Source organism: Janthinobacterium longum (assembly GCF_051380735.1).
GTDB lineage: Bacteria > Pseudomonadota > Gammaproteobacteria > Burkholderiales > Burkholderiaceae_D > Janthinobacterium.
This window is the reverse complement of sequence record NZ_JBNYXQ010000002.1, coordinates 1-57,179: the sequence shown is the minus strand read 5'-3', so window position 1 is coordinate 57,179 and position 57,179 is coordinate 1. Positions and strand designations below refer to the sequence as shown.

48 protein-coding genes, 1 tRNA gene and 1 pseudogene (1 of these 50 running past the window's edge) are annotated in these 57,179 nt (G+C 61.8%); 20 read left to right on the top strand and 30 right to left on the bottom strand.

Going from position 1 to position 57,179, the window contains the following annotated elements; translation table 11 throughout:
• The 5 genes in view from ACQ4WM_RS08480 to ACQ4WM_RS08460 are tightly spaced (at most 30 nt apart) and all read right to left on the bottom strand, a layout consistent with a single transcriptional unit that may run on beyond the window.
• A protein-coding gene (locus tag ACQ4WM_RS08480) for a glycerophosphodiester phosphodiesterase (protein WP_436546272.1) crosses the window boundary here: on the bottom strand, positions 1-590 show its 5' portion. Its footprint begins 337 nt before the window's first position; the window shows 590 of its 927 coding nt (coding positions 1-590); it begins with the start codon at positions 588-590; its stop codon lies off the left edge, out of view.
• Entirely contained in the window at positions 565-2,205 is a 1,641-nt protein-coding gene (locus ACQ4WM_RS08475; protein ID WP_436546271.1) for a hypothetical protein, read from the bottom strand. Before ACQ4WM_RS08475 ends, ACQ4WM_RS08480 begins: the two co-directional genes overlap by 26 nt.
• Position 2,206: 1 nt before the next feature.
• Entirely contained in the window at positions 2,207-3,052 is an 846-nt protein-coding gene (locus ACQ4WM_RS08470; RefSeq protein WP_436546270.1) for a hypothetical protein, read from the bottom strand.
• 30 nt (positions 3,053-3,082) lie between these two features.
• Positions 3,083-4,132, bottom strand: a complete 1,050-nt coding sequence (locus ACQ4WM_RS08465; RefSeq protein WP_436546269.1) for a hypothetical protein — start codon at positions 4,130-4,132, stop codon at positions 3,083-3,085.
• Complete coding sequence (locus tag ACQ4WM_RS08460; protein WP_436546268.1) at positions 4,129-4,890, bottom strand: hypothetical protein; 762 nt, start codon at positions 4,888-4,890, stop codon at positions 4,129-4,131. Before ACQ4WM_RS08460 ends, ACQ4WM_RS08465 begins: the two co-directional genes overlap by 4 nt.
• Before the next feature lie 181 nt (positions 4,891-5,071).
• Between ACQ4WM_RS08460 and ACQ4WM_RS08455 the strand changes: the two genes are divergently transcribed.
• The 4 genes from ACQ4WM_RS08455 to ACQ4WM_RS08440 all read left to right on the top strand — a co-directional run bounded on the left by ACQ4WM_RS08455 (position 5,072) and on the right by ACQ4WM_RS08440 (position 9,436).
• Positions 5,072-6,442 carry a caspase family protein gene (locus ACQ4WM_RS08455; RefSeq protein ID WP_436546267.1) on the top strand — a complete coding sequence of 457 codons (1,371 nt, stop codon included), beginning with the start codon at positions 5,072-5,074 and terminating at the stop codon, positions 6,440-6,442.
• 86 nt (positions 6,443-6,528) lie between these two features.
• Positions 6,529-7,338, top strand: coding sequence for a hypothetical protein (locus ACQ4WM_RS08450; RefSeq protein ID WP_436546266.1), 810 nt, complete (start codon positions 6,529-6,531; stop codon positions 7,336-7,338).
• Between the two features lie 41 nt (positions 7,339-7,379).
• The gene (locus tag ACQ4WM_RS08445) at positions 7,380-8,123 is read left to right on the top strand and encodes a hypothetical protein (protein ID WP_436546265.1); all 744 of its coding nucleotides are present in this window, start codon (positions 7,380-7,382) and stop codon (positions 8,121-8,123) included.
• 47 nt (positions 8,124-8,170) lie between these two features.
• Entirely contained in the window at positions 8,171-9,436 is a 1,266-nt protein-coding gene (locus ACQ4WM_RS08440; protein WP_436546264.1) for a DUF6445 family protein, read from the top strand.
• Here ACQ4WM_RS08440 and ACQ4WM_RS08435 read toward each other — a convergent pair.
• From ACQ4WM_RS08435 to ACQ4WM_RS08390, 10 genes are all read right to left on the bottom strand, one after another.
• Positions 9,433-10,374 carry a LysR family transcriptional regulator gene (locus ACQ4WM_RS08435; protein ID WP_436546263.1) on the bottom strand — a complete coding sequence of 314 codons (942 nt, stop codon included), beginning with the start codon at positions 10,372-10,374 and terminating at the stop codon, positions 9,433-9,435. The two genes, ACQ4WM_RS08440 and ACQ4WM_RS08435, sit on opposite strands and share 4 nt — an antisense overlap.
• A 132-nt stretch (positions 10,375-10,506) precedes the next feature.
• On the bottom strand, positions 10,507-11,475 hold the full coding sequence (yjfF, locus tag ACQ4WM_RS08430; protein WP_436546262.1) for a galactofuranose ABC transporter, permease protein YjfF: 969 nt from the start codon (positions 11,473-11,475) through the stop codon (positions 10,507-10,509).
• Positions 11,472-12,548, bottom strand: a complete 1,077-nt coding sequence (locus ACQ4WM_RS08425) for an ABC transporter permease (protein ID WP_436546261.1) — start codon at positions 12,546-12,548, stop codon at positions 11,472-11,474. The genes yjfF and ACQ4WM_RS08425 overlap by 4 nt, the downstream gene beginning before the upstream one ends.
• Positions 12,545-14,080 carry a sugar ABC transporter ATP-binding protein gene (locus ACQ4WM_RS08420; RefSeq protein ID WP_436546260.1) on the bottom strand — a complete coding sequence of 512 codons (1,536 nt, stop codon included), beginning with the start codon at positions 14,078-14,080 and terminating at the stop codon, positions 12,545-12,547. The genes ACQ4WM_RS08425 and ACQ4WM_RS08420 overlap by 4 nt, the downstream gene beginning before the upstream one ends.
• A gap of 8 nt (positions 14,081-14,088) precedes the next feature.
• Positions 14,089-15,051, bottom strand: a complete 963-nt coding sequence (locus tag ACQ4WM_RS08415) for an ABC transporter substrate-binding protein (RefSeq protein WP_436546259.1) — start codon at positions 15,049-15,051, stop codon at positions 14,089-14,091.
• A gap of 232 nt (positions 15,052-15,283) precedes the next feature.
• Positions 15,284-16,051 carry an SDR family NAD(P)-dependent oxidoreductase gene (locus ACQ4WM_RS08410; RefSeq protein WP_436546258.1) on the bottom strand — a complete coding sequence of 256 codons (768 nt, stop codon included), beginning with the start codon at positions 16,049-16,051 and terminating at the stop codon, positions 15,284-15,286.
• 30 nt (positions 16,052-16,081) lie between these two features.
• On the bottom strand, positions 16,082-17,659 hold the full coding sequence (locus tag ACQ4WM_RS08405; RefSeq protein ID WP_436546257.1) for an aldehyde dehydrogenase (NADP(+)): 1,578 nt from the start codon (positions 17,657-17,659) through the stop codon (positions 16,082-16,084).
• Complete coding sequence (araD1, locus tag ACQ4WM_RS08400; RefSeq protein ID WP_436546256.1) at positions 17,656-18,648, bottom strand: AraD1 family protein; 993 nt, start codon at positions 18,646-18,648, stop codon at positions 17,656-17,658. Before araD1 ends, ACQ4WM_RS08405 begins: the two co-directional genes overlap by 4 nt.
• Before the next feature lie 13 nt (positions 18,649-18,661).
• Positions 18,662-20,404, bottom strand: coding sequence for an IlvD/Edd family dehydratase (locus tag ACQ4WM_RS08395; protein ID WP_436546255.1), 1,743 nt, complete (start codon positions 20,402-20,404; stop codon positions 18,662-18,664).
• A gap of 176 nt (positions 20,405-20,580) precedes the next feature.
• Positions 20,581-21,654 carry an aldose epimerase family protein gene (locus ACQ4WM_RS08390; protein ID WP_436546254.1) on the bottom strand — a complete coding sequence of 358 codons (1,074 nt, stop codon included), beginning with the start codon at positions 21,652-21,654 and terminating at the stop codon, positions 20,581-20,583.
• A gap of 329 nt (positions 21,655-21,983) precedes the next feature.
• Here ACQ4WM_RS08390 and ACQ4WM_RS08385 point away from each other — a divergent pair, with 329 nt between their 5' ends.
• From ACQ4WM_RS08385 to ACQ4WM_RS08370, 4 genes are read left to right on the top strand one after another with little or no spacing between them, the layout of a single operon-like run.
• A complete protein-coding gene (locus ACQ4WM_RS08385; RefSeq protein ID WP_436546253.1) occupies positions 21,984-24,062 on the top strand; it encodes a TonB-dependent receptor in 2,079 nt (692 codons plus the stop codon).
• On the top strand, positions 24,063-24,329 hold the full coding sequence (locus ACQ4WM_RS08380) for an iron transporter (RefSeq protein ID WP_436546252.1): 267 nt from the start codon (positions 24,063-24,065) through the stop codon (positions 24,327-24,329).
• A gap of 13 nt (positions 24,330-24,342) precedes the next feature.
• Complete coding sequence (locus ACQ4WM_RS08375; protein ID WP_436546251.1) at positions 24,343-25,884, top strand: PepSY-associated TM helix domain-containing protein; 1,542 nt, start codon at positions 24,343-24,345, stop codon at positions 25,882-25,884.
• Positions 25,877-26,200, top strand: coding sequence for a DUF3325 domain-containing protein (locus tag ACQ4WM_RS08370; protein ID WP_436546250.1), 324 nt, complete (start codon positions 25,877-25,879; stop codon positions 26,198-26,200). Before ACQ4WM_RS08375 ends, ACQ4WM_RS08370 begins: the two co-directional genes overlap by 8 nt.
• A gap of 20 nt (positions 26,201-26,220) precedes the next feature.
• Here ACQ4WM_RS08370 and ACQ4WM_RS08365 read toward each other — a convergent pair whose 3' ends face one another.
• Positions 26,221-27,192, bottom strand: a complete 972-nt coding sequence (locus ACQ4WM_RS08365; RefSeq protein ID WP_436546249.1) for a gliding motility protein GldB-related protein — start codon at positions 27,190-27,192, stop codon at positions 26,221-26,223.
• A gap of 155 nt (positions 27,193-27,347) precedes the next feature.
• A tRNA-Arg gene (locus tag ACQ4WM_RS08360) sits at positions 27,348-27,423 on the bottom strand.
• 199 nt (positions 27,424-27,622) lie between these two features.
• Here ACQ4WM_RS08360 and ACQ4WM_RS08355 point away from each other — a divergent pair.
• A complete protein-coding gene (locus ACQ4WM_RS08355) occupies positions 27,623-28,195 on the top strand; it encodes a c-type cytochrome (protein WP_436546248.1) in 573 nt (190 codons plus the stop codon).
• 54 nt (positions 28,196-28,249) lie between these two features.
• Here the strand turns inward: ACQ4WM_RS08355 and ACQ4WM_RS08350 are convergent, their stop codons facing one another.
• From ACQ4WM_RS08350 to ACQ4WM_RS08335, 4 genes are all read right to left on the bottom strand, one after another.
• Complete coding sequence (locus ACQ4WM_RS08350) at positions 28,250-30,163, bottom strand: methyl-accepting chemotaxis protein (protein WP_436546247.1); 1,914 nt, start codon at positions 30,161-30,163, stop codon at positions 28,250-28,252.
• A gap of 207 nt (positions 30,164-30,370) precedes the next feature.
• Entirely contained in the window at positions 30,371-32,452 is a 2,082-nt protein-coding gene (locus tag ACQ4WM_RS08345; protein ID WP_436546246.1) for a M13 family metallopeptidase, read from the bottom strand.
• A 434-nt stretch (positions 32,453-32,886) separates the two neighbouring features.
• Positions 32,887-34,929: a M13 family metallopeptidase gene (locus ACQ4WM_RS08340; RefSeq protein ID WP_436546245.1), complete on the bottom strand. Its 2,043-nt coding sequence runs from the start codon at positions 34,927-34,929 to the stop codon at positions 32,887-32,889.
• A 116-nt stretch (positions 34,930-35,045) separates the two neighbouring features.
• Complete coding sequence (locus tag ACQ4WM_RS08335; protein ID WP_436546244.1) at positions 35,046-35,630, bottom strand: hypothetical protein; 585 nt, start codon at positions 35,628-35,630, stop codon at positions 35,046-35,048.
• 315 nt (positions 35,631-35,945) lie between these two features.
• Between ACQ4WM_RS08335 and ACQ4WM_RS08330 the strand changes: the two genes are divergently transcribed.
• The 3 genes from ACQ4WM_RS08330 to ACQ4WM_RS08320 all read left to right on the top strand — a co-directional run bounded on the left by ACQ4WM_RS08330 (position 35,946) and on the right by ACQ4WM_RS08320 (position 40,589).
• Positions 35,946-37,385 carry a S41 family peptidase gene (locus tag ACQ4WM_RS08330; RefSeq protein ID WP_436546243.1) on the top strand — a complete coding sequence of 480 codons (1,440 nt, stop codon included), beginning with the start codon at positions 35,946-35,948 and terminating at the stop codon, positions 37,383-37,385.
• 173 nt (positions 37,386-37,558) lie between these two features.
• Entirely contained in the window at positions 37,559-38,680 is a 1,122-nt protein-coding gene (locus ACQ4WM_RS08325) for a beta-ketoacyl-ACP synthase III (RefSeq protein ID WP_436546242.1), read from the top strand.
• Between the two features lie 199 nt (positions 38,681-38,879).
• The gene (locus tag ACQ4WM_RS08320; protein WP_436546241.1) at positions 38,880-40,589 is read left to right on the top strand and encodes a cation:proton antiporter domain-containing protein; all 1,710 of its coding nucleotides are present in this window, start codon (positions 38,880-38,882) and stop codon (positions 40,587-40,589) included.
• Positions 40,590-40,638: 49 nt separating this feature from the next.
• Here the strand turns inward: ACQ4WM_RS08320 and ACQ4WM_RS08315 are convergent, their stop codons facing one another.
• Positions 40,639-42,666: a 2,4-dienoyl-CoA reductase FMN-binding domain-containing protein gene (locus ACQ4WM_RS08315; RefSeq protein WP_436546240.1), complete on the bottom strand. Its 2,028-nt coding sequence runs from the start codon at positions 42,664-42,666 to the stop codon at positions 40,639-40,641.
• Between the two features lie 178 nt (positions 42,667-42,844).
• Here ACQ4WM_RS08315 and ACQ4WM_RS08310 point away from each other — a divergent pair, with 178 nt between their 5' ends.
• Positions 42,845-43,441 carry an SRPBCC family protein gene (locus ACQ4WM_RS08310; RefSeq protein ID WP_436546239.1) on the top strand — a complete coding sequence of 199 codons (597 nt, stop codon included), beginning with the start codon at positions 42,845-42,847 and terminating at the stop codon, positions 43,439-43,441.
• Here the strand turns inward: ACQ4WM_RS08310 and ACQ4WM_RS08305 are convergent.
• From ACQ4WM_RS08305 to ACQ4WM_RS08290, 4 genes are all read right to left on the bottom strand, one after another.
• Complete coding sequence (locus ACQ4WM_RS08305) at positions 43,429-43,884, bottom strand: hypothetical protein (protein WP_436546238.1); 456 nt, start codon at positions 43,882-43,884, stop codon at positions 43,429-43,431. The genes ACQ4WM_RS08310 and ACQ4WM_RS08305 overlap by 13 nt on opposite strands.
• A gap of 49 nt (positions 43,885-43,933) precedes the next feature.
• On the bottom strand, positions 43,934-44,374 hold the full coding sequence (locus ACQ4WM_RS08300; protein ID WP_436546237.1) for a DUF2721 domain-containing protein: 441 nt from the start codon (positions 44,372-44,374) through the stop codon (positions 43,934-43,936).
• Between the two features lie 100 nt (positions 44,375-44,474).
• A complete protein-coding gene (pip, locus tag ACQ4WM_RS08295) occupies positions 44,475-45,431 on the bottom strand; it encodes a prolyl aminopeptidase (RefSeq protein WP_436546236.1) in 957 nt (318 codons plus the stop codon).
• 27 nt (positions 45,432-45,458) lie between these two features.
• Complete coding sequence (locus ACQ4WM_RS08290) at positions 45,459-45,941, bottom strand: Lrp/AsnC family transcriptional regulator (RefSeq protein WP_436546235.1); 483 nt, start codon at positions 45,939-45,941, stop codon at positions 45,459-45,461.
• A gap of 154 nt (positions 45,942-46,095) precedes the next feature.
• Here ACQ4WM_RS08290 and ACQ4WM_RS08285 point away from each other — a divergent pair, with 154 nt between their 5' ends.
• Positions 46,096-46,719, top strand: a complete 624-nt coding sequence (locus ACQ4WM_RS08285; RefSeq protein WP_436546234.1) for a LysE family translocator — start codon at positions 46,096-46,098, stop codon at positions 46,717-46,719.
• Between the two features lie 53 nt (positions 46,720-46,772).
• Here the strand turns inward: ACQ4WM_RS08285 and phbB are convergent, their stop codons facing one another.
• From phbB to ACQ4WM_RS08265, 4 genes are all read right to left on the bottom strand, one after another.
• Complete coding sequence (gene phbB, locus ACQ4WM_RS08280) at positions 46,773-47,513, bottom strand: acetoacetyl-CoA reductase (protein WP_436546233.1); 741 nt, start codon at positions 47,511-47,513, stop codon at positions 46,773-46,775.
• An 84-nt stretch (positions 47,514-47,597) separates the two neighbouring features.
• Positions 47,598-48,776 carry an acetyl-CoA C-acetyltransferase gene (locus tag ACQ4WM_RS08275; protein ID WP_436546232.1) on the bottom strand — a complete coding sequence of 393 codons (1,179 nt, stop codon included), beginning with the start codon at positions 48,774-48,776 and terminating at the stop codon, positions 47,598-47,600.
• A 193-nt stretch (positions 48,777-48,969) separates the two neighbouring features.
• Complete coding sequence (gene phaP / locus ACQ4WM_RS08270) at positions 48,970-49,443, bottom strand: TIGR01841 family phasin (RefSeq protein ID WP_436546231.1); 474 nt, start codon at positions 49,441-49,443, stop codon at positions 48,970-48,972.
• Positions 49,444-49,569: 126 nt separating this feature from the next.
• On the bottom strand, positions 49,570-50,478 hold the full coding sequence (locus ACQ4WM_RS08265) for a LysR family transcriptional regulator (RefSeq protein WP_436546230.1): 909 nt from the start codon (positions 50,476-50,478) through the stop codon (positions 49,570-49,572).
• 112 nt (positions 50,479-50,590) lie between these two features.
• On the opposite strand from ACQ4WM_RS08265, the gene metE reads away from it, so the two are divergent.
• The 6 genes and pseudogenes from metE to ptuB form a co-directional block, all read left to right on the top strand.
• Complete coding sequence (gene metE, locus ACQ4WM_RS08260; protein WP_436546229.1) at positions 50,591-52,951, top strand: 5-methyltetrahydropteroyltriglutamate--homocysteine S-methyltransferase; 2,361 nt, start codon at positions 50,591-50,593, stop codon at positions 52,949-52,951.
• A gap of 255 nt (positions 52,952-53,206) precedes the next feature.
• Positions 53,207-53,944: a septum site-determining protein MinC gene (gene minC, locus ACQ4WM_RS08255; RefSeq protein WP_436546228.1), complete on the top strand. Its 738-nt coding sequence runs from the start codon at positions 53,207-53,209 to the stop codon at positions 53,942-53,944.
• A gap of 38 nt (positions 53,945-53,982) precedes the next feature.
• A complete protein-coding gene (gene minD / locus ACQ4WM_RS08250) occupies positions 53,983-54,798 on the top strand; it encodes a septum site-determining protein MinD (protein WP_436546227.1) in 816 nt (271 codons plus the stop codon).
• 1 nt (position 54,799) lies between these two features.
• Positions 54,800-55,051 (top strand): cell division topological specificity factor MinE, encoded by a 252-nt coding sequence (gene minE / locus ACQ4WM_RS08245; protein WP_436546226.1) that lies wholly within the window; start codon positions 54,800-54,802, stop codon positions 55,049-55,051.
• Between the two features lie 118 nt (positions 55,052-55,169).
• The gene (locus tag ACQ4WM_RS08240; protein WP_436546225.1) at positions 55,170-56,612 is read left to right on the top strand and encodes an AAA family ATPase; all 1,443 of its coding nucleotides are present in this window, start codon (positions 55,170-55,172) and stop codon (positions 56,610-56,612) included.
• Positions 56,605-57,033 (top strand): annotated as a pseudogene (ptuB, locus tag ACQ4WM_RS08235) (retron Ec78 anti-phage system effector HNH endonuclease PtuB); the annotation flags it as partial. The gene ACQ4WM_RS08240 and the pseudogene ptuB, both read left to right, overlap by 8 nt.
• Positions 57,034-57,179 lie beyond the last annotated feature (146 nt).

Here is a 57,179-nt window from a genome sequence, read left to right as displayed (position 1 = left end):
AACACGATCAGGCCCAGGTAACCCTGCGGATCGGCGCGGCGCGCGCACATCAGGTTGTTCGGCACGCTGGAGGTCAGGAACCAGTTGCCGTGCTTGATGCCACCGCGCAACTGGCTCACCAGGCCTTCTATGGGCGCGCACGAGGGCAGCACGTCCTTGATCTCTGCATTCAAAGTTTTGGCGGGGAACGGCGTGGCCAGGTCGGCGATGTCGGCCACGAACGGCGGCGTTGCGGCCGTGGTGACGCCACGGTTTTTCATGCTGGCGGCGCGCCATTGCCCGGCGTTCATCTGCCGCACGGGCAAGGGCTGGCCCGTATCGACCACCCGGCCCGTCAGCACGTCGTGGTGCACCACCCAGTTGCCGTCGCCCAGCAGCTGCAAGTCCGTTTCGACACCGTCCCAGGTACCAAAATAGGCATTGCGCAAGGCGCTCAGGGAGTTTTCCGGGGCATTGCCGGCTCCCGCATAGCCGGCGCCACGGTGGGCCTGCACCTTCATGCCCAGGCATTCGGCTTGCACCAGGCTGCTACACATGGTCAACAGCAGCGCCAGCGCGGCCGCCTTATTTTTTTTCCGGGTGATAGCCATATTCCATTCCCTGCAAAATATTGAGTCGGATCGCTTCGTTGACGGGGTAGCTATAGCCCTGCCCCACTGCCACCACATGCGTGAAATTGGCCAGCAGCGCCTTGCCGGCGATGCGCCAGCGCGTGCTGCCGTCTTCGGCCTGGCGGTTCCAGTCCAGCATCTGGCGGAACAGCTCGCTACGCGTCACATTATTGTCCGAAAGAGTAAAAATGCCCCAGGTTCCCAGGAAAGCACCGGCCAGCACGCCGGTGGCGATCCAGGCCGAGCGGCGGCTCAACTGGCCGTCGGCACCCGCCTGTTCACCCCGGCGCGCGGCCAGCACCAGCAGGCCCACGGTGGCGATCAGGTACAGCAGCTTCGAGAAGTGGCCGATGGCGCCCAGCAAGGAGAAAAACAGCGCCACCGGCGGCACGATGGCTGCGCGCGAGGCTTCCTTGCCTTTTTCAAAGTACTTGCCGCCGCCTTCGAAGTCGATGGGACTGGCGCGGTATTCCACCAGTTTTTCCTGCGTCACGTGCGCTGCAAACTGGTCAAACAGGCGGCTGAACTCGCCCGGGCTGCTGTAGGCATCCTGCACCACGGCGCCCTTGGGCAGGCGCAGGCCGCGGCTTTCTTCGCTGCCGTCGCCACCGTCAGGCCCATCGCGCAGCACGGCCTGGATGCCGGGGCGCGCCACGAAGGCAGGGAAGGACAAGCCGGGTGGAATCCGGTCACCCTTGATCGTCACACCCTTGCTGGCCGCTTCCGAGGCATAGCGGCGCTTGACGGCCAGGCGGAACGAGAGCTGGTCGGCCGGATGCCAGTTGGCCGGCACCGGCACTTTTTTGCGCACATTGTTGACGACCGCCGCACGGCGGCGCGCCGGCACCGATTCGGGCCGCCAGCCGTGGCGCGACAGGCTCTGCTCGTAATCGCTCCACGACGATTGCTGTTTGGCCTGCAGGCCCGGGTCGCTGTCGGGAATGATCCCCGAATACAGTTCCCACTTGTCGTGCACTTCCTTGATCGCTTTCTGGTACTTTTCGTAGTAACCGCCTGCGCCGCCGGCGACCTTGCGCACATTGAAATTGATCAACTGCTCCTTGGCCGGCTCCATGCGCTCGTCAAGGTGGCCGACCGACACGGCCAGGAAAGGAAACAAGGCCAGGAAGGCCTTGCCTTCGGGCTGGGCAAACAGGCCCGGGTCGTCGACCAGGCCCTGCAGCTGCAGGCTGCCGCCGACCAGCGAGCGCTGCATCAGCGTGGTATTGAAGGCCATGCGGCGAAATTCGGCATCGCGCGTGTTGACCAGCACGGTAACAAAGGTTTTCAGCACCATGAACACGATCAAGGCCGTGGCCAGCGACCATGCCATGATTTTTTTCCAGCTGGGGCCGGTAGTGTCGAGGCGCAAGCGCCGGCGCCACATCAGTTGCAGCACCACCAGCGCGGCGGCGATGCCCGACAGGCTGCGGCCGTAAAACTCCACCTCTTCCACCGCCTGGTGATTGACGTCACCACCCACCACGTCGAGCAGGCGGGCATTGAAGCCCAGCTCGAAGCACAGGTAGACAATGGTCAGGACGATCAGAATCAAGGTCTGCCGGATCTGCAGACTGCGCAAGCTCGCTGCCATCTTATTTCCTCAGGTCGATCACGACGGGCTTGATCTCTTCGGCCTGGAAAATCATCGGTGCGGCCGCCGGTGCAGGCGTCGCCATGCGCGGCGCCGGCAGGCTGCTGGCGGCCTTGGCCGGTGTTTCCTGGCGCCGCGCTGTTGCCGTGCTGCGGGTGGTCGCTTTCGGCGCTGCTACCGGTGCGGACGCCGGCGGCGCCGGAATCACGCGCCCGGCAACCTCGCCAATCGGTGTGCTGACGATCGCCGCAGCCGTGCCGCGCAAGGCGTCGTCGGCAAACGGCACCATGCGCGTATCGACGCCGGGCGGCACGGGCACGCTGGTGTTGAGCAAACGGCTGTCGGTATAGATCTGGCGCGACAGGCGGTTATAGTTCGGGAAATCGATATTGAGCGACTTGCCGTCGGCCGCCAGTTCCACGCGCGGGCGGTCCTTGCAATTGCCGATGGTCCATTGCAGCACGTCGGTGCCCTGGAAAGCCAGCACTTCGTAGCGGTAGGCGCAGCCGCGTTCCTGGGTTTCGACGATCACCACCGTGCGCTCGCCAACATTTTCCACGCGTGCCACGCGCGCCGTGATGGCATTGGCCAGCGGCACCACGCGAAACGCCTGTGACAGCTTGATCGAAAACTTGCCCTGCGGGTCTTTACGCAAGGTGCCTTCGGTGCCGTCGCGCAGCTTGAAAGTGGACAGCGGCGTGCCGAACAGCTCGGCCGTATCGAGGCCCATCAGTACGCCGCCACGGCCGTTGGGCTGCATGGCGCAGCCCGTCAACAGCAGACCGGCAGCGATGCCGGTGGCCAGTTTGCGCCAGTGCGCGCAGGCAAATTTTTTAGTCGTGTTCATGCTTGATGGCTTTCTGTTGTCTGTGCAAAATTACGGATTGATGACGGCCAGCGGATTGCCCGGACCCGGCGGCGGCAACACTTTCTGGCGGTCGCGCGTGAGCAGGGTAAACGCACCGAGGGTGTCGGGGCCGCTGACGATGTCGAGCTGCTCGCGCTGCAGCCAGGTGCGGATTTCCGCTTCGGTGGCGTCGGCGCGGAACAGCACGCGGATGCGCACGCCCGTCTCGATGCCGCTGCCGCTGCCGCTGCCGCTGCCGCTGCCGCCACGATACTCGCCGTTGTCGACGATGGCGGCAGGTCTTGGCAGGAAGATCCAGACCGATTGCGCCACCATCACGCTGGCGGCCACGGCGGTCGCTATCTTCAGCCAACGCGAGGCGTTCGCCGCTTTGACGGGCGCTGCCGGCAGGACCGGTATCGCTGCTGGCGTGGCTGGCGCAATCTGCAACTGCTGCAAACCCTGGCGCAGCAACTCGCGATAAGCGTGCCGGCTGTCCTTGCCCGCCATGCCGAGCGGCGTGCCGGTCAGCGCGTAGCCGCCCGGCACTTCGACACGGGCCACCACGCCGGGGGCAGCTGTGGCGGCATTGTCGCGGCCATGCAGTTCGAGCCAGCGCGCCGCCTGCAGGCGGTCCTGGCTGAACACGCCCAGGCAGGCGCCAAGGTCAGCCACCGCCACTGTCACCGGCAGGTCGCACAGCACCAGGCTGGCGCGTGGATCGGCGGGCGCGTCGCGCTCTTCGACCACCAGGCCGCAGGCATCGGCATAGGCCACATCGGGCGTCACCAGCCAGCCGCGCCACTGGCCCAGCACAGGGTTCCAGGCATCAAGCAGCACGGCGCCAAAGCCGGGACGGCGCGCCAGCAGATGGATCTGGCCGCCACCGATGGGACGGTTCGCCAGCGGTGCGGCGTCGCTGCGGCGGACAAAACGTTGCAACAGATGGGGCGGCACGGCAATGCTGCGCCAGTCGGGGGTGTCGCCCTGAACAACATCGTCCGCCAGCAGCTCGGTGCTGGCAGGGGCCGTTTCCAGACGGGCGGCAACAATGGCCAGCGAGGGCGTCAGCGCGGTCATGCCGGTGGCCTTTCATTCAAATTCGGTTGGGTGGATGCGGGATCCACATGCTGGTTTAACGCAGCCAGGCACAAGATATCCAAAACTATTTGCGCCGCTTCGATATCGAGCTCGCTCAAGCTGTCGCCCACGCGCAGTTTCAGCAGGTTGAAAACCCAGGCGCCGAGCAAGGTGGCGCGGTGGGCTGCCTGCACGATCTGGCGACCCGCACTGCCGGCGTCGCCTTTCTGCTTGTGGACCAGGCCCAGCTTGCCGCCGTGGTAGTGGGCCGAGGCGATCTGCTCGGCCAATTCCTTGACCGGCATGCCGCCGCAGCCACAATGGCGCAGCAGCAGGATCAAGTCGCCGGGCAAGGTGGTGATGAAGCTCTCGGCGGCGGCGCGCACCTGTTGCGGCGTCAGCTGGTAGTCGCGCAGCGCTTGGGCATAGTCGTCGGGCGCGTGCAAGTCGCAGGCGCCGTCATCGTCGCCACCGCCCTCGGGCGCCTTGCGCAGCTGGTCGATAATGAAGCGCTTGAAGTACAGGAACAGCGCGCCGATATGGGCAGGCACCGAAGTGCTTTCGCTGGCCAGGACTTTTTCGACGAAGAAATGGTGGCGCAAGTCGGCCAGGCTGTCGCCCAGCGACGCTGCTTCGCGCGGACGGCACAGTGCCAGGACCGCGATGGTACGTTGATAAAACTCCGCCAGTTCGTGCTGGGTCAGCTGCTGGCGGCGGCTCCAGAAGTCCTGGATACGTTCAAATTGTTCCGATTGCAAAGCCGGTCCGATCGTGTGTGGGGGCGCGCCGCAGCAGGAGCACCTGCCTGCGACCGGGAAGAAATACGCTGGCCTGGCAAGTAAAACTTGTCAGTCAGGTAAAATGCACAAAAGCAATTTTCGCATAACAATGTAAAAATGGCTAACTTTTTGTTACTCACATAACAACCCCGAGAGAGTGATGCGCCGTCTTTTCCTGCTACTACTGACGCTGGTTTTCCTGTATTCCGCCACTGCGCAAGCGGCCACTGCAGGCAAGCGCATTGCGCTGGTGATCGGCAATGCCGCCTATCCGCAGCCACTGTTAAATCCCGTCAACGATGCGCGCGCCATGGCCGATCGCCTGCGCCAGCTGGGCTTCGAGGTGCTGCTGCGTACCGACATCAACAGCGCACAGCTGCAAAAAGCCTCGTCCGAATTTTCCACCCAGGCGCGCGGCGCCGATATCGCCCTGGTGTTCTATGCCGGTCACGGCGCGCAGGCGGGCGAGGCCAATTACGTGCTGCCGATCGGCGCCAACATGAATGCGCTCAGCAGCGCGGCGATCCAGGCGCAGGGCGTCGCGGTGGCCAGCCTGGCGGGCGACCTGCAGCGCAGCGGCGCGCGTGGCGCCGTGCTGATCCTGGACGCCTGCCGCCAGGAATACACGCGTGGCGGCCAGCAAGTGCCTGCCGACGGCAACGGCGTCGCCAGCCACGGCTTTTCGGACGCGGCCGCGCCGCGCGGCGTGGTGATCGCCTATTCGGCCGGCCCCGGTGCGCTGGCACGCGATTTCTGGTCACCCGATTCACGCAACAGCCCGTATACCAGCGCCCTGCTCGACGCACTCGATGCGCCGGGCCTGCCCATGAGCGAACTGTTCTCGCAAGTGGCCTCGCGCGTGGCCACCATGACGCACGACGTGCAAAAGCCGCGCGTGTCGTTCGGCGAAACCTCGGCGCGCCTGGTGCTGAACATGGGCAGCGGCAAGGTGACGCCCGAGCCGTCGCCTGGCGTGCTGGCCAACAATGGCAATGGCGGCATGCGCGCACCGGTACAGGGCGCCAGCACCGGTACGCCGGCAGCAAAAACCGGCGTCAAGGTCTGGCCCGGCAATGTGCTGCAAGACATTAACTATGAAATCCGCATGCAGATCGCCGCGCGGCCGTTTCCGCGCCAGCAGCTGGAAAAGCGCGCCCGCACGGGCGACCTGGTGGCCCTGACGGCGCTGGGCTACGGCATCGGCGGCGGTGACGCCGGCGTCAAGCAGCCCAAGGCCGGCATGCAGTGGCTGGAAAAAGCCGCCGCCAGGGATTTTCCGGTGGCGCAGACTTACCTGGCCGAACTGCTGATGGTGAAGGGCGATCCGGCCTCGTTGAAACGCGCCGGCGTCCTGCTGGATGCCGCCTCGCAGGCCGGCTACAGCCCGGCGCATGCATACAAATTCGACCTGGCGCGGCGCACCGGCGCGCCGCCGCAGGAAGCGGCGCGCCATCTGCAGGACGCTTTCATGGGACTGATGAAGGATTACCAGGGTGCCGCCAAGGACCTGATGCAGCCGCCCAAAAAATAGTTCAAGATACTTTTGTATTTCCTGGCACTACCCTCGTTAAGGGAGGGTACATGCAATAAAGCATGACAGTGACCAGGGAATACACCATGCACGCATCTTCAATTACCGCCGCACGCGGCCGCATCCTCGCCTACCAGCCCAGCGGACAGGGCACCGTCAGCGTCGCTGGCGTGCAATATCCATTTGACGTCGCCAGCCACTGGCGCTCCGACACCGCCCCCGCCATCAATGCTGCCGTCGACGTGCGCCTGACCAGCACCGGCGCCGTCGACAGCTTGAGCCTGGTCACGGCCCAGCAGATCACCCAGGAAGAAATGGCCGCTGCCGCCAGACTGGCGCGCGAGAAGGGCCAGCAGGTATGGGGCAGTGCCGTCTCTACCGTGGGCGTCAGGGCGCTGGGCGCGGTCGGCGTGCTGGTGGCCGGTGCGTTTATCTTCAACACCATCAATATCCGGCTGTTCGCTGCCGTCTCGCGCTCGTACTGGCAACTGCTGGGCTTGTCTGCCGACAGCCTGGAAAGCTTTGCCCGCGGCGGTGGCGGTGGCTTTACCTCGGCACAGTTCTTTTTTCTGCTGGCGATCGCTGCCTGCTTTGCCACCATGGCCAGCAGCAACGCGAAAGCAGCGCTGGGCAAGTGTGCGCCACTGCTGTTTATCGTGCTGCACACCGGCATGCTGTACATCCGGATCAAGGGCGCCATCAGCGAGGCAGGCGACGCCATGAGCGGTATTGCCGGTGCACGCGCCGCCAGCATGGCGCAGCAGATGGCCAGCGAAATGCTGGGCCAGGTGTGGCAGGGCATGTCCTTCGGCCTCGGTTTTTACCTGGTGCTGGCATCGAGCATCGTACTGGCCGGCTTCGGCTACGGCGAATACAAACGCAAATGCATCGTCTGATTTCCTGTTTCTCTCACTCCACATTACAAGGAACCACCATCATGAAACGCACCCTGCCCGCCCTGTTCGCCATCGCCCTGATCCTGTGCGCCTGCGGCAAGAAAGAAGCCGAAACCGCCTCGCCGGACGCTACGGCGCCTGGCCCACTGGCCACCAGCACCGCCGACCTGGCCGCCAAGGCGCAAGTCAAGGCGGCCGCCGCCAGCCTGCCGCAAGCCGATCCGGCCACACCCACCGCCAGCTATGTCGATATCACCAGCGGCAACCAGCTGATGTACAGCTATATCGCCCTGTCCGGCGTGCCGCCCGACTACGCTGCTGTGGCGCAGCGCATCTCGCGTGAATACACAAGCACCAACGACGCCTTCCGCAAGCAGGAAGTGCTCGACGCCATCAAGCCACAGATCGACGCCAGGGTCAGCGAAGCGAAGACCAAACGCTATCTGCGCTACCAGATCAATGGCCAGGGTGCGCTGTCGCCTTACGCCATGGACAAGGGAGCCTTCCCTGCCAAGTTCGCCGAAGCGGGCACTTATTACTACATGTACGACAACAGCGACTACAAGCTGGGCTTTTCCAACGGCGACGGCTACGGCCTGCTGAAGGTGGACAAAGACGCCGCGCGCAAGATCGAAGCGGCGCGCAGCAGCTACAGCAATTTCGCCATCATCGTCTATGCCTACGCCCAGGAAGCCGACATGTCGGCGCGCCAGGTCAAGGCGCAGATCGTCAAGGTGGCGATCAAGCTGAACGGCGAAGAAATTCCCGTCAGCGCTGCCATGTAAAAGCGTGCTCGGTTACACTGTTCGCCACTATCAGGGAGACGCGGAACATGGGCGAACATACACTGGCCGAACAGCAACTGAGCAAGGGCCGTCAACTGCACCAGCAAGGCAAGCTGATCGAGGCGATCAATGCCTACCAGGCGGCCTGTAAAGCGCAACCAGCGCTGGCCGAAGCCCGGCATTTCCAGGGGCTGGCGATGCTGGAACTGGGCCAGCCGGCGATGGGCCTGGGGCTGCTGAAACTGTCGCTGCAGCAGCAGCCCGACAATGCCCTGTTCCACCATAACCTGGGCAATGTGATGCGCGGCAATGACAATGACGCGGCCCTGGCCAGCTATGCCGAGGCGGCCCGGCTGGCGCCACAGGAACACGATTACGCCATCGTGCATGCGGAACTGCTGCTGGCCAAACAGCGCGTGCCGGAAACGATAGCGGAGCTGGAACGGGCTCACGCCCTGCGCCCGGAGCGCTGGCAAACCCTGCAGGGCCTGGCGGAACTCTATTACCGCAGCGGACAGCGCGCCCTGGCCATCGCACGCTACGAACAGGCGCTGGCGCTGCATCCGGCGCTGGCGCAAGTGTGCCGGGTCGGCTTTGCCAGCCCGCAGCCTGGCCAGCCGGAACGCCTGACCACGCTGGCAGTGGCCGACGAACTGCAGGATTTTCTGCGTGAAACAGACCTGCATATCATCGACGATTTCCTGCCGGACCCGGCCGCCTGGCGCGCCCAAGCGCTAGCCTTGCCGTTCGAGCAGCAGCGCTATGCGGGGCAAAATTACCCGGGCAGCCAGACCGACGGCCAGCCCTGCCAGGCCATCATGGAGCGCATCGCCACGGCGCTGGGCCGCGAGATCCGCTTTATTTCACCGGACAACGGTTCATACCGCCTCAGCTATGCCGACGCCATGGCGCGCACCGACATCCATGTCGACAACGAGACTGGCAGCAATTTCAATTTTTATGCGGGCGTGCTGTACCTGAATCCGCCCGAGCAGTGCCAGGGCGGCACTACCTTCTGGCGCCACCAGCCCAGCGGCTGGTACCGGCGCCTGCCCGAGGCAGACGTCAAGGCGGGCGGCTACGCCAGCTTCAAGGATTTCCAGAAGCGCTGGTTGCCGAACAGCACCGTGCAGAAATTCAATGACCTGCAGGAACGGCGCGACAGCTGGCAGGCCCTGCTGGAAGTGCCGATGCGCCACAACCGGCTGATCATGTACAAGGGCCATTATTTCCACTCGCTCAGCAATGTGTTCGGCGACGCGCCCGACAATGGCCGGCTGGTGCAGCTGTTTTTCTTCGAAGTACCCGACTAATACATATCCTTGGCCGTCGCCAGCACGGCCTTGAGCAGCATGTCCGCCCCGGGCGACAGCAGATGGTCGCGCTGGCGGATAATGCCGAACGCATCCATCTTGCAGGGCAGCTCGATCGGCAAGATGCTCAGCACGTTCAGCGACTGGTAGTAGTGCGCCACTTCGGTTGGCATCACGTGCAGCGAATCGGTCTGCTGCAGCAAGGATGTAATCAACAGCAAGGCGGTGGTGTCGACCGTGTTGACAGGGGGTTCGAGGCCGGCGCGGCGGAACATCATGTCGCAGCGGTGGCGCAGGATGCTGCCTTGCGGCGGCAAGATCCACGGCTGGTCCGAGATATCCTTCAATTGCAGGTTCTTGCGCGACATCAAAGGATGGCCATTGCGCGCTACCACGCTGGCTGGCTCTTCCGTCAACTCCTCGTAGACGAGCCCGGAACTGCCCTCCTTTTCCAGGATGCGGCCGATCATGAAATCGAGCTTGCCATGCTGCAGCATGTCCATCAGGGTGTTGCTGTGCTCCACATGCACGCCGATGCGCATCAGGGGCGCCTGCTGCTTGATGCGGGCGATCGCGCGCGGCAGCAAGGCCATGGCCGGTGTCATGATGATGCCTACCTCCACCTGGCCCGTCAGGCCAGATTTGAGGGCGACGATATCGTCATGCGCCAGCGACAGGCTGGTCAGCGCCATGCGCGCGTGGCGTATCATGGTTTCGCCAAAGATGGTCGGCTCCATGCCGCGCGGCAGCCGGTCGAACAGGCGCACATCGAGCATCTCTTCCAGGTCCTTGATCTGCTTGGAGGCAGCCGGCTGGGTCATGTGCAGTTCTTCGGCCGCACGGTGGATATTGCGCTGCTCGTCAAGAGCGATCAACAGCAGCAGTTGCCGCGTTTTCAGGCGGGCTCGCAAGAACCAGTTGGGGTTGAGAGTATCCATGAATAAATCATATCATGATCGATATCGGAAATTATTCGATACCGATATTATAGATATCGCTGTTTCTCCTGTACGGTTAAAAAAAAGGCCATCGGCGCTTGCGCCGATGGCCATGAGGCATCCGGTGCGAGGTCAGACGGTTTTTTTCTGCCCGATTGCCATCAGGCGCTGCACCACGCAAAACACGAACAGCAGGCCGCCGATCACGATCTTGGTCCACCACGAGCTGAGCGTGCCGTCGAACGCGATCAGGGTCTGTATGGTGCCCAGCACCAGCACGCCCGACAGGGCGCCGGCCACATAGCCGTAGCCGCCGCTGAGCAAGGTGCCGCCAATCACCACCGCAGCAATCGCGTCCAGCTCCGTGCCCTGCGCATGCAGGCCGTAGCCGGACAGCATGTAGAACGAAAACAGCACGCCGCCCAGGGAAGCGCAAAAGCCGCTGAAGGCATAGATCAGCACCTTGGTGCGGCCGACAGGCAAGCCCATCATCAGCGCCGACTGTTCATTGCCGCCGATCGCATACACGGCGCGGCCGAACGGCGTGGCGTGCGCCAGCCAGACTGCCGCCAGCAAAGTGATCACTGCAATCACCACGCCCGGCGACACAAAGCCGCCCAGGAACTGCAATTGCGTCTGCGACATGGCCACGTACAGCGGATCGTCGATGGTGATCGAATTGATACTGATCAGGTAGCACAGCCCGCGCGCCAGGAACATGCCGGCCAGGGTAACGATGAATGGCTGCAGCTTGAAGTAGTGGATAAAAGCGCCCATGCTGGCGCCAAACACGCAGCCCAGCACCAGCACTGTGGCGATCACCAGGAACGGCGGCCAGTGCGCCACCTGCAGCAGCCAGGCGGCGATCATGGTCGACAGCGCCAGCACCGAACCAACCGACAGGTCGATGCCGCCCGAGACGATCACAAACGTCATGCCGACGGCTATCACCAGCAAAAAGGCGTTGTCGATCAACAGGTTGAAAATCACTTGCGTCGACAGCAGGCCAGGATACATGGCACCGCCCAGGCCCAGCATCACCACCAGCAGCAGCACGGTGACGAGCGAGGTGAAATAAGGGGTATGCAGCAAGCCCTTCATGCTTTCCTCCGTTGCAGCAATTGCTTGAATTCCGACGATTGCGACATGCAGACGAGGAACACGACCACCGATTTGACCACCATATTGACTTCCGGCGGCACACCCAGCGAGTAGATGGTGTAGGTCAGGGTCTGGATGATCAGCGCGCCTATCATGCTGCCCACCAGGCTGAACTTGCCGCCGGCCAGCGAGGTGCCGCCCAAGGTCACTGCCAGGATGGCGTCCAGTTCCAGCATCAGACCGGCGTTATTGGCGTCGGCGCTCTTGATGTTCGAGCTGATCATCAGGCCCGACAGACCGGCGCAGGCAGCGCAGAACACATAGACAAAAAAGATCAGGGTGGCCGTCTTGATGCCGGCCAGGCGCGCCGCGACAGGATTGATGCCGATCGCCTGGATAAACAGGCCCAGCGCCGTCTTTTTCATCAGCAAGGCGGTAATGACAAACACCACCGCCACCAGGAACAAGGAAAACGGCAGGCCGAACAGGTAGCCGCTGCCGATAAAGAAGAAGGGCTTGTAGTAGACGGTGACGATCTGGCCATCCGTCAGCAACTGGGCCAGACCACGCCCGGCCACCATCAAAATCAAGGTGGCAACGATGGGCTGCAAGCCCAGGCCAGCCACCAGCACGCCATTCCAGGCGCCGCACAGCAAGGCTGCACCGAGCGCTGCGGCCAGCGCCCAGCCCATCGGCATATTGCTCACGTAAGTAGGCACGCCGTTGTCCATCACCATGGTGCCGCCGATCAGCATGGCGGCCACGGTGCCTGACAGAGCCACCACGGCGCCGACCGAAATATCGATGCCGCGCGTGGCGATGACCAGCGTCATGCCCAGCGCCGCCAGCATCAGCGGGGCGGCGCGGTTGATAATGTCGATCACGCTGCCGTACAGATGGCCGTCGCGCACTTCAAGATGAAAAAAGCCGGGGATGGTGAAAAAAGCCACCAGCAGCAGCAAAACCAGCGCGCCGATGGGGCGGCCGAGCGGGTGCGTCAATACCTTGTGCAAAGCGGAACCATCCGTAGTGGTGGCCGGACGCGCTGCGCCGGCCGGTGTGGATATACTCATGCCGCATCTCCGGCGATCACTTGCAGTACCGTGGTGTCATCGAGCTCGCCACGCGCATATTCGCCGCAGGCCTTGCGGTCGCGCATGACAACGATGCGGTCGCTGCAGCGCAGCACCTCGGGCAACTCGGACGAGATAAACAGGATCGCCATGCCCTTGCGGCACAGCTTGGTGACAAAGCTCATGATTTCCTGCTTGGCGCGCACGTCGATGCCGCGCGTCGGTTCGTCCAGGATCAGCATGGTGGGATTGGTCACCAGCCAGCGCGCCAGCAAGGCTTTCTGCTGGTTGCCGCCCGACAGGCTGCCGATCGGCGTTTCGATGCTGGCCGTCTTGATGCCCAGTGCTTTCACGTATTCATCGGCCAGCGCCTGCTGGCGCTTGAACGGAATCGCGCGCAGCAAACCGGTGCGTGCCTGCAGGGCCAGGATAATGTTTTCGCGCACCGACAGCGACAAAATCGCGCCCTCGTGCTTGCGGTCTTCCGAGCAGAAACCGATGTCGGCAGCGATCGCGTCGCGCGGCACGGCAAAGTTTTTTTCCTTGCCATGGACGCGGATGCTGCCCGTGTCGGCCTTGTCGGCGCCAAACAGCAGGCGCGCCAGTTCGGTGCGGCCCGAGCCGAGCAAACCAGCCAGGCCCAGCAATTCACCCTGGCGGATATGAAAATCCATCGGCGCCAGCGCGCCCTTGCGGCCCAGGCCTTGCGCTTCGACCACGTTCGCCCCGAACACGGCGGCGCCATCGTGCAGCGGTTCGTCGGCCAGGGCCTGCGTGTCGACGGCCACGCCGATCATTTTGTTGACCAGTGCCAGCCGGGACAGCTCGCTGCACGGATATTCGCCTTCGCGCTCGCCGTTGCGCATCACCGTAATGCGGTCGGAAATGGCGTAGGTCTGGTCGAGGAAGTGGGTCACGAACAAAATCGCCATGCCCTGCTCGCGCAAGCGGCGCAGCACCGAGAACAACAAATTGACTTCCGCTTCATCGAGGCTGGAGGTCGGTTCGTCGAGGATCAGTACGCGCGCCGAAATATTCAGGGCGCGTGAAATGGCCACCATCTGCTGGATCGCGAGCGGGTAAGCCGACAGCTGTGCCGTGACATCGATATCGATCTGCAACTGCTGCAGCAAGGCACGCGCCTGCTGCTGCATGGAACGCCAGTCGATGGCGCCGAAGCGGCGCGGATAGCGGCCGATAAAGATATTTTCCGCCACCGACAGATTCGGGCACAGATTGACTTCCTGGTACACGGTGCTGATGCCCAGCGCCTGGGCATCCGAGGTCGAGGCCGGCGCGATGGGCTTGCCATCGAGCATAATCTCGCCGCTGTCGGGCGTGTACACGCCCGTCAGCACCTTGATCAGGGTCGACTTCCCGGCGCCGTTCTGCCCCATCAAGGTGTGCACTTCGCCCGGATACAGGCGCAGTGCAACATTGCTGAGGGCTTTGACGCCGGGAAATGACTTGCTGATGCCGCGCAGTTCCAGCAAAGGCACTGGCGCGGCGTCATGATTCACTTGCGTATTCATCGGCAAGCTTAGTATTTACGGTTAGGAAATTCCTTGGCTGCCACTTCGGCAGGGAACACGCCCTCTTCCGTGGTGATGCGTTTTGGTACCGGCTTGCCGGCCACCACGTCGCGCGCGATCGACATCAGTTGCGGGCCCAGCAGCGGGCTGCACTCGACGGTCACGTTCAGCTTGCCGGCGATCATCGCTTCGAACGCGCCCTTCACGCCGTCGATCGAGATAATGATGATGTCCTTGCCCGGTTTCATGCCCGCTTCTTCGATGGCCTGGATGGCGCCGATGGCCATGTCGTCATTGTGCGCGTACAGCACGTTGATCTTCTTGCCTTCGGCCTTCAGGAACGCTTCCATCACTTCCTTGCCCTTGGCGCGGGTAAAGTCGCCGGTTTGCGAACGGATGATTTTCAGCTTCGGATTCTTGCCGATGACTTCCTGGAAGCCTTCCTTGCGGTCAATCGCCGGGGCCGAACCAACGGTGCCTTGCAGCTCGACGATATTGAGCGGGGTATCCGGGTTTTTCTTGGCGTATTCCATCAGCCACTGGCCGGCGCGGCGGCCTTCTTCCACGAAGTCCGAACCGATAAAGGTCACGTACAGCGACTTGTCGGTGACGTTGACGGCGCGGTCGGTCAGGATCACAGGAATCTTGGCGGCCTTGGCTTCACGCAGCACCGTGTCCCAGCCCGATTCGACCACTGGCGAGAAAGCGATCACGTCGACTTTCTGGGCGATAAACGAACGGATGGCCTTGACCTGGTTTTCCTGTTTTTGCTGGGCATCGGCAAATTTCAGGGTGACGCCATCTTTCTTGGCGGCGTCCTTGATCGACACGGTATTGGCGGTGCGCCATTCGCTTTCGGCGCCCACCTGCGAGAAACCCATGACCAGCGGCTTGGCGGCAAAGGCGGAGGTGGTGGCGGACAGGGCGAGCAGCATGGCGCTGGCGAGCAGAGTGCGGCGTGTCAATTTCATTGTAGTCTCCATTTTTATGGGAATACCGGCAAGGCGGGATGCCGGGCCGGGTGTTTTTTTATGAAGCCATGGTAGGAGAAAGCCACATAGCCATCCAATCAATTCTTTTTCACAGGTGATATCGTTTTATATATCAGTGTCAAAAATATAAAGTCTGTCCAGGGGTAAACAAAAAAAAGCTCCTGCGGCGGCGAGGCCGGCAGGAGCGAAGATTTGCTGCGGGGGAGAAAAATTACACCCAGCCGGCGTCGACGATGAATTCCTGTGACGAACACATGGCGCCATCGTCCGAAGCGAGGAACAACACCATGGCCGAGATATCGCGCGGCATCAGCTTCGATGGCAGGCACTGGCTTTTCTTGATTTCCAGTTCGGCCGCATCGTCGACCCACAGGTCGATCTGGCGCTGCGTCATGACCCAGCCAGGGGTGACGGTATTGACACGGATATTGTGCGCGCCATAGTCGCGTGCCAGTCCCCGCGTCAGCCCTACCACGGCTGCCTTGGTGGTGGCGTAGACGGGGTAGCCGCCCGACTTCATGTGCCAGGAAATCGAGCTGACATTGATGATGGAGCCACCGCCCCGGCGCTTCATGCCTTCAAACACGGCCTGGCAAGTGAAGAACATGGGGCGCTGATTGATCGCGATGCGTTCGTTCCAGTATTCCACGGTGACATCTTCTGCCTGGTGGCGCTGGTCGTTGGCGGCATTGTTGACCAGCACGTCGAAGTCACCGATCTCGCTCACAAAACCGGCCATGACGGCCTGCAAGGCGGCGATATCGGTAATGTCGCAGTGGCGAAACAGCGGTGCCGGCAAACCCGCCTGCGCCAGGCGATGGCACAGGGCCTGGCTCGCTTCGCGGGCAATATCGACAAACGCCACCTGCGCGCCCTGGGCGGCAAACTCCTCCACCATCGACTCGCCGATGCCGCTGCCGCCACCGGTAATAAATACGCGCTTGCCGCGCAGGCTGTCATACCTTGCCAACTGCTTCATCTGTTCTCCGTTGTTTGCCGTGACCTACGCTTACTCTTTGCCGAGGACACCGTCCTTGCGGCGCCAGATGCCCAGCGGATTGCCGTCACGCAGCGATTCCGGCAGCAGGTCCTGCAGCAGGTTCTGGTACGACACAGGGCGCAGGAAGCGGTTGATCGCGGCCGTGCCGACCGAGGTGCTGCGGCCGTCAGAGGTGGCCGGGAACGGGCCACCGTGCACCATCGCGGTCGACACTTCCACGCCGGTCGGGAAACCGTTGGCCAGGATGCGGCCCACACGGCGTTCCAGCGCCGGCAGCAAGCGGCGTGCGTCTTCCAGGTCGCCCTGGTCCATCTGCAGGGTGGCAGTCAATTGCCCTTCCAGGCTTTCGGTAATTTCCACCAGTTGCGCGATATCGCGGCAGGCCACCAGCAGCGATGCCGGGCCGAATACTTCGTCGCGCAGGTCGTGCTTGGCCAAAAATGCATCGCCCGAGGTGACGAACAGGGCGGCGGCGCCCTTGCCTTCTGCGCCCGTGTTTTGCACCAGCGGTTTCACGTCGGCGTGCTGCGCCAGGTTGGCCACGCCCTTGACATAGCTGCTGGCGATGCCGGCCGTCAGCATGGTACCGGCCGGGCTAGGCGCCAGCGCTTCGGCGGCAGCGGCCGCAAAGGCGGAAAATTGCGGCCCTTCCAAACCCAGCACCAAGCCAGGATTGGTGCAGAACTGGCCCACGCCCATCGTCAGCGAACCGGCAAAGCCGGCGGCAATCGCGGCGCCACGGGCGGCCAGCGCCTGCGGCAGCACGAATACCGGGTTGATGCTGCTCATTTCAGCGTAGACAGGAATCGGTTGTGGGCGGTTGGCCGCCACTTTCATCAGCGCCAGGCCGCCGGCACGCGAGCCGGTAAAGCCGACCGCCTGGATGGCCGGATGGGCGACCAGGTCCTGGCCGAGATCGTTGCCGATACCGGTCAGCAAGGAAAATACGCCGGCTGGCAGTTTGGCGATTTCAATTGCCTTGACGATGGCGCGCGCCACCAGTTCCGAGGTGCCAGGGTGGGCCGGGTGGGCTTTGAGCACCACCGGGCAGCCGGCGGCCAGCGCCGAGGCGGTGTCACCACCTGCGACCGAGAAGGCCAGCGGGAAGTTGCTGGCGCCAAACACGGCGACCGGGCCCAGGCCGATCATGCGCAGGCGCAGGTCAGGGCGTGGCGGGGTACGATCCGGCAAGGCGGTATCGAGGCGGGCGTCGGTCCAGGAACCTTCGCGCAGCAGGCCGGCGAACAGTTTCAGCTGGCCCACGGTACGGCCGCGTTCGCCTTCCAGGCGCACGCGCGGCAGGCCGCTTTCGGTCATGGCGCGTACGATCAGGTCGTCGCCGATGGCCAGGATCTGTTCGGCGATGGTGTCGAGGAAGTCGGCACGCTCGGTGTCGGTGGTGGCGCGGTAGGTGTCGAACGCGGCTTCGGCCAGGCGGCAGGCCTGGTCGATCTGGTCGGCATCAACGGTCTGGAACGATGGCGCGATATGCGCGCAGGCGGCCGGATCCCACGCTTCGAATGCAGCGCCGCTACCTTTGACGGCAACGCCGCCGATCAGGGCCTCGCCTGTAATATTGAAACTCATAGTGTGCTCACTTTCGCAAATTCGGTAGGGAAGATTTCGAGGCGGTTCGACAGCGCAGGGCCAAAAGCAGGTGCCTCGACTTCAAACGTTTCGCCCGGCGCTACTGTCACGCCGTCGGCAAAGCTCAGGGTGGCCGTGCCGAAGAAGTGTACATGCACATCGCCGGGACGCTTGAACAGCGGGTATTTGAAATGATGGTGTTCCAGGTTGGCTATCGTGTGCGACATATTCGTTTCGCCGCTGACAAACGCCTTTTCCCAGCGCACTTTGCCGGAAGCATCGAGCACGCGCGAGGTGCCGTCGATATGCTCGGGCAGTTCACCCACCAGCAGGGCCGGGCCGACGCTGCACATGCGCAGTTTCGAGTGCGCCAGGTACAGATAGTTCTGGCGTTCGGTCACGTGGTCCGAAAATTCATTGCCGATGGCGTAGCCGACGCGATATGGCTGGCCGTCGTCGCCGATCACGTACAGGCCGGCAATTTCCGGCTCTTCGCCACCGTCGAGCGCAAAGTCGGGCATGCCCAGCGGCTGGCCGCCGGCGCGCACGATCGAGCCGTCGCCCTTGTAGAACCATTCCGGCTGGGCGCCGGCGGTACCATTGGCAGGCTTGCCGCCTTCGACGCCCAGGCGGAACATTTTCATCGAGTCGCTCAGGGAGTCGGCATCGCCGCCGATCTTCTTGTGCATGGCGTCACGCGCACCGGCGCTGCCCAGGTGCGTCAGGCCCGTACCGGTGACGTAGCAGTGTGCTTCGTCAGCGTGGTCCAGCGGCGCCAGCAGGCGGCCGGCAGCGGCGATCGCAGCATAGGAAGCGGTAGCGGCGCCGAGTTTGGCGTTGACCAGTTCGGCCAGGCCGGTTTTGCTGCGGATCGCGTCTTGCGCCAGCGCATAGGTGCTGTCGTAGCCGTCGATGATGGTGACGACGTCGTCTTGCAGCAGGCCGACCTGGCGGCCGCCGTTTTCGTTCTTGAATTGAATCAGCAACATTTGATTTTCTCGCTTAGTGTGAATGGCGTGGCACGGCCGAACCGCGCGGGCCGACCAGGAAGTCGAAGTCGCAGCCTTCGTCGGCCTGCAGCACGTGTTCGATATACAGTTGCTGGTAGCCGGTCTTCGGACCGGGCGCGCTGCCGCGCACGCGCACTGCCTGGCGCGCCGCCATTTCTTCGTCGGTAATGTCCAGGTTCAGCAGGCCACCGGCGCAGTCGAGCGTGATCCAGTCGCCGTCCTGCACGATGCCCAGCGGGCCGCCGGCCATCGCTTCGGGCGCCACGTGCAGCACCACGGTGCCGTAGGCGGTACCGCTCATGCGCGCGTCCGAAATACGCACCATGTCCTTCACGCCGGCTGCCAGCAGTTTTGGTGGCAGGCCCATATTGCCCACTTCGGCCATGCCCGGATAACCTTTCGGGCCGCAGTTCTTCATGACCAGCACCGAATCCTTGTCGACCACCAGGTCCGGATCCATGATGCGCGCCTTGTAGTGCTCGAAGTCTTCGAATACCACGGCCTGGCCGCGGTGCTGCATCAGCGCCGGCGTGGCAGCCGATGGTTTCAGCACAGCGCCGCGTGGCGCCAGGTTGCCACGCAGGATGCAGATGCCGCCGTCGGCCAGCAATGGGTTGTCCAGCGTGCGCACCACTTCATCGTCGTAGATCGGCGCGTCCTTGCAGTTTTCCCACAGCGACTTGCCGTTGACGGTCAGAGCGTCCGGGTTCGGCAACAGATTGCCGTCGCCCATGCGGCGGATCACGGCCGGCAGGCCACCTGCATAATAAAACTCTTCCATCAGGAAGCGGCCCGATGGCAGCAGGTCGACGATGGTCGGCATGCCACGGCCCACGCGGGTCCAGTCTTCCAGTTCCAGGTCGACGCCGATACGGCCGGCAATCGCTTTGAGGTGGATCACGGCATTGGTCGAACCGCCGATGGCGGCGTTGACGCGAATCGCGTTTTCGAAGTTTTCCTTGGTCAGGATTTTCGACAGTTTCAGGTCTTCGCGCACCATTTCAACGATGCGGATGCCCGACATATGCGCCAGCACATAGCGGCGCGCGTCGACGGCGGGAATCGCCGCATTGTGCGGCAGCGAGGTGCCCAGCGACTCGGCCATGCAGGCCATGGTCGAGGCCGTGCCCATGGTGTTGCAGGTGCCGGCCGAGCGCGAATGGCCCGCTTCGGCGGCCAGGAATTCGTGCATGGAAATTTCGCCGCCCTTGACCTGCTCGTGCAACTGCCATACGGCCGTGCCCGAACCGATGTTCTTGCCATTGAGCTTGCCGTTCAGCATAGGGCCGCCAGTCACCACAATGGTCGGGATATCGACCGACGCGGCACCCATCAGCAGCGCTGGCGTGGTTTTATCGCAGCCAACCAGCAGCACCACGCCGTCCATCGGATTGCCGCGGATCGATTCTTCCACATCCATGGCAGCCAGGTTACGCGTGAGCATGGCGGTCGGGCGCAAATTCGATTCGCCGTTCGAAAACACGGGGAATTCCACCGGGAAGCCGCCCGCTTCCAGGATGCCGCGCTTGACGTGCTCGGCCAGCTTGCGGAAGTGCGCGTTGCACGGCGTCAGTTCGGACCAGGTATTGCAAATGCCGATAATCGGCTTGCCCTGGAATTCATGGTCGGGAATGCCCTGGTTTTTCATCCAGCTGCGATACATGAAACCGTTCTTGTCCTGCGAGCCAAACCACTCGGCCGAGCGCAGTGTTACCTTCTTTTTTGTGTCAGACATGCCATTCTCCTGTGTGTGCCATGCCCGATCACATCAATCGGCCCGGGCAGCGATGTGGCGATACTAAAGAAAGGCGTCATGCCTTTCCAATCAATTTTTATAGCGTTTCGATACCGAAATGAATATCGACAGCGGCAAGCATCAGGCCCTGCAAGCAAAGCCTGGGCTTGGCGTTTTTACTCTGCTGAAAAGCGGTAGACCGTGCTGGTGGAATACTCCTGGCCCGGCCGCAAGATGCTGTCGGGGAAGTGAGGATGGTTGGGCGAGTCTGGAAAGTGCTGGGTTTCCAGGCAAAAGGCGCTGCGGTGAGCGTGGCTGATGCCCTTGCCCTGCTGGCTGCCATCGAGAAAATTGCCCGAGTAAAACTGCACGCCAGGCTCTTCTGTATACACCTGCATTACGCGCCCCGATTGCGGCTCGCGCACCAGCGCGGCCAGGCTCAGGGCCTGCCCTGCCTGTTTATTGAGCACGAAGTTGTGGTCATAGCCACGGCCGATGGCGATCTGCGGGTGATCGGCCGCCAGGCCGGCACCGATGGCCGCCGGCTGGCGCAGGTCGAACGGCGTGCCGGCCACATCGGCCAGTTCGCCGGTGGGTATCGAGCCCGCATCGACCGGCGTGTAGCGGTCGGCATGGATGACGATCTCATGCGCCAATATATCGCCCTGCCCCGCCAGGTTGAAATAGCTGTGGTTGGTGAGATTGACGGGCGTGGCCTGGTCGGTAACGGCGTGGTAGCGCAAGCTCAGGGCATTGTCGTTGTTGAGTTCATAGACAACGGACACATCAAGCTTGCCTGGATAGCCATCTTCGCCATCGGGGCTGCTGCGGGTAAAGGTGACACCCACTGCCTCGTTCGTTTCAAACGGCACCGCCTGCCACAGCACCTGGTGAAAGCCCTGCTCGCCGCCATGCAAATGGTTCGGCGCATTGTTGATCGCCAGCTGGTAGCTGCTGCCATCAAGGCTGAACTGCCCGTTGGCAATCCGGTTGCCAAAGCGACCGATCACCGCCCCCAGGAAGGCCGAGTTGGCCAGATAGGGCTCGATGCTGTCAAACCCCAGCACCACGTCGGCAAGCTTGCCATCTCGGTCCGGCACATGGATCTCACTGATGATGGCACCAAAATCGAGCACCTTGACCTGCATGCCGTGGCGGTTGATGAGCGTGTAGGCGGTGGCGGCGGACCCATCGGGCAGGGTGCCGAACGGGGTGGAGGTCACGGAAAGAACAGCAGCGTCAGTGTGCATGGAAGTGTCGTCTCGGTCTGGTTTTTATTGGCTGGCGACGCGGTCGCGCGCGTGCCTGCGTTGATCTTAGGGGCTGGCATGGCGGCACGCCAATCATTTTTTGCGTCCCCGTGATATCGGTTTGGATATGTTCGCCAACGCCACATCGGTTGACATGCTGGATGCAATTATTGATAATGACAATCATTCTCATATATCAAGCCCATTCGCGCAGCCGCCGCCTTGCCTGCTATTTCCAGTGCATCCACCCAGCCTGAAAGATTTACGTGACGTTCCTTACCCGCCTTCCCCTGCCCCGCCATCGTCTTTGCCTTACCTTGTTCGCCGCCATGGCTGCCCCCTCGGCCATGGCGCAAACCGCCAGTGACGATGGCGCGCCAGATGGCCAGATGCAAGCCGTGGTGGTGTCGGCTTCGCGCTCGAACATTGCCGCCGACAAGTCGCCGCAAACGGTGGTCATTATCAGCAAGGCCGAGATCGCCCGCCAGATGGCCATTTCCGGCAATTCCTCGGATGTGCTCAGCAATGTATTGCCTTCGTACACACCGAGTCGCGGCAAGATGAATGGTTCAGGAGAAACCTTGCGCGGCCGCGCACCACTGATCCTGGTCGATGGCGTGCCGCAATCGAACCCCATGCGCCCGACCGGCCGCGAAGCCCATACCATCGATTTTTCCATGGTCGAGCGCATTGAAGTGATCCAGGGCGCCAATGCCATCAATGGCCTGGGCGCCACCGGCGGCACCATCAACATCATCACGCGCCGCCCTGAAAAAGGCAGCCTGAACCAGTCCATCGACGTTCAGGCCACGGCGCCCACGGCCAGCACCGGCTCGGACCTGATGAACTACAAGACCAGCTACCGCCTGGACGGACGCACCGGACAGATCGAATATCTGCTGGCCGCCTCGTATGAAGACCAGGGACTCTACCTGGACGGCAAGGGCCGCTCGATTGGCACCGACAACACCCAGGGCGACCTGATGGACTCGCGCACCTATGATGTGCTGGCCAAGCTTGGTTATGTGATCGACGACGAACAGCGCATCGTGGCCTCCGTCAACCGCTACAAGATCAAATCGAAGGCCAGTTACCTGGCCGTGGCCGGCGACCGCGCCACCGGCCTGCCCAGCGTGTCGGTCAGGGGCCAGCCGCCGGGCATTGCGCCATGGAACGATGTGTGGACATCCAGCCTCAGTTACAGCCACGCCAATCTGGCTGGCATGGAACTGTCGGCGATGGTCTTCAACCAGGAGTTCGAAGGCCTGTTCGGTGCCGACAATTCGGCCACTTTCCAGGACGCCCGCATCGCTCCCGTCGGCACCCTGTATGACCAGTCGCGTTCGGTCGCGTCCAAATACGGCAGCAAGGTCGGCCTGAGCCGCGACGACCTGCTCAATGGCCGCCTGAAGCTGACGGTCGGCTTCGACACGCTGTTCGACAAGGGCAAGCAGGACCTGTACGGCACAAAACGCACTTATGTGCCCGAATCCGAATACCGCAACCTGTCGTTGTTCCTGCAGGGCGAATACAAGCTGTTCGACCAGCTGACCCTGCACGCCGGCGTGCGCAAGGAAAAAGCCGACCTGCAGATCGACAGCTACCGCACTCTGGCGCAATACAAAAACGTGCTCGTCACGGGCGGCAAGCTCGACTTCAACGAAACCCTGGTCAACGCCGGCCTGGTCTACACGCCGGTGCAGGCCGTGACCCTGTTCGGCAGCTATTCCGAAGGCTTCGGCATGCCCGATATCGGCCGCGTGCTGCGCTCGATCAATACGGCGGGCCAGAGCATCGCCAACATGCGCAACCTGGAACCCATCCTGACCAAAAGCGTCGAAGTGGGCGCGCGCGTGCACAATGGCGACTGGGATGGCGAAGCGAGCTATTTCCGCTCCGACTCCGACTTCGGCACACGCGTGGTACCGGTCAATGGCGCCTTTATGATGGCACGCGAAAAAACCCGTATCGAGGGCATGGAAGCGAGCGTCGGCCTGCGCATCACTGCGGCCCAGCGCGCCAAGCTGGCCTATTCATACACCAGGGGCCGCTACGACAGCGACGAAAACGGCAGCCTGGACGCGCGCCTGGACGGCCTGAACGTGGCGCCGAACCGCCTGATCGCCACCTGGTCGTCCGACTGGAGCGGCGGCATCAAGACCTTTGTGCAAGCCCAGCATGCGTTCAGCCAGAGCTTCGACGATGCGGCCAAGGAGTTCAGCGGCTACACCCTGGTCGACGCCACCGCCAGCTATCGCCTGCCGAAGGGCGAGCTGCGCCTGGCCGTGGCGAACCTGTTCGACCGCAACTACATCACCTACTACTCGCAAAGCGCGCTGGTCGAACCGAAACGGTATTTTGCCGGCCGCGGACGCACCTTGTCGCTCGGCTACAACCTGCGCTTTTAAATGATTGCCAGTACGACATTGCGCGTGGTGGGCGCCATCGGCGGCGGCTATGCTGTGACGGCGCTGGCCGTTACCACGGCCGGCGCCGTGCTGGCGCACCTGGGCATGGCGCGCTCGGATGCGGTGGTCACGGCGGCGATGCTGGGCTTTGTCGTGTACTTGCTACTGTTGCTGTGGGGCTTTGCCGTGCGCTCGCCGGCCCGGCTGTGGCTGACCTTGGCCGGCAGCGCCGCGCTGCTGATGGCCGTGCGCCATCTGCTCACGTAGAAAAGTACACAGCATGGACCGCACCTTCAGCAAATCCATGGTCTGGCTGCACAGCTGGGCCGGCGTCATCATGGGCAGTGTGCTGTTCGCCATTTTCTGGATGGGTACGCTCAGCGTCTTCGATGCCGAAATCGACCGCTGGATGATGCCGCAGACGCGCCTGCCGGCAGCCACACAGCCGGTGTCGCTCGACCGGATCGCCCGGGCCGTATTGCCCGCCGTGCCCGCCGGCGCCATCCAGTGGCGGGTCGACCTGGCCACGCCGCGCGAGCCAGCGCTGAGCTTTTCCTACAAGCTGGGCAAGGAAAGCCACGCGCAGCTACTCGACCCGGCCAGCATGTCCTTCATTGCCGACCAGGGCACGGAAGCGGGCTCCGGCTTCATCTTTCCCTTCCACTACAGTTTGCACCTGAACTGGCTCGATACCGGCAAATGGCTGGTCGGCCTGGCGGCGATGGCGATGCTGGTGCTGCTGGTGTCCGGCGTGGTGATCCACAAGAAAATCATCGCCCAGTTCTTTACCTTTCGCCCGCGCAAGCGCCTGCAGCGCAGTGCGCTCGACCTGCACAACCTCACCGGCCTGGCGGCCCTGCCATTCCACTTTCTGATCACCTTGTCGGGACTGATCATCTTTATCACCATCTATTTCCCACAAGCGCATGAGACAGCCTACGGTGGCAGCGGCGAAAAGGCAAAAAGCACCTTCATGGCCGAAGCGTACGGCCGCTACAAGCGACCCAAAACCGGCCAGCCCGGCCATCTGGCCTCGATTGACGCCATGGCAGAACTGGCCGAGCGCGAATGGCATGGTGGCCGGCCTTATTTCATGCGCGTGTGGCATCCGGGCGACGCCAACAGCTATGTCGAACTGCGCCGTTCCTACGCGAACGACATCACCATGAACCTGGACCAGCTGTTTTTCGACGCCGGCAGCGGCGTCCTGCTGCACCGTTTCCAGGCCTCGCCCGTGATGACGGTGCAGCGCTTCATGTCCGGCCTGCATTTCATCCGCTTCAACCACTGGACCTTGCGCTGGCTGTATTTCCTGGGCGGCCTGTCCGGCTGCGTGCTGATCGCCACCGGCTACCTGTTCTGGCTGGAAGGACGCCGCGACCGCCACGCCAGACTGGGCCTGGCCGGCGTGCGCGTGGTCGAAGGCCTGGCCATCGGCAGCGTGACAGGCATTATCCTCGCCACCCTGGCCTTCTTCACCGCCAACCGCCTGCTGCCGCTCGACCTGGCCTGGTCACAGGCCGGCTGGCCGCGCGCCAGCGTGGAAATCGGCGTGTTCTACCTCGTCTGGGGCGCCACTTTCATGCACGCGTGGCTGCGTGCACGCCACGCCTGGCGCGACCAGTGCTGGCTGATCGCCGCCCTTGCACCGCTGGCCGTCGTCCTCAACTGGATCACCACCGGCGACCATCCCCTGCAGGCGCTGGCCGCCGGCCACCATGGCGTGCTGGGCATGGACCTGATGCTGCTCCTGCTGGCGGTGCTGGCCACCAAGGCCGCACGCCGCATGAAAAATCTGGAAGCAAAGGTCATCCATGCTTGAAGCCCTGCTGACTCTCGCAGCCGCCCTGGCCTGCTACCTGGCGCTGGCCCTGCTCGCGCTATCGCAGGACGATCACTGGAGCCGCGCGGGCATGGCGCCGGCAACAACGCTTGCGCGCTACTGGCGCTATGTCGCCGTCATCACATTGATGCTGGCCGGCGCACTGTGCGTGGCGGGCCATGGCACTGGCTTCGGCTTGCTACTGTGGGTCATGCTGATCGGCGCAGCCATCGTTGCCGTGGCGTTGACGCTGAGCTGGCGGCCGCAGTGGCTGGGTTCAATTGCGCGCGGTGCACGCAGCTTGCAGACGCGCTGATGCCGACAGCGGTCACCGTTTCAAGGTGCGTAGCCGCTGGCCTTCAGAATGCCCGCCAGGTCGCGCAACTCCAGCAACTCGCGGATGGCGGCGTGCGGGTCCCGCGCTTGCGCAACATAGGCTTGGGCGATACGCATGCCGATCCAGTAGCCCGCTTCATGAGGCCAGCCTGCGGGCGCTGATCCGTAGTTGGCAAACCAGCGCCGGAAGTGGGCGTCGGCCATGGGGTTGGCCAGGCTGTCAGGGTTTTTCTGCATGGCCTGGCGGTCGCGCTGGAACTCCTGCCACAACCAGGCCTCCCTTTGAGCAGCCCACGCGTCGCGCTGGCGATCGGGCACTTCGCCGGTAACCAGGCTGGCGAGATAATCGGCCACGCCTTCGAGCAGAGCTTGGTTCAGCAAGGGATCGGTCGGGGCCTGCGAGCTGTCTTCCTTTTGCCAGGTATGGACAGTTTCATGGGCAAAAAAGGCCCGCATTTTTGTGCGGAACTGCTCGGGGGTGGTACCCGGCAGGCACGTGACTTCCAGGCCGATCACCTGTGCCTCGGGGCTGGCGGTACCGCCCGAGTTGCCCGCGCCAAACACGACGTGGATTGCCGGCAAAGGACGTTCCGGCAACAAACCGGCGAAAGCGAGGTAGATCGCCCGCAGGTCGCTGCGCAGGGCCGGCAACTGCGGCAGGCATTCCCTGATCGCGTAACGATAATTGTCGGCCCTGGCAGCCACCGCCCGCGCCAGGCGCTGCGCGTCGACGATACGCATCGGCGTGAAGATCTGTACGCCAGCACCGGCGCCATCCAGATACCCGCGCTGCAGCATATCCGCCGTCGGCACGGCGCCATCGTTCATCAACAGCGCAAAGCGCTGCGCATCGCGTGCGTCGATGTCCGCGACCAGGGGATCGACGCCCATGCCTTGGGGCGTGGCGGCCGACGCAGGAATCTGGCCTGCAATGACTGTGAAGGCAAAGAGCGCTGCAAGCGGTTTTATCATGATGATGGTGTGGTGTAGTTGTTGCTTGCCAGCTGGCAGAGCTGGCCAACTATAACCCACCGGGCAAGTTGCTCCATGGATGGCGGATGGTGCCGACCTCAACAATGCGAAGAAAAATCTTCCGCTTGGAATCGTGCTTGTGTCATGGCTTCTTGTGGTGCGGCTGGCGGGGATCGAACCCACGACCCTTGGCTTCGGAGGCCAATACTCTATCCACTGAGCTACAGCCGCGTAGGGGGAATTTCTGAAGTGAAGCGAAGGATACCGTTTTTCTTTACCTGCGTCTACGGAAACTGTCGTATCGCTGGCAAATGCATGTCACTGCTCAATTTTTGTGCCTATAATCGATGGTTTTATAAAGGTTTGCATCAAGGCATGTAAAAATGTCTATACATACGGCCCACAGCTACGAATCTGGACTAAGGACATCATGAGCGACGCACATAACGAACAACAATCAGCGATCAAAACGCCTAAACAACTGATAGCCGCCGTAGTCGGCTTTTTCCTCGTCACCGTCATCGGCATCATCCTGCTGGTGCAGTTCGTCACGGCGCAAAAACTGACCGGCGCCGGCACGGACAGCCAGTCGGCGGAAGCCATCGACGAACGGCTGAGTCCGGTGGCCAATGCCGGCTATACCTTCAAGGACGCCAGCGGGCCGAAAGTGCTGCAAAGCGGCGAAGCAATCTATACCTCCACCTGCGTGGCCTGCCATGGTGCAGGCGTGGCCGGCGCGCCGAAGTTTGGCGATGCGGGTGCCTGGTCGGCGCGCATTGCGCAAGGCTACGAGACCATCGTCAAGCATGCGATCGAAGGTTTGCGCGCGATGCCGGCCAAGGGCGGTAATCCGGACCTGGACGATGTGGAAGTGGCGCGCGCCGTGGTGTATATCGCCAATGCGTCGGGCGCCAAGTTCAAGGAGCCCGAAGTGCCGGCGCCGGCAGCGCCCGCCGATGGTGCAGCGCCAGCAGCCGAGCCTGCAGCAGCGCCAGCAAAATAAGCCAGGACCGATACAGAAAAACCACCGACGCTTGCCGGTGGTTTTTTTTCGTCCCTACACCTTGAAGGCCGAGACGATCTGTTCCAGCTTGCCGGCCTGCTCCTGCATCGACTGGGCAGCAGCAGCGGCCTGTTCGACCAGCGCAGCGTTTTGCTGGGTAGCGTCGTCGAGCTGGGCGATGGCCTGGTTGACCTGGCCGATGCCGATATCCTGTTCCTGGCTGGCCAGCATGATTTCGCCGAGGATGGCGGCCACCTTGTCGGTGCCGGCGACGATCTCGCTCATGGTCGCACCGGCCTGGCTGACCAGCTTGCTGCCGGCATCGACGTTGTGCACCGATTCGGCGATCAGGGCGCCGATTTCCTTGGCCGCCTGGCTTGACCTCTGCGCCAGGTTGCGCACCTCGGAAGCGACAACGGCAAAGCCGCGGCCCTGTTCGCCGGCGCGCGCCGCTTCCACGGCCGCGTTCAGTGCCAGGATATTGGTCTGGAAGGCAATGCCGTCGATCACGCTGATAATGTCGACGATTTTCTTCGACGACGCTTCGATTGCGCCCATGGTCTGCACCACTTGCGTTACCACCGCGCCGCCCTGCGCGGCCACCTTGGACGCGACCAGCGCCAGCCGGTTGGCCTGGGTGCCGCTGCTGACGTTCTGCTTGACTGTGCTGGTCAGCTGTTCCATCGACGAGGCAGTCTCTTCCAGCGCGCTGGCCTGGCTTTCGGTGCGGCTCGACAAGTCCTGGTTACCACTGGCGATCTCGCGCGAGGCCAGCGCGATCGAGCCGGTGCTGCGGCCGATTTCACCGATCATCGTTTGCAAACGTCCGATAAAACTGTTGAAGCTGGTGGCAACGGCGTCGAACTCGCTGCCGCCACCGGACGGAAGGCGGCGGCTCAGGTCGGCATCACCGGCCGACAGCGCATCGATATTGCTTTTCAGGCCAGCCAGGCGTCCCATGAAGAGGCGTATGCCGCCGATACACATGACGAACAGCAAGATGGCGACCGGGATCTGCACGGCGCCCAGCTTGCCGAGAATGCGGCTGCTTTGCTGCGTCAGCGAGCTGGTCGGCAAAGAGGTGGCCAGCAGCCACGGGCTGCCGGGGATCGCCGTGACCAGCATGGTGCGCGCTTCGCCGGCGCTGTCGTAATCGGACTCGATGCTGGTCTGTTTGTCCAGGGTCGGCAGCAGGCGCGCCAGTTCGGCCGCCATCGGCGAAGAGCCGGCGATATCGGACACTTTTTTCAGCACGATTTCGCTTTTGATATACGTGCTGTTGCTGACGATCTTGCCGTCGCGTTCGACGATCAGGATCTGGCCATTCAGCTTTTTCTCCATGTCGGCCACCAGGCGGTTGAAAAAGCCCAGCGTGACGTCGATGGTCGACACGCCGAACAGCTGGTCGCCCTTGTAGATCGGCATGGCGCAGTTGGTGCGCGGCTGCGGGCTGGCGTCGTCCTGGTAGGCATTGGCCCAGGTACAATGTCCGCGCGGCGATTTCAGGCCGCCAAGGAACCAGCTTTGCTCGAAATACTTCAGCGATTCCGGCGAATTCCAGTGCGTGTTGAACACCAGCTTGTTGGCGCTGTCACGTGCCACAAAGGTAGAGAATTTTTCGCGCCCCTGCTCACGCTGGTTCGGCAGGGGCCAGATGCCGCCGCCAAACACGTTCGGGTCGGAATACTGGTCGACCAGGCCGGGCAGCACGACGTCGATGGTGGCGCTGTCGACCAGCGGGATGGTCTGGGTGATGCTGCGCGACTGCGCTTCTACCTGGCGCAATTGCTCGCCGATACGGGTAGCGATATCGTCGACGCGGGAAGCGACCACCAGCGATTCCGTGCGTTTCAGGTCTGGTGTCACAAAAAATTGAATCACTGCCAGGGTCAGCCCCAGCAGCAGCAGGAAAATCAGGCTGAACAAGGCGGTAAAACGCGCTTGGCTGGTACGAAAAAGCTTATTCAAGATAACTCCTGGCACGGAAAGTAAAAAATACCGGCACCACCCGATGCAGCACCACACTAATGCGAGGTATAGGCTTTCCAGAAAGCAAAGTCAATCGGCTAAAGATCAAGCTTGGCGAAAACATATTTGTTTGCGACCGATTTGCAACATGAAAAAAGCCGCCCGGCTGATCACAGCGGGACGGCTTCGGATATTACATTTCAGGCATTACCACATGATGACGCGGTCTTTTGGCGGCAGATACATCTTGTCGCCCGGTTTTACGCCGAAGGCCTGGTAGAAGCCCGGCTGGTTGCGCATGGTGCCGTTGGCGCGGAACTGGCCTGGCGAGTGCGGGTCGGTTTTCAGCAACACCAGTTGCTGCGCTTCACGCATCTTCATGCGCCATACCTGGGCAAAGCCTGCATAGAAGCGCTGCTCGCCGGTAAAGCCATCGATGACAGGCGCTTTCTTGCCGTTCAGCGACAATTTATAGGCTTTGTAGGCGATCGCCACGCCCGAGTTGTCGGCGATGTTTTCTCCCAGGGTCAGCTCGCCATTCACATGGTGGCCTTCGATCGGGGAAAAGCCGTTGTACTGCTTGACCAACTGGGCGGTCTTGGCCGCGAAGTTTTTATGGTCGGCCTTGGTCCACCAGTCGCGCAGATTGCCGTCGCCGTCGTACTGGGCGCCCTGGTCGTCGAAGCCGTGGCTGATTTCATGGCCGATCACGCCGCCGATGGCGCCGTAGTTGACGGCGTCGTCGGCGTTGGCGTCAAAGAACGGCGCTTGCAGAATGGCGGCCGGGAAGACGATTTCGTTCATTTCCGGGTTGTAATAGGCGTTGACGGTTTGTGGTGTCATGCCCCACTCGTCGCGGTCGATCGGCTGGCCCAGCTTGTTCAGTTCGCGGTTGTAATTGACCAGGTGCGAGCGGGTGATATTGCCGATCAGATCGTCGGGCGTGACCGTCAGGTTCGAGTAGTCGCGCCACTTGTTCGGGTAGCCGATCTTGGTGGTGAACTTGGACAGCTTGATCTGCGCCTGTTTCTTGGTAACCGGGCTCATCCAGTCGAGCTTGTCGATGCTCTGCTTGTAGGCCGTCATCAGGTTTTTCACCAGCGCTTCCATGCGCACCTTGCGGTCGGCCGGGAAATATTGTTCCACGTACAGCTGGCCGACGGCTTCGCCCAGCGCGCCTTCGACGACGCCCACGCCACGCTTCCAGCGCGGACGCATTTCCGTCACGCCGGTCAGGGTGGTGCCGTAAAACGCGAAGTTTTCATCGACATAGGCTTTCGGCAGGTAGGCTGCGTTAGCGTGCAGCAAGTGCCACTGGAAATACGCTTTCCAGGTTTCAAGCGGGGTTTTCTCGGCAATCGCCGTGAAACCTTTCAGGTAGCTGGGCTGGCTGACGATCACATAAGTCGTCTTGCCGGCGATGCCGGTGTCCGCCAGGTAGCGGTTCCAGTCGTAGCCAGGCGCCACTTGCGCCAGTTTCGCCAGTTCCACTTTGTTGTAGGCTTTTACCGGGTCGCGGTTTTCGACATTGCTCCATTGCACGCGCGCCAGTTCCGTTTCCAGCGCCACGATGGCCTTGGCGTTGGCGGCGGCGTTCTTGTCGCCGGCCAGGCCCAGCATTTTTTCCACGTGGGCCGTGTATTTCGCCAGGGTATCGGCCTTGGCCGCTTCCAGGTAGTAATCGCGGTCCGGCAGGCCCAGGCCGCTTTGCACGATGTCGGCCACGTACTTGGTCGAATCCTTGGCATCCTGGTGAATGCTGAAGTCATACGGCGAAGTCACACCGAGCTTGCTGAAGTGAGCGATCACGGCCGGCAGTTCTTTTTTGTCCTGCAGCGCGGCGATTTTTGCCAGTTCGGCGTTCAGAGGCGTCAGGCCCAGGCTTTCCAGCCGGGCTTCGTCCATGAAGCTGTTATAGAAATCGCCGATTTTTTGTGCATTGGAACCCGGTGCGCGGGCCTTGTCGGCAGCCGCGCCTTCGACGATGCCGCGCAACTGGGTTTGCGTGTCATCGGCCAGCTTGGCGAAACTGCCCCAGCTCGATTTGTCGGCGGGAATCACGGTTTCGGCCAGCCATTTGCCGTTCAGGTGCTGGAACAGGTCGTCCTGGGCGCGCACGGCCGGATCGATGTTTTCGATGGCGATGCCGGAAGCGAGGCCCGCAGGCGCGCTGGCGGCAGTGGCGGCAGTGGCAGGCACTGCTTTCTTGTTGGTATCAGCAGCGTTGGCCATGCCGGCGACGCCAGCCAGCAAACTCAAGGTCAATGCACTTAACAAATGTCGATTCACGGTAGTCCTTGTATTGTGTGGAATAGAAGGGTCAGAACACCCAAGGCTTCTGGCCCGGTTTTCGACTGTAGCATACCGGCGGAAACGGTATAAAAAACTTTGCGGGAGGAATGCAAAAAAGACCACGCGCGGTGGTAATGTCGTTCAGTTAGTGCCCCTACACTGCCAGTAACCCTGCAAAACGGATTGAGGCCTCAGTCGCCCACACAGGCCTATCGGGCCAAGCGGGCCCGAAAAATGTCGAGGGCAAGGCGCAGCGACGACGACAGTACGCATGTACGGCTAGAAGCTGCAACGCCGCCATCGGCATTTTCTCGGGCTCGCGTCTCCGGCCCGCCATTTCTACGTTTTTATGCCTTACGCATTCAATGCATCAGACAGCTTAACTGAACGGCATTACCACGCGAGGTGGTCTTTTTGTTACAGCTTTACGCTTACCAAATGATCACGCGATTTTCCGGGGCCACATACATCTTGTCGCCCGGCTTCACGTCGAATGCTTCATAGAAGCCAGGCTGATTGACCATGGTGCCGTTGGCGCGGTACTGACCCGGCGAATGCGGGTCGGTCTTGATCTGCACGATCTGTTGCGCTTCGCGCATCTTGCTGCGCCATACCTGGCCAAAGCCCATGTAGAAGCGTTGGTCGCCCGTCAGGCCGTCGAGCACGGGTGCAGGTTTGCCACCGAGCGAAATTTTATAGGCCTTGTAGGCAATCGCCACGCCGGAATTGTCAGCGATGTTCTCGCCCAGGGTCAGCGCGCCGTTGACGTTATAGCCCGGCAATGGGCTGTAGCCATCGTACTGCTTGGTCAGCGCATCGGTCTTGGCAGCGAAGTTCTTGCGATCTTCGGCCGTCCACCAGTCGCGCAGGTTGCCGTCGCCATCGGACTGGCTGCCCTTGTCGTCGAAACCGTGGCTGATTTCATGGCCGATCACGGCGCCGATGGCGCCATAGTTGACGGCGTCGTCGGCGTTGGCGTCAAAGAACGGCGGTTGCAGGATCGAAGCCGGGAACACGATCTCGTTCATGGTCGAGTTGTAATAGGCGTTAACGGTTTGCGGCGTCATGCCCCACTCTTCGCGGTCGATCGGTTTACCGAGCTTGGCCACCTGGCGCTTTGATGCAAAATTGGACGCGCGCATCATGTTGCCGGCCAGGTCGTTCGATGCGATCTGCAGTGCCGAGTAATCGCGCCATTTGTTCGGGTAGGCGATTTTTGGCGTGAACTTGGCCAGCTTGGCTTGCGCTTCTTTTTTCGTTTCCGGGCTCATCCAGTCCAGGGTGTCAATGCTCTCCTTGTAGGCGGCCAGCACGTTTTTCACCAGCCCTTGCATGTGTTCCTTGCGCTCGGCCGGGAAGTATTGCGCCACGTACAGCTTGCCGACGGCTTCGCCCAGCACATTGTCGACGGCGGCCACGCCACGTTTCCAGCGTGGCTGGTTTTCCGTCACGCCGCTGAGCACGGTGCCATAGAAATCAAAGCTGGCATCGACAAAGTTCTTCGACAGATAGGGTGCATAGGCGCGCAGCAGCTGCCATTCGAAATACGCTTTCACGGTGTCGAGGTCAACGCTGGCCAGCACCTTGCTGTAGCCGGCCAGGTAGCTCGGCTGGTTGACGATCACGTAATCGACCTTGCTGGCGATGCCGGCGGCGGCCAGGCTGCTTTTCAGGTCGTAGCCTGGCGTCAGGTCATTGAGCCTGGCGAGGGCCGTCTTGTTGTAGCGCTTGACCGGGTCGCGGTTTTCAACCTTGGTCCACTGCACTTCAGCCAGCGACGTTTCCAGGGCGACCACAGCCTTGGCGTGCGCGGCAGCATCCTTGTCGCCGGCCATGGCTAGCATCTTTTCCACGTGCGCCTGGTATTTGGCCTTCACTTCCGCCTGCTTGGGTTCCAGATAATAATCGCGGTCCGGCATGCCCAGGCCGCTTTGGCTGACATAGGCAGCGTATCTGGTCGACTCGCGCGCGTCCTGGCCCACGTAAAAGGCGTACGGCGTCGACACGCCATTCTGGCTTAGGTGAGCGATCAGACCTGGCACGCCCTTCTTGTCACGCAGCGAGCGAATACGGTTCAGCTCGCCTGCCAGCGGTTTCACGCCCAGCGCATCGAGTCGGGCTTCATCCATATAGCTGGCGTACAGGTCGCCGATCTTTTGCGCTTCGGAACCTGCCTTTTTGTTCTTGTCCTGCTGCGTCGCTTCGATAATGCCGCGCAGTTGCGGCGTGGTGTCGTCACGCAGCTTGGCAAACGAACCCCAGCTCGACTTGTCGGCCGGAATTTCAGCCGTCGCCAGCCACTTGCCGTTCAAATGGGTAAAGAAGTCATCCTGCACGCGCACGGCCGGGTCGATATATTGCACGTCGATGCCGGAAACGGGGGTAGCTGCAGCGGCGGACGTGGCAGGTTCGGCGGCGTGCGCGAAGGCAGCCAGCAAGGAAAGAGTCAGGCTGCTCAAGAGGTATCGGTTCACGTAAGTCCTTATGGGGCTGGTCAGTAAGTACGGGCGGATAGCCCGTCGCGTCAAAGAATGTAGCACGCGCAGCCCTGCCTGACCACCCTGGGGTCTTTTTATCGCCCCTGCGTACCTTAACTCCCGGGGAAAGTCATGCTCGCGCCGCCGCTGCCCATGCCGCCCATGCCGCCCATGCCCCCTTTGCCACCACCCCTGCGCCCGCCCGGCTCGCCGCCTTCGCGTGGGCGCGATTCGCCATGCGGCGCGGCGCCATCCATCACGCGCGCCATCTGGGCGGCGATAAACACGGCCACGGCCTGGCGCTGGTGTTCATCGAGCGCATCGTTGACGGTGAGCCACCATTCGCGCACCTGCTTCTCTTCGGCCAGGCTCAGCGTGGCTTCCTGGTCCAGGCCGGCGACCAGCTCGCGCAGTTCGACGTTGGGCGCAGCGAGCGCCTTTTGCACGCCCGCCTGCAGGCGTTCCCGGCGCGACTGGCGCTCGCGCAGCAATTGCCGCGTCTTGCTCTCTACCTGCTGCCACAGTATCTGCTGGTTGGCATTGAGCTTGAGTTCAGTCTTGAAATCGGGCGCCATCGGCAACAGGTCCTGCAGCCGCATCTCGGCAATCGGCACGGCCGAGGCGGTGGCGGCCGCCGCGCCCAGCACCAGGGCCAGCGTCATGCGGCGTACTGAAGAAAAGCAAAGCAAAGAGGTCATATGCAAGATTCCGGATAAAAAAAAGCCTGCGTCCGGAGACGCAGGCAAAACCACTTCGTGTCGAGAATGCGGATTGACTATAGGGCGGCTGGCTACGCTTTATTTCGACTCTTACAAATGCTTACTCCCCTCAAGAGTATCGCTACACGGTTGTACACAAGCGCTACATTTGGCAAGCTTTCGGCGCGAATTTTGCGCCTACACTGGTGTTACCTGCGCACATGCAGCGCCGGCGGTGATTCAGGACTATACTTTCACACAGGCGCCGCTCCATGGGGACTGGCGCCGCAGCAACACATCGGACGAAGGCAATTCATGGGCAAACTCAAAAATACCGGCTTGATCGGCCTGGGCGTGGTGGCGGGCATCGCCGTGTCGCTGCAGTTTTCGGCGATGGCGCAAAAAAGCGTCGAGCCGGCCTTGCCGCTAGAAGAGTTGCGCCAGCTGGCCGATGTGTTTGGCCTGATCAAGTCCGATTACGTGGAACCCGTGGAAGACAAGAAACTGCTCACGGAAGCCATTTCCGGCATGGTCGCTTCGCTCGACCCGCATTCGGCCTACCTTGATAAAAAAGCCTACGCCGAACTGCGCGAAGGCTCGGAAGGCAAGTTTGTCGGCCTGGGCATTGAAATTGGCGTCAGCGACGACGGTTATATCAAAATCGTCTCACCAATAGAGGATTCGCCGGCCTACCGCGCCGGCATCAAGGCCGGCGACCTGATCACCCGCCTCGACGGCCAGCCCGTGAAAGGCGTCAGCCTGGAAGACAGCGTCAAGCGCATGCGCGGCGAGCCCGGCACCAAGGTCACGCTGACCATCGCGCGCCAGGACGAACCGCAGCCACTGTCGTTTACCATCATGCGCGAGGAAATCCACCAGAAGAGCGTCAAGTCGAAAATGGTCGAGCCGGGCTACGCCTGGCTGCGCGTGTCGCAGTTCCAGGAACCCACAGTCGACGACCTGGCAGCCCAGATCACGGCGCTGTACCAGCAGGACCCGCACATCAAGGGCATGGTGCTGGACTTGCGCAACGACCCGGGCGGCGTGCTGCAAGGCGCGATCGGCGTCTCGGCTGCCTTCCTGCCGAAGGACGCAGCCATCGTCTCGACCAATGGCCAGGTGGCCGAATCGAAACAGGTGTTTTATGGCCGCGCCGAATACTATACTTTCCGCTCCGAAGACGATGCGCTGGCAAAACTGCCGGCCGCCGTCAAGAATGTGCCGCTGGTGGTGCTGGTGAACACGGGTTCGGCCTCGGCTTCGGAGATCGTCGCCGGCGCCCTGCAGGACTACAAGCGCGCCACCATTATCGGCACGCAGACGTTCGGCAAGGGTTCGGTGCAGACCATACGCCAGCTGACGGCCGACACCGCCGTCAAGCTGACCACTGCCCGCTACTACACGCCGAAAGGCCGCTCGATCCAGGCGCGGGGCATCGTGCCCGACCTGCTGGTCGATGAAACGGCCGAAGGCGACGGCCTGAACGGGCTGCGCATGCGCGAAGCCGATTTGCAGAAGCACCTGAGCAACGACCGCGACAAGGAAAGCGCCAAGGCCGCCCCTGTCAACGACGAAATGGAAGAGCAGTTGCGCATCATGGCGCTGGAAAAAAACCGCAAGCCGCTGGAATTTGGCAGCAAGGATGACTTCCAGCTGACCCAGGCGCTGAACCACCTGAAGGGCTTGCCGGTGCAAGTGGCCAAGGCCGAACCGGTGGTGGTGCAGGCCGATGTGAAAAAAGACCTGAAAAAATAAGCACCAACAAGGCAGGGCCAGCCCCTGCCTTGCTTCTTTTTGTCCCGCTTTGCGCCGCCTCGCACAAACTATCCCCCTTCCCCGCAACGAAACTCTCTCAAGCCCACCCTGTTTGTGTAGAATTTGCTTCACTTGTCGGCATCGCGCCGATAGCCCAATTTGAAAGCTACTCCATGAAACAAGTCGTCATCAGCGGTACCGGCCTGTACACGCCACCATTTTCGATCTCCAATGAAGAGCTGGTCGCCTGCTTCAATGCCTATGCGGAAAAAGCCAATGCCGACAACGCCGAGGCGATCGCCGCCGGCACCGCGACGGCGCTGGAGCTGTCGAGCGTGGCATTCATTGAAAAAGCGTCCGGCATCAAGTCGCGCTATGTAATGGAAAAAGATGGCATCCTCGATCCGGCGCGCATGGTCTCGCACATTGCCGAGCGCGCTGAAGACGAGATATCGCTGCAGGCTGAAATGGCCGTCGCTGCCGCGCGCGACGCGCTGGCCCGCGCCGGCCGCACCGCCGCCGATATCGACATGGTGCTGGTCGCCTGCAGCAATATGCAGCGCGCCTACCCGGCGCTGGCGGTCGAAGTGCAGGATGCCTTGAACATCGACGGCTATGGCTTCGACATGAACGTGGCGTGCTCGTCGGCCACCTTCGGCATCCAGCAAGCGGTTGCCGCCGTGCAAAGCGGCCAGGCGCGCGCGGTGCTGGTGCTGAACCCGGAAATTACCAGCGGCCACCTGAACTGGCGCGACCGCGACAGCCACTTCATTTTTGGCGACGCCTGCACTGCCATCGTGGTCGAAGCGAAAGAAACAGCCGTGTCCGAACACCAGTTTGAAATCATTGGCACGGAATTGAAAACCCGCTTTTCGAACGCCATCCGCAATAACTTCGGTTTCCTGAACCGTTTTGACGAGTCCGGCGTGGGCCAGGCAGACAAGCTGTTCCGCCAGCAAGGCCGCAAGGTGTTCAAGGAAGTGTGCCCGATGGCCGCCGAAATGATCAAGGCCACACTGGCCAAGGCCGGCGTGGAAGTGCCGCAAGTGCGCCGCTACTGGCTGCACCAGGCCAACCTGAACATGAACCTCCTGATCGCGCGCCTGGTGCTGGGCCGCGACGCCGAGCCGGGCGAGGCGCCGGTGATTCTCGACACCTATGCCAATACCTCGTCGGCCGGCTCGATTATCGCCTTCCACAAACATCAGGATGATCTGGAAACGGGCGCGCTGGGCGTGATCTGCTCGTTCGGCGCCGGTTACTCGATCGGCTGCGTGGTCGTCAAAAAGGTCTGACCACGCGTCGGGTCATTTGTTGAATTAGGTGAAGTTCCAGGTGGATAGAGGTGAGTTCGCAGCCACCTGGACGAAGATGCAGCACAGGTTTTTTGCAAAAAAGCGCCAGGAAAGTCCCAGTTGAAGCTCTGTTGCGTTTATACTTACTCGCCGAGCAACATTTCTCCCATCCGCCCATTCTGCAAGGAACCCACAACGCATGCCCCATGACATCGGTCTGATCACCACCATTGCCGCCGCCCTCGGGGCCGGCCTTGTTTTTGGCTTTATCGCCGCCCGCCTCAAATTGCCGGCCTTGGTCGGCTACCTTGCCGCCGGTATCGTGATCGGACCGGCGACGCCCGGTTTCGTGGCCGATACGCTGATCGCCGGGCAATTGGCGGAGATCGGGGTGATGCTGATGATGTTCGGGGTCGGCCTGCATTTTTCCATTGAAGATTTATGGGATGTGCGCAAGATCGCCCTGCCGGGCGCCGTGCTGCAGATCGGCGTTGCCACGGCGATGGGCATGGGCCTGGCGCACTGGTGGGGCTGGAGCCTCGGCGGCGGCCTGATCTTTGGCCTGGCGCTGTCGGTGGCCAGTACCGTGGTGTTGCTGCGCGCGCTCGAGGAGCGCGGCATCCTCGATTCCCTTAACGGACGCATTGCGGTGGGCTGGCTGGTGGTGGAAGACCTGGTCACGGTGCTGGTGCTGGTGCTGCTGCCGGCGTTTGCGGGGACCCTGGGCGGCACTGTCGTGCCCGGTTCGGAAGACACCAGCCTGTGGCGCACGCTGGCCATTACCCTCGGCCAGGTAGCCGGCTTTATCGTCTTCATGCTGGTGGTGGGCCGCAAACTGTTCCCGTGGATATTGTGGCAGGTGGCACGCACCGGTTCGCGCGAACTGTTCACTTTGTGCGTGATCGCCGCCGCCGTTGGCATCGCCTATGCCTCGACCAGGCTGTTCGGCGTGTCGTTCGCGCTGGGCGCCTTTTTTGCAGGCATGGTGCTGCGCGAATCGGAACTGAGCCACCGCGCCGCCGAAGAATCGCTGCCGCTGCGCGACGCGTTTGCCGTGCTGTTTTTCGTCTCGGTCGGCATGCTGTTCGAGCCCAATATCCTGATCGAAAAGCCGCTGCAAGTGCTGGCCGTCTGCGCCATCATTATCTTCGGCAAATCGATCGCGGCCTTTTTGCTGGTGATAGCGCTGCGTTATCCACCGAAGACCGCCATTATCGTCTCGGCCAGCCTGGCGCAGATCGGCGAGTTCTCGTTCATTCTGGCCGCCCTGGGGCTGTCGCTGGGCCTGATGCCGCAGGAAGGCCAGAGCCTGATCCTGGCCGGCGCCATCTTGTCGATTGCGCTCAACCCGGTGCTGTTCAGCATGGCCAAGCCGCTGCTGAACGTGATCGGCAACAGCGACTTTGCGCGCAAATTCGAGCGCACCAACGACCCACTGGCCGAACTGCCGATGACGGTACCGCAGGAAAAACTGCATGGCCAGGTGGTGCTGGTCGGCTACGGCCGCGTAGGGCGCCGCATCGCCGCCGCCCTGATGGAGCGCGGCATTCACTTCGTGGTGGCCGAGGAAAACCGTGACATCGTCGACCAGCTGCGCAAGGACGGCATCCCTGCCGTGGCCGGCAACGCAGGCGAACCGGCCGTGCTGATCCAGGCCCATATCACGCACGCCACCATGCTGGTGATCGCCACGCCGGACACCTTCCACGTGCGCGCCATGATCGAAACGGCGCGCGCGCTGAACCCGGCCATTCTGACGGTGGTGCGCACCCACAGCGAAGAAGAGGCCGACCTGCTGCGCGCGGAAAACGCCGGCAAGGTGTTTATCGGCGAACACGAACTGGCCAATGGCATGATCAACCATGTGCTGCACAGTTTTGATACTGAAAAGCACGCACACGGACATTGACCCCCGGGGTCGGACCCGCCGGGTCTGACCCCAGCCGTCCGCTGATCATCTACAGCCGCGCCGCCAGCTCCGCCCCTTCCCGTATCGCCCGCTTGGCATCGAGCTCGGCCGCCAGCGCGGCGCCGCCGATGGCGTGAAAGCGCGGGCAGCCCTTCGCCTCGGGCGCCGGCATCAGTTCCACCAAGCTGTCCTGCCCTGCGCAGATAATGACATTGTCGACCGCCAGCAGGCGCGGCACGCCGCCGATGGTGACATGCAGGCCCTGCCCGTCGATCCTGTCATACGTCACCCCAGCCAACATGCATACGCCACTCCTGGCCAGCGCTGCGCGGTGCACCCAGCCCGAAGTCTTGCCCAGGCCCGCGCCAACCTTGCTGACCTTGCGCTGCAGCAGGAAAATCTGCCGCACCGGCGTGGCCGCCCGCGCCGGCACCAGGCCGCCGCCGGTGGCAGCGTTCAGGTCCACGCCCCACTCGCCGGCCCAGGCTTCCACTGTCTGCGGCAGCGGGTGCGCCGGGTCATGCAGCAGGTACTCACTGACATCAAAGCCGATGCCGCCGGCGCCGATCACGGCCACGCGCTTGCCGACCGGCGCCTTGTGCTGCAGCACGTCGAGGTAGCTCAGCACACTGGGGTGATCGATGCCGGGAATGGCCGGCAAACGCACCTTGATGCCGGTGGCAACGATCACTTCGTCAAAACCGCCGGCCAGCAGTTGTTCGCGCGTGACGCGCTGGCCCAGGCGCACGTCCACGTCCAGCAGCGCCAGCCGGCGTTCAAAGTAGCGGATGGTTTCGGCAAATTCTTCCTTGCCTGGGATCTGCATGGCCACCTTGAACTGGCCACCCACGCTGCTGGCCGCGTCGAACAACGTCACCTGGTGGCCGCATTCGGCGGCCACGGTGGCGGCCGACAGGCCGGCCGGTCCGGCACCGACCACCGCCACTTTTTTGGCCTGCGCTTTTTTGGCATACACCAGTGTCGTTTCATGGCAGGCGCGCGGATTGACCAGGCAGCTGGCGCGCTGGTTGGCAAACGTATGGTCAAGACAGGCCTGGTTGCAGCCTATGCAGGTATTGATCTCGTCGCTGCGCCCAAGCGCCGCTTTTGCCACGAAATACGGATCGGCCAGGAATGGGCGCGCCATCGACACCAGGTCGCAATCGCCGCGCGCCAGGATATCATCGGCTTCCTGCGGCATATTGATGCGGTTCGAGGCCACCACGGGAATGCGCACTTCGCGCCGCAGGCGCCCCGCCACGCTGGCAAAGGCGGCGCGCGGCACCGACGTGACGATGGTCGGCACGCGCGCCTCATGCCAGCCGTAGCCGCTGTTGAGGATGGTCACGCCGGCCTGCTCCAGCGCCTTGGCCACCGTCACCACCTCGTCCCAGGTATTGCCGCCTTCGACCAGGTCCAGCAGCGAATGGCGGTACATGATGATGAAGTCAGGCCCGACGGCGGCGCGGATGCGGCGCACGATCTCGATCGCCAGGCGCATGCGGTTGGCGATCTCGCCGCCCCAGCGGTCAAGGCGCAAGTTGGTGCGCGCGCACAGGAACTGGTTCAGCAGATACCCCTCGCTGCCCATCACTTCGACGCCATCGTAGCCGGCCTGTTTCGCCAGGCGCGCGCAGCGCACATAGGCGCTGATGGTGCGCTCGATGCCGCGTTCGGTCAGCGCGCGCGGACGGAAGGGCGAAATCGGCGATTTCCTGGCGGACGCCGAGACAACAAACGGTTGATAGCCATAGCGGCCCGCGTGCAGGATCTGCATGACGATCTTGCCGCCCTCTTCATGCACGGCGCGCGTCACCTTGCGGTGATTGAACACGTCGCCGAGGAAATTCATGGTGCCGCCAAACGGCAGCAGCCAGCCTTGCCGGTTCGGCGAAATGCCGCCCGTGACGATCAGCCCGACGCCGCCCTTCGCCCGTTCGCGGTAAAAGGCGGCCAGCTTGCCGTAGTGATAAAAACGGTCTTCCAGCCCCGTATGCATAGAACCCATGATGACGCGGTTGCGCAAGGTGGTAAAGCCCAGGTCGAGCGGGGCCAGCAGGTGGGGATAGGTGGTCATGTCAGGCCAAATCGGTAAGGGAACGTGCGGCGGCGACGTCCAGCAGGCGTACGGTAGCAAGCATTGCCGGCGGGCGCAGCGCTTTTCTGTAGACCGGGGGTTCTAAATAGGTACGCAAGCGCACCCTGCTGGCGCGTGCAGCTTGTGCCCGGCGATAGTTTCCCGTAGGCTAGCTTGCATGATGCGATTAACTTTCAGCCTGTTGCTACTTTGCGCCGCGCCCTGGCCTGGCCCGGCACTGGCGCAGGCGCCGCGCCTGGAGTCGACACGCCTGAAGGTCGAGGTCAGGCGGGTCGAGGTCGACGCCCAGCATATGTATGAAGTCAATGCCACTGCCGTGGTGCAGGCGGCACCCGCCATAGTCTGGAAAACCCTGACCGGCTACGAGCGCATGAGCGAATTCGTGCCCGACCTCAGTTCCTGCCGCGTGCTGTCGCGCAATGGCAATGAAGTGGTGATCGAACAACAGGGCATGGCCCGCTTTCTGTTCATGAACCGTCCGATCCACCTGGTGGTGCGGGCCATGGAAACGCCGATGACGGCGATCGATATCGACCTGATTTCAGGCGACATGCGCCACTATGAATCGCGCTGGGCCTTGAACCCGATGCCTGAAACGGGCGGCACGCGCATCGTCTTTTCCAGCCGGCTGATGCCGGGCTTCTATGTGCCCGCCATGCTGGGTCCGACCATGATACGCGGCGATATCGAGCGCATGATGGGCGCCGTGATGGCGCGCATCGACAGCCAGCCGGCGCAAAATCAGGCCAGGTAAGTATCCTTGTCGCGAATCTCGGCGTAGTTTTCCAGGTTGCCCAGCTTGACTGTCACCGGGTTCAGGCTGGCCTGCGGCTGCATCGAGCGCCAGGCGAACAGCCATTCCTGTTCTACCGCTTCTTCGCGTGTCTTGGTAAATGTGGCGCCGAGGGCGGCGCGCTGGCCGTATTCGACCAGGCCATCGATGCCTGCCCAGCTGGGCAGGGTGCGCTGCACGGCGCGGTGCAGGCGTTCGCCGAACTCTTCCGTGTTATGGATGATCAGGCAACTGTCGGCCGGCGCGAACAGGTCGAACAGCTTCTTGTCCCACACCTGTGAAAAACTCAGGGTGAGGCAGTTGCCGGCCGGGGTCAGACGGAACTGGCCCAGGCTCAGCGCAAGTTCGAGTTCGCTGCGCTGGCCGTAACGGTGCAGTGTGGGGGGGCGTTGGTAATCGTGCATGCTGAGGTTTCAATCTTCAATAGGGAATGGCAGGAGCGGCGGACGGCAATCAGCGCGGCGGGCGGATATGGCGCCGGATGCGCTGGGCAGTAGCGGCAAGAAAAATCTCGCGCAGCAGGTAGGTGAAACAGCCGATCAGGCAGAGCACCGCCAGCACGAAAAACACGGCGATGTATTTATCGAGCGTCAGGTTCAGGATATCGCCCAAAAACAGCATCGCGATAATGATGCAGACGAAAAAACCGCACGCCGTGCTGAGGGAAATCGAGTAATTGATCAGATGGGTGCGCCGGTACAGGGTATCGAGCTCATCCATGTAAAAGTCGTTGTAGCCGATATCGAGCCGGTCTTCCAGCACCCGCGTGCGGTCGATGATGCGGCCCAGGCGGTTGGTCAGCACCACCAGCATGGTGCCGATGCCGGTCAGCAGGAATACAGGCGCAATCGCCAGCTGGATGATGTGGCCAATGTCGCCGATCTGTATGTTCATGGATAAGGTAATGGTTCAGGCTGGCGCCGACGACGGTACCGGCACAGGCGCTAGTGTAGCAGGCGCGGGCGCTGCCACGGTAGGCCGCGCCGCGTACCGGCTAGACGAAGCCGCGACCCGGCTGGAAACGTTGCGTGGCGTTCACCAGCGCCGAGGCGATGCCCCGTTCCAGCGCGCCATGGCCCGCATCCGGGATCATCTCCAGCTGCGAACCGGGCCAGGCCTGGTGCAAACGGTATGCCGACAGCGGCGGGCAGATGGCGTCGTAGCGGCCCTGCACGATCACGGCCGGCAAATGCGCGATGCGGTGCAATTGACGGATCAGCTGGTCTTCCTCCAGAAAGCCCAGGTTGGCCATATAGTGCGATTCGAGCCGGCCCACGCCCAAGTCCAGCGCATCGTTGGGGCTCTCCTCCGGCTGCGGCATCAGATAGACGCGGCGCCCTTCGAAGCGGCTCCAGGCACGCGCGGCAGGCCAATACACCTCCGGGTCGCTGCTGAGTATGCGTTTGACATAGGCGGCCAGCAGGTCGCCGCGTTCGTCCTCGGGGATCAGGGCGGCAAATTCTTCGTACAGGTCCGGATAAAACCAGCGCACGCCTTCGATAAACCAGTCGATCTCGGCTTGCGTGCACAAGAAAATACCGCGCAGCACGAAACCGAGGCAAGCCTCGGGATGCGCCTCGCCATAAGCGAGCGCCAGGGTCGAGCCCCAGGAGCCGCCGAACACCAGCCATTGTTCGATGCCGAAATGCGCGCGCAGTTGTTCGATGTCGTCGATCAGCAACTGCGTGGTGTTGTTGCGCCACTCGCCCAGCGGGGTGGACTTGCCGGCACCGCGCTGGTCGAACAGGATCACGCGGTAGCGCTGCGGGTCGAAGAAACGGCGATGCTGAGGCGACAGGCCGGCACCGGGCCCGCCATGCAGGAACAACACCGGGATACCATCCGGGTTGCCGCACTCTTCCCAGTAAATGGTGTGCAGCGCATCGACGGCCAGCATGCCGTGCCGGTTCGGCAGCATGGCAGGAAACAACGGTGACAAGGTATCGGGCATGACGTTACTCACTATGTTGGACAGGGCTCAGGCCAGCGGCAAGGGCAGGCGGTTTGACGACTTGATCTCGCGCATCGACAGGCTGGACTGGATTTCCGCCACGCCGGGCAGGCGGCGCAAGACGTTGGAGACGAATTCGCCATATGCTTCCAGGTCGCGCGCCATCACTTGCAAGAAATAATCGGCTTCCCCCGCTACATTGTGGCACGATAAAATTTCAGGGATCGACATGATGGCCTGCTCGAACTGTGACGGCTGTTCATTGCCATGGTTGGCAAACACCACGCGCACGAACGCCACCAGGCCGATGCCCAGCTTCTTGCGGTTGAGCAGCGCCTGGTAGCCGGTAATAAAGCCTTCTTCTTCCAGCCGGCGCAAGCGGCGCCAGACTGGCGTTTCGCTGAGTTTCAGGCGATCGGCCAGGCGCGCATTCGACAAGCGTCCTTCTTCCTGCAACAGCCTCAATATCTGCAAATCCGTGGCATCCAGGCTTACTTCTGAAATTTTCATCTATTTATTGTTTTATTACGGGTGGAATCTACCCGAATACTAGAACATCGCAGGCAGCAATAGCAAGCACATTTCAAACAGGCAAGGACATAATGGCGCCGTGCGCGCACCGCTGACGGTGGCGCCTTTACCTGAGCTACTGCCTGCCGCCACCATGTCCGATTCTACCTTTTTGATGTATTTGCTGGCCCTGGCCGGCGCATTTTTATTGCCCGGCCCCGACATGGCGCTGGTACTGGCGACGGGCGCGGCGCGTGGCGTGGCCACCGCCCTGATCACCGCGCTGGGCATTGCCGGCGCACGCGCCATGCACGTGGCCCTGTCCGGCGCCGGGCTGGCCGCGCTGATGGTCACGCATCCTGAAGCATTGCAGTGGGTCAAATGGGCCGGCGCCGCCTATCTGTTCTACCTGGCGGCACGGCTGCTGCACGCGGCGCTATCCACGCAGGCGGTGCAAGAGACGGTAGCGCCGGCGACCGCGCACAGCGCGCGCGCCAGCTTCGTGCGCGGTTTCCTGACCAATTTGCTCAATCCCAAGGCACTGCTGTTTTGCAGCATGTTCCTGCCACAATTCGTCGTCGCCAGTAGCGAAAGCATGGGCCTGCAATACCTGCGCCTGGGCGCCGCCCTGGTGCTGGTCGGCCTGTTGTTCGACGCCGTCTACGCCGTGCTGGCCGCACGCCTGGCACGGCGCCTGCGCGGCAAACGCTCGCCGTATGGCAAGTTCGTGCTGCCAACCGTGTTCATGCTGCTGGCGGGGCGGCTGGTGATGGGCTGAGCACAAACTAAAAAGGCAGCCGAAGCTGCCTTGTGATGGTGCTGCGTTACGGCTTAGGACATGTGCTGGCCGCCGTTGATCGAAATATTGGCGCCCGTTACAAAGGCGGCCTCATCGGATGCCAGGTAGGCCACCAGGCCGGCCACTTCTTCCGGCTTGCCCAGGCGTGCCATCGGGATTTGCGGGATGATTTTGCTGTCCAGCACTTCCTGTGGAATCGCCATCACCATCTTGGTGCCGATATAACCGGGCGAAATGGTGTTGACGGTGACGTTCTTGCGCGCCACTTCCAGCGCCAGCGACTTGGTGAAACCATGCATGCCGGCCTTGGCGGCCGAATAGTTGGTCTGGCCGAAAGCGCCCTTCTGGCCATTCACGGACGAGATATTGATGATGCGGCCCCAGCCACGCTCGACCATGCCGTCGCAGACCGGTTTCGTCATGTTGAAAACGGAGTCCAGGTTGGTGCCCATCACGGCGTCCCAGTTCGGCTTGTCCATTTTCTTGAACGTCATGTCGCGCGTGATGCCGGCGTTATTGACCAGCACGTCGACCGGGCCGATTTCCTTTTCCACCGTCGCCACGCACGCGGCGGCAGAATCGTAGTCTGCCACGTCGCAAGGATAGGCCTTGAAATCATAGCCCTGGTCCTTGGTGGTCGCCAGCCATTCCTCGACCTTGGTATTGCCCGGCGAATACGTGGTCACCACGCGATAGCCCAAAGCCGCCAACTTGAAGCATACCGCTTCGCCCAGACCGCCCATGCCGCCGGTTACTAATGCAACTCTTGCCATTTTCATCCCCTCGATGTCGTGCTGCTATTTGAATTTTGTCCTTGTACCGGCAGGCACCGCCTGCCGGAGATGAGGCGCCGGAAATCAGTCGCGCTCGATCGCCAGCGCGACACCCATGCCGCCGCCGATGCACAGCGCTGCCAGGCCCTTCTTGGCGTCGCGGCGTATCATTTCGTGGATCAGGGTGACCAGGATGCGCGCGCCCGAGGCGCCGATCGGGTGGCCGATGGCGATTGCGCCGCCGTTCACGTTGATCTTGCTGGTATCCCAGCCCATTTCCTTGTTGACGGCAATCGCCTGCGCGGCAAACGCTTCGTTGATTTCCATCAGGTCCAGCTCTTCATGCGTCCAGCCGGCTTTTTTCAGGCACAGGCGCGAAGCCGATACCGGGCCCATGCCCATCACGGCCGGGTCCAGGCCCGACGAGGCGTAGGCCTTGATGCGCGCCAGTGGCTTCAGGCCCAGTTCCTTGGCGGCGGAGGCGGACATCATGATGACGGCGGCGGCGCCGTCGTTCAGGCCCGAGGCGTTACCGGCGGTGACGCTGCCTTCCTTGGAGAACGCAGGACGAAGGCCGGCCAGGGACTCCAGGGTCGAGCCCGGCTTGATGTATTCGTCGCTGTCGAACACGATCGTGCCCTTTTTGCTGGCGATTTCCAGCGGCAGGATTTCATCCTTGAACTTGCCCGCTTTTTGCGCCGCTTCGGCCTTCAGTTGCGATTGCAGCGCGAATTCGTCCTGCTCGGCACGCGACACTTCGTATTTCTTGGCGACGTTTTCCGCCGTGATGCCCATGTGGTACTGGTTGTAGACGTCCCACAGGCCATCGACGATCATGGTGTCGGTCATCTTGAAGTCGCCCATGCGGAAACCGTCGCGCGAGCCGTTCATCACGTGTGGCGAGGCGCTCATGTTTTCCTGGCCGCCGGCGATGATGATGCTGGCGTCGCCGCACTTGATGGCCTGCGCCGCCAGGTGGGTGGCTTTCAGGCCGCTGCCGCACACCTTGTTGATGGTGAAAGCGGGAATGGCGCTCGGCAGGCCGGCCTTGATGACAGCCTGGCGCGCGGCGTTCTGGCCGACACCGGCCGTCAGTACCTGGCCCAGGATCGCTTCGCTGATCAGGTTCGGGTCGATGCCGGTTTGCGCCAGCAAACCCTTGATCACGTGTGCGCCCAGTTCGGACGCAGGAATCTTGGCCAGGCTGCCACCGAATTTGCCCACTGCGGTACGGCCAGCGGCCACGATTACGACATCATCCATTTATTTCTCCGATATGCTGGCCATGACGGCCAAGGTGTTGATGAATCCGGGAAGACGCAAACAGCTGCATCACTACCTGCGTTGTTGCTTCAGTCGCACCACTGGCGTGGCCGACAATCATGGCAGCCGGCCTGGCGGTGATGGCGGGCGGCCTGGCGCGGCGGATAGCCGCTGCCGGGCCGCGCAGTTCCTGTCAATGATCAGGACGCGTGTTTTTATCATACCCTTCATCGGCAGCACCGAAAGGGCTTTTTAGAAAATTATTGAACGGATTTATTAGCGGGAACGGAGTCTCCTTCAGCGCATGCAGCAATTCACCAAATTTTTGACGCGATGCAGCAAACTCACCCTTTGTCACAGCGGTGAAATTTTCCTGGTTTTCCTGAGTAACTTCCTTTGCCTGGCGACCATAGGAACCGATGCGTTCCATGGCCAGTTGCGACTGCGTACGCGACAGTTGCAACAGCGGCTTCGGATCGCGTGCGGACAGCAATTGCTGCGCCGCTACGGTGCTGGCAGCGAGTGCCGAGCGGGCTGCATCGAGCTGCAGTTCGATCAGCCGGGCGCCGCCTTGATACGCCGTTTCGGTCACAGCCTGGGCACTGCTCAGTTGGGTGGTGCAGATTGCCTTGGCGGCCTGGGATAGCTGTTCGGAATATGAAAACATTGCATACCTCCTCAAATGACAGCAGCGCATGTTGCGCCGCACAGTACTCAACTTTAAGCGGCGCTGCCTTGCAATCCCTTGATCTCGCTCAAGCTCTCTGTTGGATTGTTTCCAAGTGAACGATCATCAGGACAGCAACTTGATACCGTCCAGCGAGGCCGCACACTGTTCACGTATCACGCTGACAAAGTCTCGCACATAGGCCTTGTCCTCCAGCGCGGGTGGCACGGAAACAAACAGGTCGCTCCACAAGCCGTGCTCGCCGACCGGCCGCGCCACCACATAATCGTAGTCGACGTAGTTCTTGATGGCCCAGTTCGGAAGAGCGGCGATGCCGCGCCGGCTGGCCACCAGTTGCAGCACCGCCACCGTCAGCTCGGCCGTACGGCGCTCGAAGGCGATGCCGTTCGGGCGCAACACTTCGCGGATCAGGTCGATGCGCTCTTCCGGCACCGGGTAGGTAATCAGGGTCTCGCCCGTGAAGTCAGACGCCGCCAACCGGCGCTGCGCCTGCAGCCGGTGCTTTTGCGCCATCACCACCAGTATTTCAAAGCGGAACAGCGGAAACACCGTGAAGTCAGGGCCATACGGCGAACCGATCACCAGATCGGCCTCCCCCGAGCGCAGCAGCTCGGCCGGCTCGCTGTGAAAGCCCGACACCAGGTCGATCTCCACTTCCGGCCAGCGCTGGCGAAACGCATCCATTACCGGCATCAGCCAGTCGAAGCAGGTATGGCATTCGAGCGCCACGCGCAACTGGCCCGTATCGCCCTGCGACAGGCGCGCCACGTCGCGCTCGGCCAGTTCGATCTCGGGCAGCAGCTTGTCGGCAAGTTCCAGCAAACGGCTGCCGGTGGCCGTAAATGCGATCGGCACCGACTTGCGTTCGAACAGCGGCGCCTGGTAGCGATCCTCCAGCAGGCGGATCTGGTGCGACAGCGCCGACTGCGTCAGGTTCAGCAATTGTGCCGCGCGCACCAGGCTGCCGGACGAGCGCAAGGCGCTCAGGGTGCGCAAATGGCGAATTTCCAACATGGGCCCTTACTATGGTGAATTTTTTTCATGCTAATCGGTAAAAAGTTTCGTTTTTATTATAGAACAGATTGCCGCACACTCTAGCCTATCAACATTAAATCTCGATGACATCATGACGATCTGCTCACATATTCTTGGTTTTCCCCGTATCGGCGCCCAGCGTGAACTGAAATTTGCGCTGGAAGGCCACTGGCGTGGCGTGGTGTCGGAGGCCGCGCTGGAAGACACCGGCAAGCAACTGCGCGCACGCCACTGGGCCTTGCAGCGCGAAGCCGGTCTCGACTATGTGACCGTGGGCGATTTCGCCTTTTATGACCAGGTCGCCAACCATATACAACTGCTGGGCTGCGAGCCGGCCCGCTTCCAGTTCGACCAGCAACAGTCGCCACTGTCGCGCTATTTCAAGATGGCGCGCGGCGCAGACCACCATGCCGGACATGCAGAACCTGCCGGCTGCAGTCACGGCCATGCCGATACCGCACCTGACGCGAGCAATTATGCGCTGGAAATGACGAAATGGTTCGATACCAATTATCACTACCTGGTGCCGGAATTTTCACCAGCTACACAGTTTTCGCTGGCGTGCGATCGCCTGTTCCAGGAAGTGGCAGAAGCACAAGCCCTGGGCTACCCGGTGAAAGCGGTGCTGATCGGCCCGTTGACCTTTTTATGGCTGGGCAAGGAAAAAACCGCCGGTTTCAACCGCCTGGCCCTGCTGGAACAATTGCTGCCGGTCTATGGCGCCGTGCTCGAACGCCTGAAGCAGCAAGGTGTCAGCTGGGTGCAGGTCGACGAACCTGTCCTGGGCCTGGACTTGCCCAACGCCTGGCGCAGCGCGTTTGAAAGCACCTATTGGCAGTTGAATCAGGTGGGCGTAAATATTTTGCTGGCAACCTATTTTTCACCACTGGAAGAAAACCTCAGCCTGGCCTGCCGCCTGCCGGTGGCCGGCCTGCACGTGGACGGCATCCGCGCGCCGCATGAGCTGATCAGCGTGACCGACTGGCTGCCGGCCCATAAAGTGCTGTCGATCGGCATTGTCGATGGCCGCAATATCTGGCGTACCGATCTCGATGCCGCCATCGCCGTGCTGCAGCCACTGCTTGAAAAGCGCGGCGGCAAGCTGTGGCTGGCGCCATCGTGTTCGCTGTTGCATACGCCATTTACTCTGGCGCAAGAAACGGATCTGGAACCCGAGCTCAAATCATGGCTGGCGTTTGCCACCGAAAAACTGGTGGAAGTGGCGGTGTTGAAAGATGTGCTGTCAGGCCATGGCGACAGCGCCGCGCTGGCCGTCTCGCGCCTGGCCCTGGCCGGCCGCCGCACCAGCGAGCGCGTGCACCGCCCAACAGTGGCGCAGCGCCTGCAGCAATTATCGCCAAGCGCTGACCGGCGCGACTCTGGCTTTGCGCTGCGCCAGGCGCTGCAGCGCGCGCGATTCCAGTTGCCCGACTTTCCCACCACTACCATCGGTTCCTTCCCGCAAACGAGCGCCATCCGCGCCGCCCGTGCCAGCTTCAAGCGCGGCGAACTGGCGGCCACCGACTATGAAAGCAGCATGCGCGCCGAGATCGCCCACGCCGTCAGCCGCCAGGAAGTGCTGGGGCTGGACGTGCTGGTGCACGGCGAAGCCGAACGCAATGACATGGTGGAATACTTTGGCGAGCAGCTCGACGGCTTCTTGTTTACTCGTTACGGCTGGGTGCAATCGTACGGTTCGCGCTGCGTCAAGCCGCCCGTCATCTATGGCGACGTGCAGCGCCCTGCCGCCATGACGGTGGCCTGGACGGTGCATGCGCAAAGCCTGACCGCCAAACCGATGAAAGGCATGCTGACCGGCCCGGTCACCATCCTGCAATGGTCGTTTGTACGCGACGACCAGCCGCGCGCCCGCACCGCGCTGCAGATCGCGCTGGCCATCCGCGATGAAGTAGCCGACCTGGAGGCGGCCGGCATCGGCATTATCCAGATCGACGAGCCGGCCATCCGCGAAGGCTTGCCGCTGCGCCGCAGCCAGTGGGATGCCTATCTCGACTGGGCCACGCGCGCGTTTCGCATCTCGGCCTCAAGCGTGGGCGACAGCACGCAGATCCATACCCATATGTGCTATGCGCAATTTAACGACATCCTGCCGCAGATCGCCGCCATGGATGCCGACGTGATCACCATTGAAACGAGCCGCTCGGACATGGAATTGCTGACCGGCTTTGGCCAGTTCCGGTATCCGAACGAGATCGGCCCCGGCGTGTACGACATCCACTCGCCGCGCATCCCGTCGACCGGCGAAATGGTGCGCCTGCTGCAAAAAGCCAGCGCGGTAATTCCGCCAGCCAATCTGTGGGTGAACCCCGATTGCGGCCTGAAAACGCGTGGTTGGCAGGAAACCGAAGCGGCCCTGGCCAATATGGTGGAGGCAGCCAGGCAGATGCGCGCCGGATCATCGCGGCAGCAAGTTTCAGCCGTCAGCAATTAAACAAGACACGGGAAACCAGGCGCTGGCGCTGAGCAAACATCACTGGGCCGCATGCACGGCTGCTTCCAGGGCGACGCCACGGGTTTTCCGGGCGTCGCCCTGATTTTTTGGCACCCAGCACATGTTGCTCTACGGAATAGCATCCGTGCAGCCCCTAAGGCCGTTTTTTTTGCAGTAGAATGCAAGAAATTTACTGCTTTCCATGTGAATCGATCAAGCACGTGGCCTCCCGCAGTTTCACTCTGAACAATGTTTATGTCCAAAAGCCTGCCGCAGAAGCCGATTGAAATCAAGATTTCCACTGTCGTTGCCGTCTCGGCCATCGTGCATGGCGCAGATACGCAGGCGCTCGATGCGGCGCTGCACGACATGACGGGCGGAGTGGCCGACTTTTTCGAGGACGACCTGGCGGTGCTCGACGTGGCCGACCTGGCGCCCGGCGACACTGCGGTCGACTGGGGCGCGCTGGTGGCCTTGCTGAAAAAATACCGTCTGAACGCGGTTGCCGTGCGCAATGCCGCGCCCGCGATGCACGACGCCATCCTGGCGCAGGGCCTGAGCCTGGACAGCGGCAAGACGCGCGACGATGCACCAGCCAAGGATGGCCCGACCATTGCCGCCGAGTCCGGCGCCGAAGCGCAGGTGATGGTGATCGACACGCCGGTGCGCGCCGGCCAGCGCATCTACGCACGCGGCTGCGACCTGATCATCACGGCGGTCGTCAACAATGGCGCCGAGATCATCGCCGACGGTAGCATCCATGTATATTCTTCGCTGTACGGACGCGCGCTGGCCGGCGCCTCCGGCAATCCGCTGGCGCGCATCTTCGCGCTGGCGATGGAGCCGGAACTGGTGTCGATCGCCGGCGTCTACCGCACCTTCGAGGACGGTTTTACGCCGGAAATGAAGGGTGGACCGGCGCAAATTCGCCTGGCTGGCGACAGAATCGAGATACACTCCATGAAACCGGTCACCCCCGTCAACCGCTCTTGAACTGCACAACTCAAAGAGACATCTGAAAAGGATTATTTGTGGCAAGAATTATTGTTGTGACGTCCGGCAAGGGCGGTGTCGGTAAAACCACCTCCAGCGCCAGTTTTTCCACTGGCCTGGCCCTGCGCGGCCACAAGACAGCCGTGCTCGACTTCGACGTGGGCCTGCGCAATCTCGACCTGATCATGGGTTGCGAGCGCCGCGTGGTCTATGACCTGATCAATGTGATCAATAAAGAAGCGACCCTGAACCAGGCTTTGATCAAGGACAAGCACTGCGACAACCTGTTCATCCTGCCGGCCTCGCAAACGCGCGACAAGGACGCGCTGAGCGAAGAAGGCGTGGAACGCGTGCTGAATGACCTGATCAACATGGGCTTCGAATTCATTATCTGTGATTCGCCGGCCGGCATCGAACATGGTGCGCTGATGGCGCTCACGTTCGCCGATGAAGCCATTATCGTCACCAACCCTGAAGTATCGTCGGTGCGCGATTCGGACCGCATCCTGGGTATCCTGCAAGCCAAGTCGCGCCGCGCGCAGACCGGCGGCGAGCCGGTCAAGGAGCATTTGCTGATTACCCGCTATGCGCCAAAACGGGTGGAGTCGGAAGAAATGCTGTCCTACCAGGACGTGCAGGAAATCCTGCGCATCCCGCTGGTGGGCATCATTCCGGAATCGGAACAGGTGCTGGCTGCCTCGAACCAGGGCAACCCGGCGATTCACTTCAAGGGCACCGACGTGGCGCAAGCCTACGAAGACGTGGTCTCGCGCTTCCTCGGCGAAGAAGTGCCGCTGCGCTTTACCAATTATGAAAAGCCTGGTTTGCTCAAGCGTATTTTCGGGACGAAGTGATATGGCGCTGCTTTCTTTCCTGTTTCCTCCCAAGCCCAAGACGGCCAGCGCGGCCAAGGAACGCCTGCAGATCATCATCGCTCGCGAACGCACCGGCCGCGACGGCCCCGACTTCCTGCCGGCCCTGCACAAGGAATTGATCGAAGTCATTTCCAAGTACACCAAGGTCAACGCCGAAGACATCAAGATCTCGCTGGACCGCCAGGGCAATCTGGAAGTGCTTGATGTAAACGTGGTATTGCCGGACGCGTAAGCACCGGGCGGCAAGTACTGACGCCGCTAAAAAACATACTATAATCAAAGGGCTGACGTTTCGTCAGCCCTTTTCGCTTTGTCACTGACACCATTCACTTGGCTGTACTGGAGCCGCATTGAAAATCGAACGGATCACCATCCAGAATTTCCGTTGCTTTGAAAATGTGCATCTTTCGTTTGATCGTCAACTGACTGTGATCGTGGCGCGCAACGGGCAGGGCAAATCGTCCTTGCTCGACGCGATCAAAATTGCCTTGTGGCCATATATTGCGGGATTCGACCTGGCAAGCATCACTCTCGATACCACCGGCATCCATATCGACGATGTGCTGCGCGAAAAACTGGCGGCGCACCAGATGGAATGGCGCTTGCCTTGTGTAATTGAATCGCATGGCACGGTTGAACCGATGAGTCAAGCTTATACCGATCTGGAATGGCACGGCAAACGTGCCCGTGACAGCGTCAAGAAAAACAGCAAGACAAAAAATAATGCATTTTCGGATGCAATAGAGCTGTATGGATATGCACAGTATCTGGAAAATCGTATATTCGCCAATGGCCAAGTAAAAGCAGACAACTTACCGATGCTCGGTTACTACGGCACGGGCCGGCTGTGGAGCCAGAAGAAACTGGCCGGCAAGGCTGACAAACTGGACCAGGCATCGCTATCGCGCACTTGGGCTTATCGCGATTGTCTGGCACCTTCGTCAAGCTATACGGATTTTGCCCAGTGGTATACGCGCATCTTCAAATCCCTGCGCGATGCGCAGATTCGTAATCTGGAAAAGAATCTTCGCCCCGATGCGGCTATCGCCGACGATCTGGTCGCCCCCGTCCGAGCAGTGCAACAAGCCATTGACACCATCCTGGAATCCCATACGGGCTGGCATGCGCTGGAATACAGCGCGGAACACGACGACCTGGTGCTTGAACACGCGGAGCAGGGCAAGCTGAAGGTACACCAGCTGAGTGACGGTATACGCAATATGCTGGCGCTGGTTGGCGATATTGCCTACCGCTGCTACAAGCTCAATGCCCACCATGGCGACCAGGCGGCCTTGCTGACGCATGGCATCGTCATGATCGATGAAATTGACATGCACTTGCATCCCGAGTGGCAGCAAACCGTGCTGCCCGACTTGCAGCGGGCCTTTCCGAATATCCAGTTCATCGTCACCACGCACAGCCCGCAGGTACTGAGCAGTATTGATGCCAGGTGCATACGCCGGCTCGATTGGGAAACCGACGAAGACAGCGGACGCAGACGGATGGTGGTCAACTCCGTCGACCGGCAAACCATGGGCGTGGCTAGCTCGGATGTGCTGGCCAATGTGATGGGTATCGATCCGGTGCCCGATGTCGAGCCGGCCCGGCAGCTCAGTCGCTATCTGGCATTGATTCAGCAGAATTTGCATGAAGAACCAGAGGGCAAGGAACTACGTAAAGAACTGGATGCGCATTTTGGCTCTGACCATCCGAAGATGCTCGATTGCGACCGCCTGATCCGTTTGCAAGCCTTCAAACGCACATTGCCGCTGCGCGAGACGGGCCATGCGTAAGTTGGATCGCGGTCCGGCGCCAGACTGCCTGTCCAGGTACCGGCACGGTACGAATAACTGGAACGACCTCACTGCCGACGATAGGAAAGAAATTTGGCAGAAACTCGACAACATGCAACATCAACGCTGCGCCTATTGCGAAGGCAACATTCGTAAAGAGCGGCATATCGAGCATTTTCGCCAGAGGGGGCGCGACCCAAAGACCATTTTTTTATGGAGCAATCTTTTCGGATCATGCAATGAACTGACAAGTTGTGGAAAGTACAAAGATAAATTGTCTCTATATGATCCAGCCGATGTGATCAAGCCTGACGAGGAAGACCCCGAACATTTTTTTCTGTTTGTCAGCGACGGCAGCGTTGCAGTGCGGGAAGGATTGAGCCCCGCGGATAAAAGGAAGGCCAGTGAAACCATTCGGATCTTCAACCTTAACGGCGTCTTGCGTGTAAACCCACCTCGTTATACACAACTGTTGAGCGCCCCCATTTCACGTAGGGTGCGTATTGTTTGCGCCGCCACATGAACATCCTTCAAACCAAGCCAGATCGTCTTGACGCCCGGTTCGCC

Excerpts from the sequence above, each read along its gene's own strand:
- ACQ4WM_RS08380 (WP_436546252.1), top strand. The coding sequence starts at position 24,063 with ATGATTGCCAGTACGACATTGCGCGTGGTGGGCGCCATCGGCGGCGGC.
- ACQ4WM_RS08445 (WP_436546265.1), top strand. The coding sequence starts at position 7,380 with ATGAAACGCACCCTGCCCGCCCTGTTCGCCATCGCCCTGATCCTGTGC.
- ACQ4WM_RS08300 (WP_436546237.1), bottom strand. The coding sequence starts at position 44,374 with ATGAACATACAGATCGGCGACATTGGCCACATCATCCAGCTGGCGATT.
- ACQ4WM_RS08435 (WP_436546263.1), bottom strand. The coding sequence starts at position 10,374 with ATGGATACTCTCAACCCCAACTGGTTCTTGCGAGCCCGCCTGAAAACG.
- ACQ4WM_RS08420 (WP_436546260.1), bottom strand. The coding sequence starts at position 14,080 with ATGAATACGCAAGTGAATCATGACGCCGCGCCAGTGCCTTTGCTGGAA.
- ACQ4WM_RS08310 (WP_436546239.1), top strand. The coding sequence starts at position 42,845 with ATGATGCGATTAACTTTCAGCCTGTTGCTACTTTGCGCCGCGCCCTGG.
- minC (WP_436546228.1), top strand. The coding sequence starts at position 53,207 with ATGTCCAAAAGCCTGCCGCAGAAGCCGATTGAAATCAAGATTTCCACT.
- phbB (WP_436546233.1), bottom strand. The coding sequence starts at position 47,513 with ATGGCAAGAGTTGCATTAGTAACCGGCGGCATGGGCGGTCTGGGCGAA.
- minE (WP_436546226.1), top strand. The coding sequence starts at position 54,800 with ATGGCGCTGCTTTCTTTCCTGTTTCCTCCCAAGCCCAAGACGGCCAGC.
- ACQ4WM_RS08370 (WP_436546250.1), top strand. The coding sequence starts at position 25,877 with ATGCTTGAAGCCCTGCTGACTCTCGCAGCCGCCCTGGCCTGCTACCTG.
- ACQ4WM_RS08475 (WP_436546271.1), bottom strand. The coding sequence starts at position 2,205 with ATGGCAGCGAGCTTGCGCAGTCTGCAGATCCGGCAGACCTTGATTCTG.
- ACQ4WM_RS08335 (WP_436546244.1), bottom strand. The coding sequence starts at position 35,630 with ATGACCTCTTTGCTTTGCTTTTCTTCAGTACGCCGCATGACGCTGGCC.
- ACQ4WM_RS08285 (WP_436546234.1), top strand. The coding sequence starts at position 46,096 with ATGTCCGATTCTACCTTTTTGATGTATTTGCTGGCCCTGGCCGGCGCA.
- ACQ4WM_RS08385 (WP_436546253.1), top strand. The coding sequence starts at position 21,984 with ATGGCTGCCCCCTCGGCCATGGCGCAAACCGCCAGTGACGATGGCGCG.
- ACQ4WM_RS08290 (WP_436546235.1), bottom strand. The coding sequence starts at position 45,941 with ATGAAAATTTCAGAAGTAAGCCTGGATGCCACGGATTTGCAGATATTG.
- ACQ4WM_RS08325 (WP_436546242.1), top strand. The coding sequence starts at position 37,559 with ATGAAACAAGTCGTCATCAGCGGTACCGGCCTGTACACGCCACCATTT.
- ACQ4WM_RS08355 (WP_436546248.1), top strand. The coding sequence starts at position 27,623 with ATGAGCGACGCACATAACGAACAACAATCAGCGATCAAAACGCCTAAA.
- phaP (WP_436546231.1), bottom strand. The coding sequence starts at position 49,443 with ATGTTTTCATATTCCGAACAGCTATCCCAGGCCGCCAAGGCAATCTGC.
- ACQ4WM_RS08410 (WP_436546258.1), bottom strand. The coding sequence starts at position 16,051 with ATGAAGCAGTTGGCAAGGTATGACAGCCTGCGCGGCAAGCGCGTATTT.
- ACQ4WM_RS08390 (WP_436546254.1), bottom strand. The coding sequence starts at position 21,654 with ATGCACACTGACGCTGCTGTTCTTTCCGTGACCTCCACCCCGTTCGGC.
- metE (WP_436546229.1), top strand. The coding sequence starts at position 50,591 with ATGACGATCTGCTCACATATTCTTGGTTTTCCCCGTATCGGCGCCCAG.
- yjfF (WP_436546262.1), bottom strand. The coding sequence starts at position 11,475 with ATGAAGGGCTTGCTGCATACCCCTTATTTCACCTCGCTCGTCACCGTG.
- ACQ4WM_RS08395 (WP_436546255.1), bottom strand. The coding sequence starts at position 20,404 with ATGTCTGACACAAAAAAGAAGGTAACACTGCGCTCGGCCGAGTGGTTT.
- araD1 (WP_436546256.1), bottom strand. The coding sequence starts at position 18,648 with ATGTTGCTGATTCAATTCAAGAACGAAAACGGCGGCCGCCAGGTCGGC.
- ACQ4WM_RS08365 (WP_436546249.1), bottom strand. The coding sequence starts at position 27,192 with ATGATAAAACCGCTTGCAGCGCTCTTTGCCTTCACAGTCATTGCAGGC.
- ACQ4WM_RS08440 (WP_436546264.1), top strand. The coding sequence starts at position 8,171 with ATGGGCGAACATACACTGGCCGAACAGCAACTGAGCAAGGGCCGTCAA.
- ACQ4WM_RS08265 (WP_436546230.1), bottom strand. The coding sequence starts at position 50,478 with ATGTTGGAAATTCGCCATTTGCGCACCCTGAGCGCCTTGCGCTCGTCC.
- ACQ4WM_RS08330 (WP_436546243.1), top strand. The coding sequence starts at position 35,946 with ATGGGCAAACTCAAAAATACCGGCTTGATCGGCCTGGGCGTGGTGGCG.
- ACQ4WM_RS08470 (WP_436546270.1), bottom strand. The coding sequence starts at position 3,052 with ATGAACACGACTAAAAAATTTGCCTGCGCGCACTGGCGCAAACTGGCC.
- ACQ4WM_RS08425 (WP_436546261.1), bottom strand. The coding sequence starts at position 12,548 with ATGAGTATATCCACACCGGCCGGCGCAGCGCGTCCGGCCACCACTACG.
- ACQ4WM_RS08465 (WP_436546269.1), bottom strand. The coding sequence starts at position 4,132 with ATGACCGCGCTGACGCCCTCGCTGGCCATTGTTGCCGCCCGTCTGGAA.
- ACQ4WM_RS08450 (WP_436546266.1), top strand. The coding sequence starts at position 6,529 with ATGCACGCATCTTCAATTACCGCCGCACGCGGCCGCATCCTCGCCTAC.
- ACQ4WM_RS08455 (WP_436546267.1), top strand. The coding sequence starts at position 5,072 with ATGCGCCGTCTTTTCCTGCTACTACTGACGCTGGTTTTCCTGTATTCC.
- ACQ4WM_RS08275 (WP_436546232.1), bottom strand. The coding sequence starts at position 48,776 with ATGGATGATGTCGTAATCGTGGCCGCTGGCCGTACCGCAGTGGGCAAA.
- pip (WP_436546236.1), bottom strand. The coding sequence starts at position 45,431 with ATGCCCGATACCTTGTCACCGTTGTTTCCTGCCATGCTGCCGAACCGG.
- ACQ4WM_RS08315 (WP_436546240.1), bottom strand. The coding sequence starts at position 42,666 with ATGACCACCTATCCCCACCTGCTGGCCCCGCTCGACCTGGGCTTTACC.
- ACQ4WM_RS08305 (WP_436546238.1), bottom strand. The coding sequence starts at position 43,884 with ATGCACGATTACCAACGCCCCCCCACACTGCACCGTTACGGCCAGCGC.
- ACQ4WM_RS08375 (WP_436546251.1), top strand. The coding sequence starts at position 24,343 with ATGGACCGCACCTTCAGCAAATCCATGGTCTGGCTGCACAGCTGGGCC.
- ACQ4WM_RS08320 (WP_436546241.1), top strand. The coding sequence starts at position 38,880 with ATGCCCCATGACATCGGTCTGATCACCACCATTGCCGCCGCCCTCGGG.
- ACQ4WM_RS08405 (WP_436546257.1), bottom strand. The coding sequence starts at position 17,659 with ATGAGTTTCAATATTACAGGCGAGGCCCTGATCGGCGGCGTTGCCGTC.
- ACQ4WM_RS08415 (WP_436546259.1), bottom strand. The coding sequence starts at position 15,051 with ATGAAATTGACACGCCGCACTCTGCTCGCCAGCGCCATGCTGCTCGCC.